The sequence below is a fragment of the Acidobacteriota bacterium genome (assembly GCA_019347945.1).
GTDB lineage: Bacteria > Acidobacteriota > Thermoanaerobaculia > Gp7-AA8 > JAHWKK01 > JAHWKK01.
The window spans coordinates 1-57,671 of the sequence record JAHWKK010000022.1; the positions used below are offsets into that span (position 1 = coordinate 1).

Annotated in this window: 54 protein-coding genes and 4 tRNA genes (1 of these 58 running past the window's edge); 28 read left to right on the forward strand and 30 right to left on the reverse strand. The window is 61.7% G+C overall.

Annotated elements, in window-relative coordinates; all coding sequences use genetic code 11:
• Positions 1–143: 143 nt before the first annotated feature.
• The 3 genes from KY459_12990 to KY459_13000 all read left to right on the forward strand — a co-directional run bounded on the left by KY459_12990 (position 144) and on the right by KY459_13000 (position 2,893).
• Positions 144–452, forward strand: a complete 309-nt coding sequence (locus KY459_12990; protein MBW3565633.1) for a prevent-host-death protein — start codon at positions 144–146, stop codon at positions 450–452.
• Entirely contained in the window at positions 449–835 is a 387-nt protein-coding gene (locus KY459_12995; protein MBW3565634.1) for a PIN domain-containing protein, read from the forward strand. Before KY459_12990 ends, KY459_12995 begins: the two co-directional genes overlap by 4 nt.
• Positions 836–928: 93 nt before the next feature.
• Positions 929–2,893: a hypothetical protein gene (locus tag KY459_13000; protein ID MBW3565635.1), complete on the forward strand. Its 1,965-nt coding sequence runs from the start codon at positions 929–931 to the stop codon at positions 2,891–2,893.
• Positions 2,894–2,973: 80 nt separating this feature from the next.
• Here KY459_13000 and KY459_13005 read toward each other — a convergent pair whose 3' ends face one another.
• Both KY459_13005 and KY459_13010 read right to left on the reverse strand, forming a co-directional pair.
• The gene (locus KY459_13005) at positions 2,974–5,253 is read right to left on the reverse strand and encodes a DUF11 domain-containing protein (protein ID MBW3565636.1); all 2,280 of its coding nucleotides are present in this window, start codon (positions 5,251–5,253) and stop codon (positions 2,974–2,976) included.
• On the reverse strand, positions 5,250–5,621 hold the full coding sequence (locus KY459_13010; GenBank protein ID MBW3565637.1) for a hypothetical protein: 372 nt from the start codon (positions 5,619–5,621) through the stop codon (positions 5,250–5,252). The genes KY459_13005 and KY459_13010 overlap by 4 nt, the downstream gene beginning before the upstream one ends.
• 139 nt (positions 5,622–5,760) lie before the next feature.
• Here KY459_13010 and KY459_13015 point away from each other — a divergent pair, with 139 nt between their 5' ends.
• The 4 genes from KY459_13015 to KY459_13030 all read left to right on the forward strand — a co-directional run bounded on the left by KY459_13015 (position 5,761) and on the right by KY459_13030 (position 9,925).
• The gene (locus tag KY459_13015) at positions 5,761–6,252 is read left to right on the forward strand and encodes an Rrf2 family transcriptional regulator (protein ID MBW3565638.1); all 492 of its coding nucleotides are present in this window, start codon (positions 5,761–5,763) and stop codon (positions 6,250–6,252) included.
• Positions 6,253–6,303: 51 nt separating this feature from the next.
• The gene (gene sufB / locus KY459_13020; GenBank protein ID MBW3565639.1) at positions 6,304–7,773 is read left to right on the forward strand and encodes a Fe-S cluster assembly protein SufB; all 1,470 of its coding nucleotides are present in this window, start codon (positions 6,304–6,306) and stop codon (positions 7,771–7,773) included.
• 244 nt (positions 7,774–8,017) lie between these two features.
• The gene (locus KY459_13025) at positions 8,018–9,424 is read left to right on the forward strand and encodes a sodium/proline symporter (protein MBW3565640.1); all 1,407 of its coding nucleotides are present in this window, start codon (positions 8,018–8,020) and stop codon (positions 9,422–9,424) included.
• A 102-nt stretch (positions 9,425–9,526) separates the two neighbouring features.
• Positions 9,527–9,925, forward strand: a complete 399-nt coding sequence (locus tag KY459_13030) for an SET domain-containing protein (GenBank protein ID MBW3565641.1) — start codon at positions 9,527–9,529, stop codon at positions 9,923–9,925.
• A 603-nt stretch (positions 9,926–10,528) separates the two neighbouring features.
• Here the strand turns inward: KY459_13030 and eno are convergent.
• Positions 10,529–11,815, reverse strand: a complete 1,287-nt coding sequence (eno, locus tag KY459_13035; GenBank protein ID MBW3565642.1) for a phosphopyruvate hydratase — start codon at positions 11,813–11,815, stop codon at positions 10,529–10,531.
• A gap of 231 nt (positions 11,816–12,046) precedes the next feature.
• Here eno and KY459_13040 point away from each other — a divergent pair, with 231 nt between their 5' ends.
• Positions 12,047–13,423 (forward strand): MATE family efflux transporter, encoded by a 1,377-nt coding sequence (locus KY459_13040; GenBank protein ID MBW3565643.1) that lies wholly within the window; start codon positions 12,047–12,049, stop codon positions 13,421–13,423.
• 13 nt (positions 13,424–13,436) lie between these two features.
• On the opposite strand, the gene KY459_13045 is transcribed toward KY459_13040, so the two are convergent.
• From KY459_13045 to KY459_13060, 4 genes are all read right to left on the reverse strand, one after another.
• Positions 13,437–13,512, reverse strand: a tRNA-Arg gene (locus KY459_13045).
• A gap of 5 nt (positions 13,513–13,517) precedes the next feature.
• Positions 13,518–13,594: transfer RNA gene (locus tag KY459_13050), tRNA-His, on the reverse strand.
• Between the two features lie 27 nt (positions 13,595–13,621).
• Positions 13,622–13,698 (reverse strand) — tRNA-Pro (locus tag KY459_13055).
• A gap of 52 nt (positions 13,699–13,750) precedes the next feature.
• Positions 13,751–14,194, reverse strand: coding sequence for a hypothetical protein (locus tag KY459_13060; GenBank protein ID MBW3565644.1), 444 nt, complete (start codon positions 14,192–14,194; stop codon positions 13,751–13,753).
• A 116-nt stretch (positions 14,195–14,310) separates the two neighbouring features.
• On the opposite strand from KY459_13060, the gene KY459_13065 reads away from it, so the two are divergent.
• Both KY459_13065 and KY459_13070 read left to right on the forward strand, forming a co-directional pair.
• Positions 14,311–14,784, forward strand: coding sequence for an NUDIX hydrolase (locus tag KY459_13065; GenBank protein ID MBW3565645.1), 474 nt, complete (start codon positions 14,311–14,313; stop codon positions 14,782–14,784).
• Positions 14,785–14,881: 97 nt separating this feature from the next.
• Positions 14,882–17,164 (forward strand): GAF domain-containing protein, encoded by a 2,283-nt coding sequence (locus tag KY459_13070; GenBank protein ID MBW3565646.1) that lies wholly within the window; start codon positions 14,882–14,884, stop codon positions 17,162–17,164.
• Position 17,165: 1 nt separating this feature from the next.
• Here the strand turns inward: KY459_13070 and trmFO are convergent, their stop codons facing one another.
• The 3 genes from trmFO to KY459_13085 form a co-directional block, all read right to left on the reverse strand.
• A complete protein-coding gene (gene trmFO / locus KY459_13075; protein MBW3565647.1) occupies positions 17,166–18,491 on the reverse strand; it encodes a methylenetetrahydrofolate--tRNA-(uracil(54)-C(5))-methyltransferase (FADH(2)-oxidizing) TrmFO in 1,326 nt (441 codons plus the stop codon).
• A gap of 5 nt (positions 18,492–18,496) precedes the next feature.
• Complete coding sequence (locus KY459_13080; GenBank protein MBW3565648.1) at positions 18,497–18,805, reverse strand: DUF3467 domain-containing protein; 309 nt, start codon at positions 18,803–18,805, stop codon at positions 18,497–18,499.
• 75 nt (positions 18,806–18,880) lie between these two features.
• Positions 18,881–18,957 (reverse strand) — tRNA-Pro (locus KY459_13085).
• 86 nt (positions 18,958–19,043) lie between these two features.
• On the opposite strand from KY459_13085, the gene KY459_13090 reads away from it, so the two are divergent.
• On the forward strand, positions 19,044–19,286 hold the full coding sequence (locus tag KY459_13090) for a GlsB/YeaQ/YmgE family stress response membrane protein (GenBank protein ID MBW3565649.1): 243 nt from the start codon (positions 19,044–19,046) through the stop codon (positions 19,284–19,286).
• Positions 19,287–19,655: 369 nt separating this feature from the next.
• On the opposite strand, the gene polA is transcribed toward KY459_13090, so the two are convergent.
• The 12 genes from polA to KY459_13150 all read right to left on the reverse strand — a co-directional run bounded on the left by polA (position 19,656) and on the right by KY459_13150 (position 32,562).
• Entirely contained in the window at positions 19,656–22,271 is a 2,616-nt protein-coding gene (polA, locus tag KY459_13095; GenBank protein MBW3565650.1) for a DNA polymerase I, read from the reverse strand.
• An 8-nt stretch (positions 22,272–22,279) separates the two neighbouring features.
• Complete coding sequence (locus KY459_13100) at positions 22,280–23,398, reverse strand: CoA transferase (GenBank protein ID MBW3565651.1); 1,119 nt, start codon at positions 23,396–23,398, stop codon at positions 22,280–22,282.
• A gap of 30 nt (positions 23,399–23,428) precedes the next feature.
• The gene (locus tag KY459_13105; GenBank protein MBW3565652.1) at positions 23,429–23,932 is read right to left on the reverse strand and encodes a hypothetical protein; all 504 of its coding nucleotides are present in this window, start codon (positions 23,930–23,932) and stop codon (positions 23,429–23,431) included.
• A complete protein-coding gene (locus tag KY459_13110) occupies positions 23,925–24,365 on the reverse strand; it encodes a hypothetical protein (protein MBW3565653.1) in 441 nt (146 codons plus the stop codon). Before KY459_13110 ends, KY459_13105 begins: the two co-directional genes overlap by 8 nt.
• Before the next feature lie 166 nt (positions 24,366–24,531).
• Positions 24,532–25,128: an RDD family protein gene (locus KY459_13115; GenBank protein MBW3565654.1), complete on the reverse strand. Its 597-nt coding sequence runs from the start codon at positions 25,126–25,128 to the stop codon at positions 24,532–24,534.
• A 112-nt stretch (positions 25,129–25,240) separates the two neighbouring features.
• Complete coding sequence (locus KY459_13120; protein ID MBW3565655.1) at positions 25,241–25,984, reverse strand: RDD family protein; 744 nt, start codon at positions 25,982–25,984, stop codon at positions 25,241–25,243.
• The gene (locus KY459_13125) at positions 25,981–26,985 is read right to left on the reverse strand and encodes a stage II sporulation protein M (GenBank protein ID MBW3565656.1); all 1,005 of its coding nucleotides are present in this window, start codon (positions 26,983–26,985) and stop codon (positions 25,981–25,983) included. The genes KY459_13120 and KY459_13125 overlap by 4 nt, the downstream gene beginning before the upstream one ends.
• Entirely contained in the window at positions 26,985–28,289 is a 1,305-nt protein-coding gene (locus KY459_13130) for a DUF58 domain-containing protein (protein ID MBW3565657.1), read from the reverse strand. The genes KY459_13125 and KY459_13130 overlap by 1 nt, the downstream gene beginning before the upstream one ends.
• Positions 28,289–29,233, reverse strand: a complete 945-nt coding sequence (locus KY459_13135) for a MoxR family ATPase (GenBank protein MBW3565658.1) — start codon at positions 29,231–29,233, stop codon at positions 28,289–28,291. Before KY459_13135 ends, KY459_13130 begins: the two co-directional genes overlap by 1 nt.
• Positions 29,226–30,410 (reverse strand): hypothetical protein, encoded by a 1,185-nt coding sequence (locus KY459_13140; protein ID MBW3565659.1) that lies wholly within the window; start codon positions 30,408–30,410, stop codon positions 29,226–29,228. Before KY459_13140 ends, KY459_13135 begins: the two co-directional genes overlap by 8 nt.
• Entirely contained in the window at positions 30,407–32,224 is a 1,818-nt protein-coding gene (locus tag KY459_13145; protein MBW3565660.1) for a DUF4129 domain-containing protein, read from the reverse strand. Before KY459_13145 ends, KY459_13140 begins: the two co-directional genes overlap by 4 nt.
• Positions 32,221–32,562: a hypothetical protein gene (locus KY459_13150; GenBank protein ID MBW3565661.1), complete on the reverse strand. Its 342-nt coding sequence runs from the start codon at positions 32,560–32,562 to the stop codon at positions 32,221–32,223. Before KY459_13150 ends, KY459_13145 begins: the two co-directional genes overlap by 4 nt.
• Positions 32,563–32,657: 95 nt before the next feature.
• Between KY459_13150 and KY459_13155 the strand changes: the two genes are divergently transcribed.
• From KY459_13155 to KY459_13175, 5 genes are all read left to right on the forward strand, one after another.
• Complete coding sequence (locus KY459_13155) at positions 32,658–33,278, forward strand: hypothetical protein (GenBank protein MBW3565662.1); 621 nt, start codon at positions 32,658–32,660, stop codon at positions 33,276–33,278.
• A gap of 261 nt (positions 33,279–33,539) precedes the next feature.
• On the forward strand, positions 33,540–34,142 hold the full coding sequence (locus tag KY459_13160) for a hypothetical protein (protein ID MBW3565663.1): 603 nt from the start codon (positions 33,540–33,542) through the stop codon (positions 34,140–34,142).
• A gap of 74 nt (positions 34,143–34,216) precedes the next feature.
• Positions 34,217–34,810, forward strand: coding sequence for a hypothetical protein (locus KY459_13165; GenBank protein ID MBW3565664.1), 594 nt, complete (start codon positions 34,217–34,219; stop codon positions 34,808–34,810).
• An 8-nt stretch (positions 34,811–34,818) separates the two neighbouring features.
• Positions 34,819–35,634 carry a hypothetical protein gene (locus KY459_13170; GenBank protein MBW3565665.1) on the forward strand — a complete coding sequence of 272 codons (816 nt, stop codon included), beginning with the start codon at positions 34,819–34,821 and terminating at the stop codon, positions 35,632–35,634.
• Between the two features lie 5 nt (positions 35,635–35,639).
• Positions 35,640–37,670 (forward strand): carboxypeptidase-like regulatory domain-containing protein, encoded by a 2,031-nt coding sequence (locus KY459_13175; GenBank protein MBW3565666.1) that lies wholly within the window; start codon positions 35,640–35,642, stop codon positions 37,668–37,670.
• 3 nt (positions 37,671–37,673) lie between these two features.
• Here the strand turns inward: KY459_13175 and KY459_13180 are convergent, their stop codons facing one another.
• The 3 genes from KY459_13180 to KY459_13190 are packed head-to-tail and all read right to left on the reverse strand — an operon-like array spanning position 37,674 to position 41,862.
• On the reverse strand, positions 37,674–39,197 hold the full coding sequence (locus KY459_13180) for a sensor N-terminal transmembrane domain-containing protein (GenBank protein ID MBW3565667.1): 1,524 nt from the start codon (positions 39,195–39,197) through the stop codon (positions 37,674–37,676).
• Positions 39,198–39,202: 5 nt separating this feature from the next.
• Positions 39,203–39,847 (reverse strand): class GN sortase, encoded by a 645-nt coding sequence (locus KY459_13185; GenBank protein MBW3565668.1) that lies wholly within the window; start codon positions 39,845–39,847, stop codon positions 39,203–39,205.
• Entirely contained in the window at positions 39,847–41,862 is a 2,016-nt protein-coding gene (locus KY459_13190) for a VWA domain-containing protein (GenBank protein ID MBW3565669.1), read from the reverse strand. Before KY459_13190 ends, KY459_13185 begins: the two co-directional genes overlap by 1 nt.
• A 137-nt stretch (positions 41,863–41,999) precedes the next feature.
• On the opposite strand from KY459_13190, the gene KY459_13195 reads away from it, so the two are divergent.
• The 4 genes from KY459_13195 to KY459_13210 all read left to right on the forward strand — a co-directional run bounded on the left by KY459_13195 (position 42,000) and on the right by KY459_13210 (position 44,568).
• Positions 42,000–42,707, forward strand: a complete 708-nt coding sequence (locus KY459_13195) for a response regulator transcription factor (GenBank protein MBW3565670.1) — start codon at positions 42,000–42,002, stop codon at positions 42,705–42,707.
• Complete coding sequence (locus tag KY459_13200) at positions 42,704–43,435, forward strand: hypothetical protein (GenBank protein MBW3565671.1); 732 nt, start codon at positions 42,704–42,706, stop codon at positions 43,433–43,435. Before KY459_13195 ends, KY459_13200 begins: the two co-directional genes overlap by 4 nt.
• Positions 43,436–43,525: 90 nt before the next feature.
• Positions 43,526–44,080 carry a DnaJ domain-containing protein gene (locus tag KY459_13205; protein MBW3565672.1) on the forward strand — a complete coding sequence of 185 codons (555 nt, stop codon included), beginning with the start codon at positions 43,526–43,528 and terminating at the stop codon, positions 44,078–44,080.
• Between the two features lie 14 nt (positions 44,081–44,094).
• On the forward strand, positions 44,095–44,568 hold the full coding sequence (locus KY459_13210) for an SRPBCC domain-containing protein (GenBank protein ID MBW3565673.1): 474 nt from the start codon (positions 44,095–44,097) through the stop codon (positions 44,566–44,568).
• Here KY459_13210 and KY459_13215 read toward each other — a convergent pair.
• The 3 genes from KY459_13215 to KY459_13225 are packed head-to-tail and all read right to left on the reverse strand — an operon-like array spanning position 44,553 to position 46,254.
• A complete protein-coding gene (locus KY459_13215; protein ID MBW3565674.1) occupies positions 44,553–44,828 on the reverse strand; it encodes a hypothetical protein in 276 nt (91 codons plus the stop codon). The two genes, KY459_13210 and KY459_13215, sit on opposite strands and share 16 nt — an antisense overlap.
• Positions 44,825–45,814, reverse strand: coding sequence for an adenosine deaminase family protein (locus KY459_13220; protein MBW3565675.1), 990 nt, complete (start codon positions 45,812–45,814; stop codon positions 44,825–44,827). The genes KY459_13215 and KY459_13220 overlap by 4 nt, the downstream gene beginning before the upstream one ends.
• Entirely contained in the window at positions 45,811–46,254 is a 444-nt protein-coding gene (locus KY459_13225) for an RDD family protein (protein ID MBW3565676.1), read from the reverse strand. The genes KY459_13220 and KY459_13225 overlap by 4 nt, the downstream gene beginning before the upstream one ends.
• A 243-nt stretch (positions 46,255–46,497) precedes the next feature.
• Between KY459_13225 and bamA the strand changes: the two genes are divergently transcribed.
• The 5 genes from bamA to KY459_13250 all read left to right on the forward strand — a co-directional run bounded on the left by bamA (position 46,498) and on the right by KY459_13250 (position 52,758).
• Positions 46,498–48,885, forward strand: a complete 2,388-nt coding sequence (gene bamA / locus KY459_13230; GenBank protein ID MBW3565677.1) for an outer membrane protein assembly factor BamA — start codon at positions 46,498–46,500, stop codon at positions 48,883–48,885.
• Between the two features lie 54 nt (positions 48,886–48,939).
• A complete protein-coding gene (locus tag KY459_13235) occupies positions 48,940–49,458 on the forward strand; it encodes an OmpH family outer membrane protein (protein ID MBW3565678.1) in 519 nt (172 codons plus the stop codon).
• A gap of 983 nt (positions 49,459–50,441) precedes the next feature.
• Positions 50,442–51,038, forward strand: a complete 597-nt coding sequence (gene fabZ, locus KY459_13240; GenBank protein ID MBW3565679.1) for a 3-hydroxyacyl-ACP dehydratase FabZ — start codon at positions 50,442–50,444, stop codon at positions 51,036–51,038.
• A gap of 5 nt (positions 51,039–51,043) precedes the next feature.
• The gene (lpxA, locus tag KY459_13245) at positions 51,044–51,820 is read left to right on the forward strand and encodes an acyl-ACP--UDP-N-acetylglucosamine O-acyltransferase (protein ID MBW3565680.1); all 777 of its coding nucleotides are present in this window, start codon (positions 51,044–51,046) and stop codon (positions 51,818–51,820) included.
• On the forward strand, positions 51,817–52,758 hold the full coding sequence (locus tag KY459_13250; GenBank protein MBW3565681.1) for a Gfo/Idh/MocA family oxidoreductase: 942 nt from the start codon (positions 51,817–51,819) through the stop codon (positions 52,756–52,758). Before lpxA ends, KY459_13250 begins: the two co-directional genes overlap by 4 nt.
• Positions 52,759–53,106: 348 nt before the next feature.
• Here KY459_13250 and KY459_13255 read toward each other — a convergent pair whose 3' ends face one another.
• A complete protein-coding gene (locus KY459_13255; protein MBW3565682.1) occupies positions 53,107–54,405 on the reverse strand; it encodes a mechanosensitive ion channel family protein in 1,299 nt (432 codons plus the stop codon).
• Positions 54,398–55,510: a homoserine O-acetyltransferase gene (locus tag KY459_13260; protein ID MBW3565683.1), complete on the reverse strand. Its 1,113-nt coding sequence runs from the start codon at positions 55,508–55,510 to the stop codon at positions 54,398–54,400. The genes KY459_13255 and KY459_13260 overlap by 8 nt, the downstream gene beginning before the upstream one ends.
• A gap of 84 nt (positions 55,511–55,594) precedes the next feature.
• Here KY459_13260 and KY459_13265 point away from each other — a divergent pair, with 84 nt between their 5' ends.
• The 3 genes in view from KY459_13265 to KY459_13275 are tightly spaced (at most 10 nt apart) and all read left to right on the forward strand, a layout consistent with a single transcriptional unit that may run on beyond the window.
• Positions 55,595–56,434 carry a GTPase domain-containing protein gene (locus tag KY459_13265; protein ID MBW3565684.1) on the forward strand — a complete coding sequence of 280 codons (840 nt, stop codon included), beginning with the start codon at positions 55,595–55,597 and terminating at the stop codon, positions 56,432–56,434.
• A gap of 10 nt (positions 56,435–56,444) precedes the next feature.
• A complete protein-coding gene (locus KY459_13270) occupies positions 56,445–57,155 on the forward strand; it encodes a class I SAM-dependent methyltransferase (protein ID MBW3565685.1) in 711 nt (236 codons plus the stop codon).
• Positions 57,152–57,671: the start of a bacillithiol biosynthesis cysteine-adding enzyme BshC gene (locus tag KY459_13275; GenBank protein MBW3565686.1), read on the forward strand. The gene runs 998 nt beyond the window's last position; only the first 520 of its 1,518 coding nucleotides appear in the window; it begins with the start codon at positions 57,152–57,154; the stop codon falls past the right edge of the window. The genes KY459_13270 and KY459_13275 overlap by 4 nt, the downstream gene beginning before the upstream one ends.

Genomic DNA, 57,671 nt, shown 5'->3' on the forward strand with positions numbered 1-57,671 from the left:
CTCCCTCCCCCACCCCCCCCCCCCCCCCTCTTCCCCCCCGCTCCCCCCCCCCGCCCGGGCCACCCCCCCGCCGGTCCGCCGGGGGCGCTGCGTTCGTCGCCCGCACCCCCCCCCTCTTACCCCCCCTCCACACCCCCCCCCCCATCCTACTCCCCCCCCACCCCCCCCGACCCCGCCCTCTTCGCGGGTCATGTACGAAGCTGAGCGAGTACATTCGGCTCGCTGCCCGAGGAGAGACGATTCTCGTGACCGACCGGGACCGGGTCGTCGCCGAGATCACCCAACCCGGAGCCTCGCGAGCGGACACGGTATCTGACGCGGTTCTCGCGGAGGCGGTTCGGAAAGGATGGGTCACGCCTCCGGTGTTGAAGCGCCCGCCGTCGGCGCGGAAACCGCTCGCTCCGCTCGCCGAGATCCTCGATGAACTGGACCGGCAGAGGAACGATCGGTGATCTACGTCGATACCTCGATCGTTCTGGCCGAGCTTTTCGCGGAGGACCAGCATCCTCCGGCGAAGCTGTGGGACGAGGAGCTCATCTCGAGCCGGCTTCTGGAGTACGAGATATGGAACGCGATCCACCGCAGAGCGAAGGCTGATTCGCACGGGGAAGCGGCGCGTCAGCTTCTCGAGTCATTCGCGATCGCGGAGCTTTCCCGGGATGTTTTGAGACGAGCGATCGAACGCTTCCCCGTTCCGGTTCGGACCCTCGACGCTTTGCATCTCTCCACGATTCTCTTTCTCGGCGAACAGGGTCTCGATCTCGAGCTCGCCAGCTACGATGTGAGAATGATCGAGGGCGCACAGAAGCTCGCGATTCCGCTCGCGGCAATGTGATCCGGTGAAGACCGTGCGTTGATCGATCTGACCGAATCGGTTTCTGCGCGGGTTGGGAAAGGGGGAGGTCCCGTTCTATTCTCCCGTTTCGAAATGTGTGCTGCCGGCAATGAGCCGAGTCCGGAGTCTGCCGGGACGTCGGACGAAGGATCGCGAACGACGGACCAGGGGCTCTCGCGCTCATTTTCCGCGGCTCTGCTCGACCGGTTCCGGCACTCCTCAGTCGGCGGCATCGTCGCCGGGTCCGTCGCTTCACTGATCCTGCTGATCTCCATTCTTCCGTCGCTGAGGGAACACTTCACGGTTCCCGACGGCGGCATCGGATTCGTCACGGTCAACGGGTATCCGAAGGGATTCGATTACTTCGTCGTCGCGGCGATCGTCGCCGCGGTCTTTCTCGGCGGCGTGATTGGGGGGATGCTCTTCCGGAGGAAATCCTCGGTTTTCAAAGCCGAGCCCGCGCCGGTCTCGCCACTCTCCGGAACGTCACTCGTGTTGATGGCAGTCACCGCGGTCCTGATGTTCCTGCTGCACTTTCATCCCCAGCAGTTCATGGAGATGTTTCACGAGGGGGAGCACCTCTCTCCCGCCACGGTGCTCGATCTGGGAGGTGAGCCGTACGGCGATGTCGCATTTCTCCACGGGCTGTTCGCCGACGGCTTTCTCGATCTGCTGGCGTGGGCCGGCGAGCCCTCGGTGTGGCGGTCGAGACTCGTTCGTTCGCTGCTCGACTCGCTGACACTCGCGCTCCTGGTTCCACTCGCCTTCGCGGTCTGTCGGACGCGCGCTGGAGCCGTGCTCGGGGCGTTTCTAGCCCTCTGCGGGACCGCAGCGGGGGTTATGAGCGTCTTTCCGTGGTTTCGGCTGCTCCCGGGCTTTCTGATGCTCCTCTGCATCGGGGGGTACGCCCGGACGTCGAAGCTTCGGTGGCTCGTCGCAGCGATGGCATCGGCGTGGTTCGGTCTTCTCTGGAGCTTCGAGGTTGGCGTCTACAGTGTGGCGACGATGATTCCCGCGCTCGCCTTCGGGATTTTCCGGGAGCGGAATCGCCGGGGAGTTTTGCTGGCGGGTGCATCCGCGGCGATCATCTTTCCGGTGGTGATTCTTCTGATCGTCCGGGCGGACATCGGACGGTTCATTCACGATTCGTTCGTCCTCATTCCTTCTTCGATCGATGCGATCTGGGCGCTCCCTGCTCCCCCGCTCCCGACGTTCTCCCGCCTCGTCGACCTCCATCGCGACGGGACGCTCTGGACGGCACCCTGGCTTCGCTACTACACGCCGCTTCTCGTTTACGGAATCGCACTCGTGATCGTGTTGCGGCGGCTCGCGCGCGAAGCGACGCCTCGCGCGATGACCCTCCTCTTCACGATCGTTTTCGCCGTGTTTCTGTTCAGAAGCGCTGCGGGCCGAACGGGCTGGGGACACACCCGGTTCGCCGCGATTCTGGTAGGGCTCATCGTCACCGCCGTCCTGCTCGAGCCGTTGTGGATCGCGCTCACCGAACGTACCCGAGCGAGAGCCGGAAGGGCGGCGGCCGCGCTCGGGCTGACCGTTGCGGGCTGGCTGTCCTGGCACTACTTCGAGGTGCCGCTGAACTTCGAGTACGGAGGGAAGATGCTCTCCGAGCTCGATACCCGTTTCGAGGTTCCGGGACTGGTTCCGTACCCGACGGATCGTGGAGGCGGAACGATGACCTGGGCGGGGAACGCCGAGGACCTCGGTGCGCTCATCGCGTTCTCGCGCGAGCACTCCGAGCCGGACGATCCGATACTCGATCTGTCGGGCGAGTTTGCGCTGTACTTTTTTCTCGAGCGGCGGCCGGCGATCCGAATGGCGAATCTTCCGATGCTGGGAAACCCGCGGCTGAGAGCGGAGGCGATGGATCAGGTGCGTCTGCATCCGCCCGCGTATGTGATTCTCCGGAGCACGCCGGAAGTTGGTCAATACGACGGTGTACCGAATCGCAGCCGGGCTCCGGAGCTGTTCGAATGGGCCGAGGAGAACTACACGGACCGGCGGCAGGTGGGTCGTTACGAGGTCGGGTTGCGGCGATGAACGGGGCGAAACGAACTTCGCCAGAAAAAAAAGGGCCGCCCTTGATCCGGGCGGCCCTTCGGTTCATCGATGAAATGAGATCAGCGGTGGCGGATGCCCCGGCGCCTCTCGAGTGCGAACCCGAGCTCGGTCGGATCACTCGTGGGCACCGTCGCCGGATCATCCGACAACGTCGGGGGAAATCCGTTTCCCGTCACCACGGCCTGATTGGAGATGACGAAGACGGAATCGGGTGTCGCGTCGTTCACGCGAGCTTCAAACGTGACGGTCACGGCGGCGCCGGGGGCCATGTTCCCGATCGATACGACGACCGTCGAATCTCCGGAGCTGTTTCCGCTCGTCACCGTTCCCAGCGTTGTGGTGACCGAGCCGGCCACGATCGTCGTATTCGGGTCGGGATCGTCGGTGAGAACCACTCCGCTGAGCGATGTGAGGCGTTCGTTGGTGACGATGATCGAGTAACGGATCGTCTCGCCTCTGCTGATTGACCCATCTTCATCGAGATCGTTGACGATCGACGCGCTCTTCCTCGCCGCAACGGGCGAAGGATCGATCTGAATCACCGTCGCATCAGCGGCCTGAACGGTGGACGGATCATCCGTGACGAGCGAGTCGATGTTGGTTCCGGTGATCTGGCCCTGAATCGCGATCGAGGCAGGCGGGGTTGGGTTCAGCGGCTCGATGAGTATGTCGAAAATGATCGTCACCTCGGACCCGACGTCGAGATCGCCGACCTGCACCGTCGCGATCCCGTTCGTGTCGCTCGTGGTGCCCGCCGTCGATTTGACGGAGCCTCTCACGAGTTGGGCGCCCGCTGGCACCGACGAGGTGAACCTCACGCCTCGAGCATCGGTGCCGCCGTTGTTCTGGATGGTCACGAGAAGACGGACGACGTCCCCGGGATCGGCTTTTCCGTCGCTGTCGTTATCGACGGCCATTTCATCTCGCATCGTCGATTCGACGACCGCCGCGGAGAACCAGCCCATGTCCGAGAAAGCGTCCCGGGAGAGGTCGATGCCGTGACCGAGGGTCGCGGTGACGTTCGGCTCCATCAGGAGGTTCGGTGAGGCTCTGGTATCCCAGTGAGAGATCGATGAGCCGGCCTGGAGCGGGTTCGGCGCGTAGATCAAGGGACGGTCCTGGTCATCGGTTCCCGCAAGTGAGCTCGGATCGGCGCGCAGCGTGACGCTGATCCCGCTTTCGAGCGCCGTTCGAATCTCGGCTCCGTCCTCGAGGCTCACACTCAGAACCGGTATCGTGATCGACTCATCGTCGCCCGCCATCTCGACCACGCCATCACCAGCGACATTGTTGACGATGATGACTCCGACGGCTCCCGCGGCCTGGGCGTTGAGGACTTTCTGAACGAATGTACATTTGCCGCGATCGATGATCGCGATATTGCCCGCCACCTCGTTCGCGTTGGAGAAAGCCGTGCACCCATCCGTGGTCGAAGGTCCCGACGCATTCGCGGCATCGAGCGCCTGGACCAGCGTGCCTGTGACACCGGCGTCGTCGACCAGGGGACCGAAGCTTGCCGTTCCGGCCTCGTAGTCGCCCGCAACGGAAGCGGGAGAGTTGACGGTGACGGTTGGCTCACCCTCGAGGAACGACGGGGCCGCCGCCACGGCATTGCGGCCCACCCATGCGATCTCGCCGTCTTTAACCGACGCGGCCTGGCGCTCGGCTTTGGTCATGTCGGTGAAGAGGGTCTCGGTGCTGCCGTCGATCAGATGCGCGGTGTAGATGTCGGGGAAGCCCTCGAAGAGCGCGCCGGTGTCGCGGTTGTAGAGCGCGATGAAACCGAGTCCATGACCGAGCTCGTGCAGCACGACGACCACGAGATCGATGTGACCGGGCGGGGGGTTGTTGTCGAGTCCGTAGTACCAGGGAGAGTTGTTGAAACAGCCCTCCGTTCCGATGTCGCTGTTGAACGTCGCTCGGACCTCGGCGGTGCCGCCGTTGAGATCCTGGCGGGCGAGCCGGTTGGCCAGCGCCACCACGTAGTACATCCCCGGAATCGGAGCTCCTGGAAAGTCCCGGATGGCATTGAGCGGTCCGGCCGAGCCGAGCACCGCGCTCGTCGAGGTGCACTCCTGCGGATCGAAGTTGGCCCTGACGACGACCTCGTCGTCCCCATTCAGGAGTCCGGCCCAGAGGTCGGCCGCGAACTGAAAGGCGATCAGGCGCTGCGCTCCCACCGTCGTTCCGGGATTTCCGCCGACGGGGTCCGCCTCCGTCGGATCGTTGAATCCTTCGTTGGCGCCATCGTTGTTGGCGATCCGGACACTGGCCGCCGAGACTTGAAGCGAGCAGACCGCCACCACCAGTGCGACGAAGCTCAGGGCCGCCCGCTTCATCGATTCTTCTCCGCTTCAGACGCGGAGACCTTTGCATCCTGGCTCAGCACTTTCGCAACCGTCTCGTGGGAGTCGGTGCAGGCATACGTGATCGTGCCGTCCGGAGAGACGTGCGCGACGAGCGCATGGCCGAATCTTCCATCGAGATCGACCTCGACGCCGCCGTCCGGCCGTCGAATGGCGGTGAGGTCGGAGCTCTTCAGGTTGTCCGCACCGATCGTAGCGATCTCGGTCTTGTGCTCGACTTTCACGGACTGGTCCGCGGCATCCTGCGCCACGATCTCAGTCGATTCCATGACCGATGGGTCGAGGGCCGTGAGCGGCATGGCCATGATCGCCAGAAGCGAAAGGAAGATCTTTGTTTTCATCGGGTGGCCTCCGGAGTTCTGAAACATCGTCGACTGTGGTTCAAAATTTCGTCTGTTTTGAGGGGACGCCGCACGGAAGAGAGCCGACGACCCTGATGTTCACGAAAACAGGACCGTTCCGGTACCCTTTCGACATCCCATGCTCAAGCTCTCCAAAATCACGGACTACGGGTTGCTCGTTGCCGTCTACCTCGCCCGGCAGGAAGGAAAGACCTCCTCGGCGCGTGAGATTGCAGAATTCTATTCTCTTCCAGTCCCGATGATTTCGAAAGTGCTCAAGATTCTGCATGACAGCGGGATCGTCGATTCGAAGAGGGGGGCGAGGGGAGGCTATCTGTTCGAGGGCGAGCCGGGGAGTGTGTCGCTCAGAGGGCTTGTCGAAGCTCTCGAGGGTCCGTCCGATCTCGTCGATTGCAATACGTTCGACGAAGAGGGCCATGCGATCTGCACCATTCGGTCGAACTGCCCCTCGCGGGCGTTCATGAGCGGGATCAACCGGGCGATCAAGACCGCTTTCGACGAGGTGACGCTCCAGGACCTTCTCGACGGAGTGGATCAGAAAACCTGGGAGGAGACGGGGGCGAAGATCGCCGGTTCGCTCCGGCACTCCGAGTCACTGGAAACCGCCTGATCTACGGGGAGTTTCGTGAAATAGTACCGTTCTGGTACGGTTTACAAAGATATGAGCTCTACTGAACAGATTCCGGCTGCGCTGACCGAATCCGAGCAGATTCAGGCGCTGACCGAACAGGACTACAAATACGGTTTCGTCTCCGACATCGAATCGGACACGCTGCCGCCAGGGCTGAACGAGGAAGTCGTCCGCGAGATCTCCCGACGGAAGAACGAGCCGGAGTTCATGCTGGAGTGGCGGCTCAAGGCGTATCGCCACTGGACGACGATGAAGGAGCCGCACTGGCTCAAAGGCGACTACCCGCCGGTCGACTACCAGTCGATCAGCTATTACTCGGCTCCGAAGAAGAAGCCGAAGCTCGAAAGCCTCGACGAGGTCGACCAGGAACTGCTCGACACGTTCAACAAACTCGGGATCTCGCTGGAAGAACAGAAGCGGCTGACCGGTGTCGCGGTCGATGCCGTCTTCGACAGCGTTTCGGTGGCGACGACTTTTCGCGAAGAGCTGGCGAAGATGGGAATCATCTTCTGCTCCTTCTCCGATGCGGTCCGCAATCATCCCGAGCTCGTCCAGAAGTACCTCGGATCGGTCGTCCCGTATACCGACAACTTCTTTGCGACTCTCAACTCGGCAGTCTTCAGCGACGGATCGTTCTGCTACATCCCGAAGGGTGTGCGCTGTCCGATGGAGCTCTCGACGTATTTCCGGATCAACACCGCCGGAACGGGTCAGTTCGAGCGAACGCTGATCATCGCCGACGAGGGAAGCCATGTGAGCTACCTGGAGGGTTGTACCGCGCCACGGCGTGACGAGAATCAGCTTCACGCGGCAGTCGTCGAGCTGGTCGCTCTACCGGGCGCAACAATCAAGTACTCGACGGTTCAGAACTGGTATCCCGGCGACAAGCAGGGGCGGGGCGGCATCTACAACTTCGTCACCAAGCGCGGCAAGGCATTCGAGAAAGCGCGCGTTTCGTGGACGCAGGTCGAGACCGGCTCGGCGATCACGTGGAAATACCCGAGCTGCATTCTTCAGGGCGACGACTCGGTCGGGGAGTTCTACTCGGTTGCGCTGACGAACAATTACCAGCGGGCCGACACCGGTACGAAGATGATCCACATCGGCAAGAACACCCGAAGCACGATCATTTCGAAGGGTATCTCCGCGGGCCACGGTCAGAATACATATCGAGGCCTCGTCCAGATCATGAAGGGCGCGGACAACGCGCGTAACTTCTCGCAGTGCGATTCCCTGCTGATCGGCGACGAGTGTGGGGCCCACACCTTTCCGAACATCGAGGTGAGAAACTCGACCGCTCAGATGGAGCACGAGGCAACGACCTCGAAGATCGGTGAAGATCAGCTCTTCTACTGCCAGCAGCGCGGTCTCTCGGCTGAGGACGCCGTTGGCATGATCGTCAACGGATTCTGCAAGGAAGTCTTCAATGAGCTCCCGATGGAGTTCGCGGTCGAGGCGACCAAGCTTCTCGGACTGAGCCTCGAGGGCAGCGTGGGTTAGAAGCAGGGGGTCAGGGATCAGGGATCAGGGGTCAGCGCATATCCGGCACGGCCGGCTCGGCCAATCCAGTACGTAGGTTCGATTTCCGGGACAGGCGCGTGGTCCAACGTCGTGCCCGACCGCGACGGCGTCATTGCCCGCGTTGCGCGTGGAGAAACAGGCCCACGTAAAAGACGCTCCTAGGTTGTCATCCCGGGCGTGCGCTGATCCCTGATCCCTGATCCCTCTGATAAAGTCTGCCCGCGTGAGCACGAGTGCAACGATCTTCGCGACGCTGGTGGCGTATCAGCTCGCGCTCATCGCGATCGGACTCTGGGCGAGCCGGCGGACGCACGACGAAGGGGATTTCTTCCTTGGTGGACGACAGCTCGGGGGGTGGGTCGCTGCGCTGAGCGCGTCGGCGAGCTCGTCATCCGCCTGGACTCTGCTGGGTGTGAGCGGCGCGGCGTACGCCTGGGGATTGTCGGCGATCTGGCTTTTTCCTGCGACGGTCGGGGGATTTCTGCTCAACTGGTTCGTCATCGCGCCCCGTCTGATGAAAGCGAGCCGGGCTGATGGCAGCCTCACTCTGACGCAATTTGTGGCCGGATCGGGCAGCTGGAGCCGGAGGATCCGTCTCCTCAGCTCGTTCGTGATCGTTTTCTCGTTCCTCTTCTACATCGCGGCCCAGTTCCAGGCTGCCGGTCTGGCGTTCGCGGCGAGCTTCGGGCTATCCGCGCACATCAGCATCGCGATCGGCGTCGCGGTCGTCGTTGCATACACTCTCCTCGGTGGGTTCTGGGCGGTGAGTGTCACGGATAGTCTCCAGGGTCTGCTCATGGTGTCGACTGCCGTGATCCTTCCGATTGCGGCGTTGATCGCGGTGGGAGGTCCGGGGGCGCTGGCGGAATCGTTCGCGGAAGGCGGCGGCGTATTCGGTCCGCGCGCCGGAATCGTCGCGCTCGGCTTCGTCATGGGAACGCTCGGAATCGGTCTCGGCTATCCGGGTCAGCCGCATGTGGTCAACCGTTTCATGGCGCTCCGGGACGAAGCCAGCCTTCGCGGCGGGAGAGCGATCTCGATTACCTGGGCGGTACTGATCTACGCCGGCATGCTGGTCACGGGATGGTGTGGAAGGATCCTGCTCGAGGCTGGTCCGGATGGAGAGGAGATCCTCTTCACCGTTGCAGCCGCGGTACTTCCCGCGATTCTCGCCGGAATCATGACGGCAGCGGTGCTCTCGGCGATCATGTCGACGGCCGACAGCCAGCTTCTGGTGGCCTCCTCTTCGATCATCATCGACATTCGCCGGGAAAGGCCCGCCGATGGCGCCCGAGGAACTGCGAGCTCGCGGTCGGTCGTCCTGGCCGTCAGTGTCGTCGCCATGCTGGTGGCGATGTTCGCTCCGGCAACGATTTTCAGCCGGGTGCTTTTCGCGTGGCACGCGATCGGGTCCGCCTTCGGGCCGATTCTGATTCTGAAGCTGTTCGGACGGAGGATCGAGGGCGCCGTGGCGTTCGCGTCGATGGCGATCGGATTCGGACTGACCGTGATCTTCTACCTCCTTCCGAACACTCCTGGTGACTGGCTGGAGCGGCTGGTTCCGCTCGCCGCCGCAATGCTCGTCGGCCTCGCCGGCAGCGGTCGCGGCAACCTTGAAAATAGTCATTGATTATGGTTGAAATCTGCCGCATATTATTGCCGCAGTCAGGGCGTCTCCGGCGTCCGGCCTCGACCACCGGCGACCGGGGTCCCGTTCGAAAGGATCTAACGCATGTTGCTGGTGAAGACGAAACTCGGTGTGAGCTCCATTCATGGCATCGGACTCTTTGCAGATCAGTTCATCCCGAAAAACACGGTGATCTGGAGGTACGACCCGGCCGTCGACCTCAAGCTGACCCCAGGCCAGATCGAATCTCTGGCCGAATCCTGCCGGGAGCAGATCCGAAAGTACACTTATCGCGAGTTTCACTCCGATATGTATGTACTTTGCGGTGACGACGCGCGGTTTTTCAATCACGCGCCCGCGATCGCGAACTGCATCGACGTTCAGAACGGGTCACTCGAAGGGGACGTGACCCTCGCGCTTCGGGATATCGAGGAGGGTGAAGAGCTCACCTGCGATTACGCGATGTTCGACATGGACCTGATCGAGGGGCGATACAGGATCTGAGGGCGGGTTGGAGGTTGGAGGTTGGAGGTACACGACTCGCGAGATCAAACACTCGTCATCCTGAGCAAGTACACCGGGGCCAAAAGGCCTCGTGGGATCGGAGATGAACCCCGGAAATGTGACCCTGGCGCGGAGCGCTGGTTCCGTGAGGCCGGGCACGGGCGCGGGCACGGGCACGGGAAAGACCTCGCGAACGGATGTTTCATTAGGCGCAAGTGACCGGTGCCTTGCGCCGGTGAAACGGAAATGACACCCGTGAGTGCAGAAACAACCGCACTCGCGTACTCAAACCGACGTCATCCTGAGCGGGCGGTCGGGCGGGCAGGCGAAGGACCTCGCAGGTTGGGACATCAGCCCAAGCGAGGCGCTGCAAGTGGGTCGAAATCCAACAATTCGTGGTCGTTTCATCCTGAGCCGCCGAAGGACGTCGAAGGATCTGGGGGAGGGTCCGTGAGTCAACGTGCCCGCGCCTGAAGCTTTGATTCATGATCCCCGCCCAGATTCTTCGCCCGTGCTGCGCCGGGCTCAGAATGACGTGGGTTAGTATCCCGAGCCCCGAGCCCCAAACCTCCAACTTCAAACCTCCAACCTCCAACCTGTTTTTCACAACACTCCGGAGCGGAACGCTTCCTTCCCTGCGTAGAAAGCGGCATCCCCGAGCTCTTCCTCGATGCGGAGCAGCTGGTTGTACTTGGCTATCCGATCGCTTCGCGATGCCGACCCGGTCTTGATCTGGCCGGCGTTGGTCGCGACGGCGAGATCGGCGATCGTCGAGTCTTCCGTTTCACCTGAGCGGTGCGAGATGACGGACCGGTACGCCGCCCGTTTCGCCATCTCGATCGCCTCGAGGGTTTCGGTCAGCGTCCCGATCTGATTCACCTTGATGAGGATCGCGTTGGCGATACCCTTCTCGATCCCTTCCCTCAGGATCTCGGGATTGGTGACGAAGAGGTCATCGCCGACGAGCTGGGTACTCTCTCCGAGTGAATCGGTCAGCGTCTTCCATCCGCCCCAGTCTTCCTCGGCCATCCCGTCCTCGATCGAAACGATCGGATACTTCTTCCGCAGACCGGCGAGATACGCGACCATCTCGTCACTGGAGAGATTCTTAGACTCGCCCGCCAGGGCGTATTTCTTTTTTTTGAAAAACTCGGACGATGCGACGTCGAGACCGAGCCAGATCTGATCGGCGGGTCGATAGCCCGCCTTTTCGATCGCACGAAGAATCAGATCGAGCGCTTCGGCGTTCGATTTCAGATTCGGAGCGAAGCCGCCTTCGTCACCGACCGCGACGCTGTGGCCGGCAGCGTCGAGAATCTTCTTCAGATGATGAAAGGTCTCGACCCCGGCGCGGAGCGCCTCGGAGAACGTGTCGAATCCCGCCGGGATGATCATGAACTCCTGAACGTCGAGGTTGTTGTTGGCGTGCGCTCCGCCGTTGATTACGTTCAACATCGGCACCGGCAGAGTCCGGGCACCCGGTCCACCGAGATAGAGGAAGGTCGGAAGGCCAGCGGATTCGGCAGCAGCTCGGGCCACCGCCAGTGAGACGCCGAGAAGCGCGTTCGCACCGAGCGATTCCTTGTTGCCGGTGCCGTCCATCTCCAGCATGAGGAGATCGATCATCGCCTGTTCGCGAGCGTCCATCCCTTCGATCTCGGCGGCGATCTTTTCATTTACGTTCCGGACGGCCGTTCTGACTCCACGCCCGAGGTAGCGGCTCTTGTCTCCATCCCTCAGCTCGAGCGCTTCCCGCTTTCCGGTGGAAGCGCCCGAAGGAACTGCAGCGCGGCCGATCGCGCCGGAATCGAGCACAACGTCCACTTCGATGGTCGGGTTGCCGCGAGAATCGAGAATCTCCCTGGCGAAAATCTCCTGGATGATGAACATGGGCGGATTCTAACTGAAGAGTGAAGGGTGAAGAGTGAAGAGTGAAAGAGAAGAGTGAAGAGTGAAGGGTGAAGAGTGAAGGGGTGGAAAAAGGCGATGCCTGCCTCCTCTCATCCTTTTTCTTTTCACACTTCGGTCTTACTTCTTAACTGGAAAAGGATCAACCTTGGTTGAGCCGTTTTCACTCTTCACTCTTCACCCTTCACTCTTCTCCCGTAGAATGCGCGGCTCATGTCGACCGAGATCCGATCCGAGGCGCGGCGTCTGATGAAGCTTGCACTTCCGCTTGCTGCGGCGCAGGCGGGATCACAGCTGATGGGTCTGGTGGATGTCGCCGTGCTCGGCCGCTACGGCGCGGTCGAGCTCGCGGCATCCGGACTCGGAAACGCGATCTTCTTTTCGCTGTCGGTGATCGGACTCGGCCTGATCATGGGGATCGATCCGATGATCGCTCAGGCGGTCGGGGCCGGAAAACCCGATCGCGCGCGGATGATCGGATGGCAGGGGGCATGGCTCTCGATTCCGATCACGATCGTCCTGATGCTGCTGATGATGGCGGGAGCCGCGCTGCTTCCGCGGATCGGTATCGAGGACGAACTGATCGGCCCGTCTCGTACGTATCTGCTCCTGCGATCTCTGAGTCTTTTTCCCTTCCTGGCCTATTACGTCGTCCGGGCGTGGCTGCAGGCAGTCGACATCACCCGGCCGCTGGTGACGGCCGTCGTGGTGGCGAACGTGGTGAACCTCGTGTCGGACATTCTGCTGATATTCGGGGGTGCCGGGCTTCCTGCCTGGACGGGTCCGTTGCGATCGATTCCCGAGATGGGCATCGCCGGAGCGGGTCTGACGACGGTCGTCAGCGCGCTGGTCCAGCTGGCGATCGTCGTCCGGGGGGCGAGGGTATCCGTCGAGCCGGAGGGTGCGAGGAGATTGAGGCGAGATGAGATCGCGACGGCTATGAAAGTCGGCGTTCCGGTCTCGCTGCAGATGACCGCCGAGGTTGGAGTGTTTGCGTTCGTCGGCATTCTGGCAGCCCGGCTGGGGACGATCGACCTCGCGACTCACCAGGTCGTCATCCAGCTGGCGGCCTTCACCTACACGGTCGCATTCGGGATCGCGATGGCCGCCTCCGTGCGGGTCGGCGCGGCGATCGGTGCGGCAGATCATGCGCTCACGAGGCTCGCCGGCCGGCTTTCATTCATCCTCGGCGGCGGAGTGATGGGAGTGATGGCGGCTTTTTTCGCGACGACTCCGGGACCGCTGGCGCGGCTCATGACCAACCAGCCGGCGATTCTCGTTCCGGCAACGACTCTTCTCGTCGTGGCCGCGTGGTTCCAGCTCTCCGACGGGATCCAGGCGGTCGGGGCGGGCGCGCTTCGAGGCGCGGGCGACACCAAGTTCACGTTCTACGCGAATGTCGTGGGGCACTGGATGATCGGAATGCCGATCGCGTTCTGGCTCGGGTTTCGTCAGGGGATGGGGATCCACGGGCTGTGGTGGGGACTCTGCGCCGGACTGACCGTGGTTGCGGTGGTGCTGTTCGTACGGTTCGAGTGGCTGGCGAGGGTACGGATTGATCCGATCGAGGGTTTGCGGAGGGAGCGCTGAGGGCCGAGAGAGCTGGCCTGCCCGGCTGGACTCGAACCAGCGACCTACGGTTTAGAAGACCGTTGCTCTATCCGCTGAGCTACGGGCAGGTGAATGGGGTGGGTAATGGGACTCGAACCCACGACCTTCGGAGCCACAATCCGACGTTCTAACCACCTGAACTATACCCACCGCAAGATGATCGTCTCAAAGCTAAGGTGGTCGGGGCGAGAGGATTCGAACCTCCGACCCCCTGCTCCCAAAGCAGGTGCGCTACCAGGCTGCGCTACACCCCGATCCCTGTGGCGCCACCCTCAACACGACCCCGCTGCCGACCATTCCGATCGGTCAGGTGGCGTGGACGCTTCCCGGCTCGTCCAGATGATGAGGGGGAAGGTGCTCCATCCACTCCTTCGCCTCGGCGTTCGTGATGACGAACTCGAAAACATGACCGTGGCTGCGGAGACGCAAAATTTTGCATCCTTCCTGCGACAGGCCGGTCGTGGTCTCCTCGTCGTACTCGACTTCGTCGATGCGATCGAGGTCGAGGCTGGCCTCCAGGTCGGTGTTCTCGTAGTAAATCGTGGAACTGGTCAGAGCGAGGGCGACGGGAAGCCGCTCCCGCCCTTCCATGTAGAGCGCGCGATGGGCAATGATGGAGTCTGCCGATCGCTTCTTGACCATTTCGTCGATTCGCCCCTTGGCCCGCTGCTGGTTGACGAACCAGATGATGACCGCCAACAGGATAATGACCACGATGATCGTGGAGACGAGTGCGACAGCGTCGTGCATGAGTCCTCCGTATTCAATCGATGATCCGAGAGCGTATCCGGGTGCAATTCTACTGACCATGATAACGCATCAGGCCCGGGTTCGATGTCGGCGGGGATCTTCGCTACAATCGAGAAATGGGGCACGGCCGCAAACCGATGCGAATGCACCACTCTGCCGGGGGAGTCGTCGTGGGTCGTCGGGGCACAGAGGCGCTGGTGGCCCTGATCCAGACGCACGGAAAGACCCGATTTGGATTGCCGAAGGGAACCATCGACGATGGCGAGACCTCTGAGCAGGCGGCGGTGAGAGAGGTCAGGGAGGAAACCGGTCTCGAAGCATCGATCCTCTGTCATCTCGACGAGATCGATTACATCTTCCGGGCGCACCAGATACTCGTTCACAAATTCGTCGACTATTACCTGATGAGATACGTCGACGGCGAGCTCGTTCCCCAGCTCGAAGAGGTCGACGACGTCAGCTGGCTCCCCCTTCATGCGGCCGCCGGCGTCCTCAGCTTCGACTCGGAACGACGGGTCGTCGAAAGGGCCAGGATGATCTGGTCCGAGATGTCGGAGCGGGAGCGATCCGGCTTTTCGTGTGTAGGATGATCACAGGAATGCAGCCCGGCGGTGGCGGGAGCACCCTTCTTGCAGTGCTGCCTGAGCTTCGCAGGTGACCGATGCTCGCGGTCGACGACAGGACTCGATGAACTCGCAGATCAGAAGGATTTTGTGGACGGCGTTCGGTGTGCTGTTTCTGCTGACGATCATTTCGACGTCGGTCAACGTCATGGTGCTGCAGAACGAACGGCAGAACCAATATCGCGCGTCCGAGGTCTATGAACCGCTGCTCAAGGCTCTGATGTCGATGGATGCCTCGATCAGCGCGATGCTCGCTGCTTCCCGGGGCTATTCACTGACCCAGGGTCGAACCGAATTCCTCGAGCAGTACACTCAGGCGATCAGGGAGTTCGAGACGACGGCCGCCGAGGCGAGGGAACTGGCGGTCGAAGAGAGGGACAGCCAGCTCGTCAGCGACATGACGCTCCATTTTCAGGAGTTGCGGCGCATATCGGACGAGCAGATCGACGCAACCGATCGCGGTGGCCCTGCCGTCGAGCGAATGCTCGACGCCATGAGAGTCAGGCGAACGGCGGCCGACTTTGCCGGAACCTTCGTCGTCAACGAGGCCACGCGTCGCGCCGCATACCGTCAGCGGCTGGACGATCTTCGCCTGTTTCAGACGGTGACCCTGGTCGCGTCGGTCATTCTCATCGGTGCTCTGGGAGTTTTTCTCATATTTCGGGTCGAACGGAGCATCCATGAGGCAGTCGAAGGCCAATTGAGAAAGACTCGCGCAATGATCGGGAGCATGTCGGAAGGCATCATGCTCGTCGATTCCCGCGGCCGGAGTGAGTACATCAACCCCGCGGGCGAAAGGATGCTCGGAACCCGGGAGACGGGTGTACCGATCGAAGAGCACTCCCGGGTCTACGGGTTTCGGGATGTCGAGGGCGATTTGATGGATGAAGGTGGATTGCCCGCGGTCGAGGCTCTGACCACCGGCCAGGAGGTTCGCGACGTTCCTGTGTCGATCCAGAAGGGAAGCGAACCGCTGCGAATGGTCTCGATGAGTGCGACGCCGATCGTCGAGGATGGAGCCCGGGGTGCACTCGTAACGTTCCGCGACATCACCGAGCGCTACAAGCTCGAGGCCGAGATGCAGGTGCAGGCGGAACGGGCACAGACCCTCGCCGACGCAGGAGCTTTCTTCTCGAGCAACATCGACCTCGACTGGGTGACCCAGGCCATCGCCGAACGCGTAGCCGAAGTCCTCGGAGACTGGGCCGCGGTCATTCTGAAGGTTCCGGGGACGAACGAAATGCGGGTCGCGGCGATTCATCACTGCGACATGTCGTCGCTCGGCCTGGCCTGGGCTTTCATCTACCGACAACCCCTGGTGGTCGGCGAAGGGACGTTCGGACAGCCAGTCGCGACGGGCGTTCCGTCGCTGGTCACCAGCATGGACAGCGGATCCCGCTCCCGGCAGGAGGGTCCGTATCACCCCTCCGGCTCGCTCGCGTCGCTGCTGGTCATGCCGCTCCGGACGCGAGGCGAGATCATCGGGGCTCTCGCGATCGCCGCAACGAACCCCGAAAACCAGATGAATGAGCAGAAGCTGCCTCTGACCGAGGTGCTGGCCGAGCGTGCGGCGGTGGCGATCGAGAACGCGCGGCTCTACATCGAACAGGTCGATGCCAGAAAGAAGGTCGAGGATCTTTCGCGGCTCAAGGATGAATTTCTGTCGATCGCATCTCACGAGCTTCGCACGCCGGTCACCTCCATCAAGGGGTATACGCAGCTCGCGAAGACGATGATAAACGAGAAGGACGTCGAAAACTCGGTCGAATATCTCGATGTCGCCCTCGATCAGATCGACCGGATGTCCCGGCTGATTCTCGAACTTCTCGACGTCTCACGCATCGAGACAGGGCGACTCGACATCAGCCGTCGTGAGCTCAACTGGAATGAGTTCGTCGAAGAAGTCGTCGAGCGACAGCGGATGACCAAGCCCGACCGCCAGATCAACCTCGAGGTTCCCGATACCGAAGTCATGATCCGCGGCGACGTGGATCGTCTCGAGCAGGTGCTCGGTAACCTGATCGAAAATGCCGTGAAGTACTCCGATCAGTCCAAACCGGTACACGTGACCGTCGAAAACGATCAAGACGGCGTCCTGACCACGGTCAGGGATGAAGGGATGGGCATTCCCGCCGACGAGATCAATAACGTTTTCGAGCGATTCCACCGTGGCCGCCAGGTGTCGTCGACCAACTACGGAGGTCTCGGTCTCGGGCTCTACATCACCAAACAGATCATCGACCGCCATGATGGAACGATCTGGGTCGAAAGCGAGGAGGGGAAGGGGACGATTTTCGGCTTCAGGATTCCCGCCAGCGAAGTTTCAGCGGAGGCCTCGACCGCCTGAATCAGCTCGTCACGGCGTCGAGGGATCGTTCCGCCAGTTCCCTCACGCTCTGCAAAGCGAGCCGAACCTGATCCTCCCGGCGATCTTTCTTCCGACGAATATCCGAGATGTTGCGAATCAGAGCCCAGTTGATGTTCGAGGGCTGGTATCTGTCGGGGTTCGATTCGGAAACATGACGGCCGAGGGCTCCCAGCGCCGTGTGATCCGGACACGGCTGTGGCTCCTCTCCATTGCCAACCGCGCCAATATAGCGCGCGACCAGCAGACCCGTAGCGGCGGACTCGACGTAGCCTTCGACACCGGTGATCTGTCCCGCAAACCAGATCCGCGGATCGGATTTCAAGCGAAACGTGGAGTCGAGGTGCCGAGGCCCGTTGATGAAAGTGTTCCGGTGCATCGAGCCCCATCGCGCGAACACCGCGTTCTCGAGCCCCGGAAGCATGCGAAGAACTTTCTGTTGCGACGGGATTTTCATCTTTGTCTGGAAACCGACCAGATTGAAATACTCGTCGGAGAAATCTTCGCGGCGCAGCTGAACCACGGCCCATGGACGCTCGCCCGTTGCAGGATTCTCGAGCCCGACCGGCTTCATCGGTCCGTACCGAAGCGTTTCGACACCGCGTGCGGCCATCTCTTCGATCGGAAGGCATCCTTCGAAATGGGCGGCATCGTCGAAGTCGTGAATCGCGTGGAGGTCCGCCTCTCCGAGCGCCGCGAGAAAAGACTCGTATTCGGATTTCGTCAGCGGCGAGTTGAGATAGTCGGCGCCGTCGCCCTTGTCGTACCGTGATTTCCAGTAGAGCTTCGACATATCCAGCGAGTCGGCGGCCACGATCGGAGCAATTGCGTCGTAGAAGTAGAGGTTGTCCGAGCCGAGGCGTCGCCCGATCGCGTCGTAGAGCTCCGAGCTGGTCAGCGGCCCGGTGGCGATCACGAGATGGTCGGCGTCTCCGATCTCCAGATCGTGAACTTCTCCGCGGACCAGCTCGATGCGAGACTCGCCCTCGACCATCCCCGTCACTGTGTCGGCGAACTTGCCGCGATCGACCGCGAAGGCGTCGCCCGCCGGAATCCGCGCGCGCTCGCCGCACTCCATGATCACCGAATCGAGCAGCGCCATCTCCGCCTTAAGGAGCCCGACGGCGTTCAGCGGCGACGAGCTTCGAAACGAGTTCGAGCAGACCAGCTCACCGAGCCGGTCGGTCTGATGGGCCTCGGTGGTGCGGAGCGGTCGCATCTCATGGAGGGTTACGCGATGCCCGAGCCTCGCGAGCTGCAGTGCGCACTCCGAGCCGGCGAGACCAGCTCCGATGATACGAATTTTCATCGATGTCAATTCGACGGTTCGTCGCTGCTGAATCCCTGGGGCGCACGGGACGCATCGAGCCGGATCTCGCCGAATTTCTGCTCGAACATGCCGATGTTGCGGCTCAGTGCGTCGAGAAACTGCTTTGCGTGGAGCGGCGTCATGATGATCCGTTCGTGGATGCGAACCTCGGTTTTGCCGGGAACGATCCGCCCGAGATCGATGACGAACTCACTCGGAGAATGGATGATATTGGCGAAGTTGATGTACTTCCCCTGGGATGTTTCGTCGTCGATGACGATCTGAAGTTGCGCCTGTTGCGGCTGCTGAGTCACGGGATCCTCCCTGATCCGATGGCGGGGTCCGTAGTTTGAGAGGTCGCGGCCGGAGTTCTGCCGCGGGATCGGAACTGGTCGGGCAGGGGGGATTTGAACCCCCGACCACCTGAACCCCATTCAGGTACGCTACCAGGCTGCGCCACTGCCCGACTCCCCGCCTAACACCCCGGCCGGAATTTTAGTTCCCTCCGTTGGCGGGACTCGTGCTACGCCTGCGGGACAAGGAGGGCGCACCGTGTCACTCATATGGTTTCTTCTGATCGGATTGGCCGCCGGGTTCCTCGCGAACCTCGTCATGAAATCGGGCCTCGGGCTCCTCGGCGATCTGATCGTCGGGGTCGTCGGAGCCATTCTCGGAGGATGGCTCTTCGGCCAGCTCGGCATCAGCGCGGGAGGAGGGTTGTTCGGCGCGCTCGTCACGGCGTTCGTCGGCGCCGTCGTCCTGCTTCTCATCATCCGGGTGATCAAGCGAGCGTAGAGGCAGGAATCAGGATCCAGGAGGCAGGATCCAGGAGGCAGGATCCAGGAGACAGGATCCAGGAGACAGGATCCAAGAGGCAGGAACCAGGATCCAGGAGCCTCAGTGTTCCGTGGCTTCCGACCCGGATGTTTGCTCGCTCCGTAATGAGCTTGGATCCGAACGCCAGTAGTGATTCCGGGTGACCGCCGGAATCCTGCTTCGTCGGTCGATTGTGAGAGTGTCTGGATCCGCGCATCCAAGAACCAAATCGCCGACTCCTCGATCCACTTGCGGCTGGTGTTTGCTGGCTCCTGATTCATGATTCCTGATTCCTGGCTCCTGGCTCCTGGCTCCTGATTCCTGGCTCCTGGCTCCTGGATCCTGATTCTACTGCTTGGCCTCGAACCAGCTTCGGCCCCAGCGCGCCTCCACCGAGAGGGGAACCGAGAGCGTCGCGACCGATTCCATCACCCTTGTGATGTCTTTCTCGATCGCGCCGAGCTCCTCTTCCGGGACCTCGAAGACGATTTCGTCGTGGACGGTCAGCAGCATCCGGGTTCTGCTCGATGATTTTTGAAGGTGCTCGTCGAGACGGATCATTGCAATTTTGAGGATGTCGGCCGCACTTCCCTGAATCGGCGCGTTGGTCGCCATTCGCTCGGCGTTGGAGCGGACGGTGAATGAGCGATTCCGGATTTCCGGAATGTAGCGAACGCGTCCGAACATCGTCGTGACCTTCCCGGTACTGCGCGCCTCCTCGAGAGTCGCGTCGAGCATCGTTCTGATTTTCGGATAGCGGTCGAAATAGGCCTGGACGAATGCCTTCGCTTCGCTCGTCGGGATTCCGAGCTCGTTTCCGACGCGGAATGCCGACATGCCGTAAAGAACGCCGAAGTTGATCGTCTTAGCCGCTCTTCGCTGGTCGGAATTCACGAGCCGTTCGTCGATTCCGAACATTCTCGCCGCGGTACGCCTGTGGATGTCGATGTCTCCACGGAAGGCGTCGATCATGTCCTCGTCGCCCGACATGTGGGCGGCCAGCCGGAGCTCGATCTGCGAGTAGTCGGCTGACATGATCACGTGACCCTCTTCCGCGACGAAAGCCTTTCGAATCTCGCGGCCGAGCTCGGTACGTATCGGAATGTTCTGCAGGTTCGGCTCGGAAGAAGAGAGGCGTCCGGTCGCGGCTACGGCCTGATTGAAGGTCGTCCGCAGGCGACCATCGGGTCCGATCATGCCGGGAAAGGCTTCGATGTAAGTCGACTTCAGCTTGTGAAGCTCCCGATGCTCGAGGATAAGGGCCGGAATCGGATAGCCACGCGCGGCGAGCTCCTCGAGGACTTCGACCGCAGTCGAATATCCCTTGGTCTTCCTCGTCTTCCTGATGATCGGGTAACCGAGTTTTTCGAACAGGATGGAGCCGAGCTGCGAGGGACTGTTGATGTTGAATTCCTCACCGGCCTCTCCGTAAATGCGTTCCTCGAGCTCGTCGAGGCGTTTTGAAAACCGCTTCGACATCTCCGAAAGAAAGTCGACGTCGACCCGGATACCAGCGGTTTCCATCCGTTGAAGTACCGGCACGAGAGGTTTCTCGATTGTTTCGTAGACGGATCGGAGGCTCGGGTCGTTTTCGAGGTCGCCATTTAGAGAACGGAAGAGCTCGAGCGTCGATTCGGCACGATCCGCAGCTGCCCGGACTCCGGACTCGGAGCCGTCCCCACCGAGCTCGAGCTGCGGCGAATCGGCGGGGATCTCGATCAGGTCGCGAACCAGCTTTTCGCGGACGATCGATTCCAGCTCATGACCGTATTGCCCCGGTCGGAGAACGTAGGAGATGAGCATCGTGTCCTCGAAATCGGCTGGAAGGCTCCAGCCGGCTTTGGCCATCAGATGGAACGCCGATTTGATGTTGTGTGCGATGAAACGCTTCCCGGATTCGAAAAGTGAGGAAAGCGCTTTTCCCATCCCCTCAGCGCCGGCATTCACCACGAGCGCCTGGTCCCGATCGGAGGAGAAGGCGACGATCCGCGGTTCTCCCGTCGGACTGCCCGAGACATGAATGGCGAGCTCTTTCTCTCCGGCCGTCCGCTCTCCCAGTTCCTCGGGTGACTCGATGATCACTGGCGTCCAGTCGAGCGTCCGGTCGGGCATGGTCTCCTGCATGAGCGACTGGAACTCGCAGCGACGAAACAGCTCGTGAAGTTTCCGATTGTCCGGCTCCGTGAGAGCCAGCGAGTCGAGATCGATGGAGGGCTCGAGGTCACAACGGAGCGTCACGAGATCCTTCGAGAGTAAAGCGATCTCCCGGTGCTCCTCGAGTTTCTTCCGATGAGACTTTTTTCCGACGGCGTCGAGGTTGGCGTAGATCGCCTCGAGCGAGCCGTGTTCGCGGATGAGATCCTTTGCCCCCTTTTCCCCGATGCCGGGAATTCCGGGCACGCCGTCGATCGAATCTCCCTGGATCGCCATCACGTCGACGACTTTCTCAGGGGGAAGCCCGAACGACTCCTCGACTGCGTCGGCATCGAGCATTTTTTCCCGGCCGGTGTGGTAAACGGAGATCCCGTCGCCGACGAGCTGAAAGAAGTCCTTGTCTGATGTCGCGATGACGACCTCATAGCCGGAGTCACGGGCTCTGCAGGCGAGCGAGCCGAGAAGATCATCGGCCTCCACTCCGTCCTGCGAAACGACCCTGATGCGGTAGCCCTCGAGGAGCTCGAGCACGAGCGGCAGCTGAATGCTGAGGTCATCCGGCATCGGCTTGCGATCCGCCTTGTACTCCGGATAGATCTCGTGACGGAAGGTGCGGGCCGGCCGGTCGAACGACACCGCTATGGCATCCGGCTTGTGCTCCCGAAGGAGTTTCCTCAACATCTGGATGAAGCCATAGAGCGCGTTGGTGGCGAGCCCGTCCGAGGTCGTGAGGCCTCGGATTGCGTAGTACGACCGGTAGAAATTGTTCGAGCCGTCGATCAGGTAGAGCTTCTTTCGTTTCTTTTTCACCATCGAATTCAATCCTGATTGTCCGCCCCCAGAAGCGGGGGCGCCGAGGCGGTCTCTTGATAGTAACCATTCCGGCGGATCGGATTGCGCACCATGCTCAGCGGTCCGAGCGTCGGGTGATCGACGGTGATCACCGGAGCGTCCGGCCGGATGAGCACTTCCCGGACTCCCCGAACCTTCGAAGCGGGAACGCCCGCGCTCCTGCAGCGATCGACCCACTCCTGCGACGAAGCGGTGATCAGTTTCCGGGCGAGCTCCGGAACCAGCTGATCGCGGTTCCGAACCCGGTCCGCGTTGGTCCGGTATCGATGGTCCAGTGCGAGCTCCGGCCGCTCCAACACCTCGTTGCAGAGGCGAACATATTGTTCATTCGTGGCGGCGGCAACGGCGATCCAGCCGTCGGTCGTTTCGAACGACTGATAGGGGACGATCGAAGGGTGTGCGTTACCGTGGCGGCGCGCTTCTTCGTTTGTGGCGAGCGCGGCCTGCGCTACGTTGACGAGCGAAGCCGCCATTGCTCCCGCGAGCGAGACCTCAAGATGCTGGCCGAGCCCGCTTTTTTCCCGCTGATACAGCGCCGACAGGATCGCGCCGTGCGCCCAGTGCGCCGTGAGAACGTCGGCGAGAGCGACGCCAGCCTTCATTGGCGGACCTTCGGAGGGCCCCGTGATCCACATCAGCCCCGATCCGGCCTGCGCGAGCAGATCGTATCCCGGGAGTCCGGCTTCATCGGAGTCGGAATCGTAACCGAGGATCGAACAGTGGATGGCGGCCGGGTTCATCGTCCGGATCGCTTGCGGGTCGATACCGAGCCTGCTCCGTGTCGCCGGGAGGAAGTTGTCGATCACGATGTCGGCTCGCTCGACGAGTCGCATCGCCTGCTCCCGACCTTCATCGGAACGAAGGTCGAGGGTCAGAGACGACTTGTTGCGATTGACCGACAGATAGTAGGTGGACTCGGACCCGAGAAAGGGCGGGCCCCACTGCCGGGTCTCGTCGCCGCGGCCGGGTTGCTCGACCTTGATCACCCTGGCGCCGGCATCTCCGAGCATCATCGTGCAGAGCGGGCCTGCGAGGACCCGAGTGAAATCGGCGACGAGGACTCCATCGAGGGGTGGCACATTCATCAGGGCGGTCGAGCATAACACCGCGCCGGTTCAGGGCTGGGGGGTCGTCTCGGGACGTTCTTCGCCGGCCGTGCGCCCTGCGAGCCCCGGCGGAGGGAGATGCTGAGCGCGACGGGTCAGCGAGGCGATTCGCTCGAAGACCCTGCGCGCTCTCCCCTTCATAAAAATGAACTCCATGACGGCTTTGGTGCGGAGCCCGCGGACCGTCACGACATCGATCCCGTTGATGAGCAGGATGGCGGAGATGACGATGAAAGGCGTCGACATGAGGAGCAGAACACCCCGCGGCTCTCCGTCGGTGAGAAGGCCGCTGATGAGAAAGGGAAGCGCCAGGAGCAGCGCGATGATGGAACGCCAGGACTTGTGATGACGGTGCAGGGCGATCGAATGGATGTCCTCGAAAAACACGCGGGTCCGGCGGATCGTTGCAAAGTCGACGTCGTCGATCTCGAGACCCTCGGCGATCAGAAACACCTTCTCCCTCTGAAACAGCCCGGAGCGGCGCCCGAGTGGCTTTCGTCTCCCCTCAGCCACTGATCAGTCCAATCACTATTGTACCGATGAGGAAGAGGACGGCACCCGTTCCGACCAGTCCGAGGATCATCGAAAGTGCAATGGCGAGACGTCCGTCGGTCTCGTTCATTTGCTTCTTCTGACGAAATGCCTTGATCGAGTAATAGACCGCGAGTGGGCCGAGGATGATGGAAAAGTACGGAATGAGGCATCCGAACACCGCCGATGATGCCGCGATCGAACCATAATCCCTGAACTCGCTGATGGTGGTCTCGAGCTTGTTCTCGCTGCGCAGGCGATCGAAGCAGCTGACGCACAACCGACGACCTTCCAGAGTCACTTCGCAGAGACCGCAGATGAAGGTGCCGCAGTGCTGACAGTTCGTCGTGGCGACGTTGCCGGGGTGGTATCCGCAGGGAGTGGCGCCGTCCGGTCCGGCCGCAGCGACGGGCACGGTCGAGGATGTGGCGATCCGGGGGCGGAAAACATGAATCTCGAACTTGGAATGACAGGCAGGACACGTTACCTGACGGGTCGACGGACCCTGAGGAGTGAAAGGCCTGTTACACCGCGGACACTGCGGCTGTAGCTCGAGCTCCGTTGAAGGGTCCGCAGGAAGTTCAGACACGAACGACCCTGGTTCTCGCGGCCATGTCGTGGATACACGTCTTCTCGGCGGTGAAAAAGGCCGCCAGATAATTGATGATCGCAAGGCAGCTGAAGAACACCTGTCGAAGTGCCGCTCGGCCCCATGCCTGACCGGTCGAGATCTGTGCTCCGGCCGGGGTGACGACTCGGATTCCGAGAGCCTTCTTCCCGATGGTCTGGCCATCCCTTGCGAGCATGAGGGCTTCGTAGACGATGTAGATCGGGATCATGATGAGGTTCAGGATGTTGATCTGATCATCGAAGGCAGAATCGGGGTCGACGCCGCTCGTCGCAGCTGAAAAGCCGAGGAACATGGCGATCAGGAAGATCGGGAAGAAGAGGATCAGGCCATCGATGAAAATGGCGCCGAACCGGCGAAGGATCGACGCGTACTCGATTCGATCCGAGGCTACGCCGGAACGGATCTCGGAAATCTGGCGATCCTTGCAGTTTGCGCAGTAGGCCTTGTCGCCAATTTTGACTCGGCAGTCCCCGCAGACCGCCGTCATACAGCTCCAGCATCGCTGGACGTTTTCGTGAACGTTCGGGTGATTTCTACAGATGAGCATGATGTCTCCTTCAGTTTTGCCAACTCTACCTTCGAGCGTCCGCGAAATCCAGAACCGAATTGATCGGGTGGGCGGAGGGTTGTGGAGGCGTCCGCCGGAGGGCCTTTGCCGTTCAGATTCTCCGCGACGAAATGAGCCAGGCGACGCCTCTCACGAGATTTTCCTCGCTCAATTCCGGGAGATCCAGCTGGAGCAGCCGGCGAAGCTCGGCGCCGGTCCGATCCATCAGAGAGGTTCGTGCCGCGGTGTCCAGCTCTTCCGCTCGGATGACCAGATCGACGATCAATTGCCTCTGTCGGAGATCGAGTCGATTCCGGGCCAGTCGAACCGTGCGAGGGTCGCGGACGCTGGCGAACTCTCGGGACGCGGGAAATGGCGTCATGGCGGGGGTATGCCTGCGGTCGTCGACGACGAGCGTTCGGGCAGCGATGTCGCCGAGCCTTCGGTTCTTCCGGTCGATCAGCGCCGACGTGATGCCGACACCGTAAAGTATGGGCGCGAGATCGAGTACGCGCACGACGTTGCGGATCATCGCCTGCTGAAAAGTGATCGGAAGTCCCCGGTCGTCGATGACTCGTATCCCCGCCATCCGCTTTCCGGGCGTTTGTCCGTCGCGGGTCTCGAACCAGACGTAGTAACCCCATGAAAGGAGAAATGCGATCGTGACGCGCACCGCGAAGGCGAGACCTCCGCCGATCAACGGAACCAGCAGGACGAAAACCGTGACCGGAAGAGCGAACACGAGAAGGCTGTCGACGAAGAGAGCGAAGAAACGACTGCCCGGGCCCGCGGGATGAAGGGTGATCTCGACGTGCTCGGGCGTGACGATCGTATGTTCGTTCTCGGCGGAGGTCATCGAGCTCCTCCATCGGGGAGATCGACGTGTCGCGAGAAGAGGTAGACCATCAGGAGGAGGAAAAGCGCGCCCGAGACTCCGATCTTGAATGCGTACGGGATCGATTTTGCGGAGAACTGCGAGAAGCCTCCTTCGATCAGGCCGGCCAGGACGAGAATCATTGCGGCTCCCGCGAGCATCCGGACGACGTTGGGGGCGGCCCGGCGGACCGCAGTGCCGGTGTCGGCCTCCCCCGGCGTCAGCAGTGCGCGCCCGAGACGGAGGCCCGCCGCCGCGCCAAAGAGGATCGCCGGCAGCTCCAGAGCGCCGTGTGGACCGACCCAGGCGATGAAGAAGATCTGGACGCCGTCGAGAAAATACATCGCGCAAACCGCTCCGAGAAGCACCCCGTTGTAGAAGAGAATCCACAGCCCGAGCACGATTGTGAGGGCTCCCAGACTGAACGCCAGGAACGCGACCCTGATGTTGTGAGTGTAGAGCGATGCGCCGAACCCCGCGGCGCTCGAGATCGTCGAGATCCGTTCGTCGCCGGCCTCGATACTCTCGACGCGCTCCCGAGGGCTTTCGGAGAAAAACTGGGGAGGGATGAGCTTCGGCGCGTTGGATGGGTCGATGATGACCGCGAGCGCGCCGACCGCCGCGCCGGAGATCAGAGCGACGGCTGCGAGTGCCACCGAGGACCTTTCCGCGCGGAATGCAGCCGGGATCTCCACGACGATGAGGCTTCGAAGTGATTCGAGTATCCCGCGCATTCGCGAGCCTCTGTAGATGTAGCGATATGCCCTGGAGACCAGCGAATTGAGTGGCTGAATCGTTTCGGGGTTCGCGGTGAGGCCGCGGAGCCGGTTCAGATCGCTGCTCGCGAGGCGATAGAGCTGCACCAGACGCATCACGGCTGTGTGTCCGATCCGCGAATCACTCGTGTTGTCGAGCGCGTGCAGCATCCTGTCGAGCTCGGCCCAGTGAGCACGGCGCGCTTTGACGAAGGTTTCCGCGTCCATCAGAGGATCTGCCTTCGCTTCACGTCGAGGTATGCATTGATGGAGTCGGTCGCGAGCTCGCCGGGCCTGCTGTCGACTACCAGCGCGCCTCGACTCTGGAGATCTTTGATCAGCCCTGTCCGGGCTTCCCACAAATCGCGCGCGACGAGAAACTTCGAGAGCTCCCGGCTCGAGCGCGGCGGCGTGTGAGCGATCGCATCGAGCGTCGGATCGAACTGTACCGCGATCAGAACCAGGTGGTTTGGATGAAGCACGCTCACCGCTTTGACGAGCTCGTCACCGATCTCGAGATGGGGCAGCATCGTGAATACGACGATGAGACTTCTCTTTCGGAGGGTTCGGCGAAGCCCGTGAGCCAGGGCCGGATAATCGGTGTGTGCGTAGCCGGGCTCGAGCGCGGTCACGAACCGGGTCAGGCTTCGGAGATGAGTTGCACCTCCGCCGGAGGCGACGCCGCCGTCGACCTTCGATGAGAAGGACTGAATCCCGATCCTGTCCTCGATGCGATTCGCGACGTAGGCGAGGAGCAATGCAGTGTTCACCGCATGGTCGAGACGGCTGAGCCAGCCGACCCTTTGGGCCATTCTGTGGCCGCGGTCGACGCAGATGACGATGTTCTGTGAACGCTCGACCCTGAACTCTCGAACGATGAGCTTTCCGTGGCGCGCGGTGGCCTTCCAGGCGACGTCACGGAGATCGTCTCCGTCGACGAGGTCCCGCAATCTCTCGAAATCCCGCCCCTTTCCGAGCCGCGGCGAATTGCGGCTGCCGTGACCGCGCAGGATGAACTGATTGAGCAGCCGGTGGAGCCGGCCGACCGCGGCGATGTTGGGAATCACCGAGAGCTCGGCGGCGGATCCGACGTCGGTCACCCGCTCGATCAGCCCGCGGCGCGTGAGCGCGATCGTGGGGGGACGAAGCGCAGTCGACCCCCGCGCAATTGCGCGAATGTCGAGGTTGAATGTCGCACGTTCATTCGGATTCAGTGTCGCCGAATAGACGGTCTGCTGCCGGTCGAGAAGAGAGGGCCATACCTGGCGAAACTGAATCTCGAGAGGCTTCCGATTATCGGCGGTCAGCGCCATCGGCACCGTCGCAACATCGCCGAGACTCATCGCGAACGATCCCTTGCGATCGAGCTGGAATGTGATTGCCCGGAGCTCGACCAGCTCCGAAATGCTGACGGCGAGAACGATCAGAGCGCCCGCACCGATCAACCATACAGCCCAGTCCACCAGAGCGATCGCAATGCTCGCCACGGCGAGGATTCCGACGACGCGCGGGAGAAGAGGCCCCGGTCTCATCAGCGGGGTACCTCGATCTGACCGAAGATCGTGTCGATGATGTCGGTGATCTCGATCCCTTCCATCTCGGCCTCGGGTGTGAGGACGATCCGGTGAGCCATGACTGGAGAACCGACAGCCTTGACGTCGTCCGGGGTGACGAAATCACGGCCTTCGATTGCGGCCCGGGCGCGACTCGCTTCGAGCAGCGCGAGCGACGCGCGCGGCCCGGCGGCGATCTCGATCGATGGATGATCCCGGGTTGAGCGTACGACGTCGAGAATGTATTTCCGCACACCCGGCTCGATGTTGATCGATCCCGAGATCAGGCGTCTGGCCTCGAGCAGCTCGTGACCTTCGAACACCGGCTCGAGCAGGGCGACCTCGCGATCGTGAAGAATCCTTCCTTCGGCATATGCATCGAGCATCGCCCCTTCCGCGGCCGGGTCCGGATACCCGATCCCGATCTTCATCAGAAAGCGGTCCCGCTGAGCTTCCGGTAACGGGTACGTTCCTTCGAACTCGATCGGATTCTGCGTGGCGAAAACGGTGAAGACCGGAGAGGTCTGCCGGCGAAAGCCATCGAGAGTCACTGCGCGCTCCTGCATCGATTCGAGCAGGGCGGCCTGAGTTCTCGGAGGAGTCCTGTTGATCTCGTCCGCGAGAAGGATGTCGGTGAAGATCGGACCCTGGCGAAACTCGAAATCCTGGGTCTTCTGGTTGAAGACGTTCGATCCGAGAAGATCCGCCGGCATCAGATCGGGGGTGAACTGGATACGCCGGAACGTGCAGCCGAGAAGACGGGAGAGGGCGAGTACCATCAGCGTCTTCGCCGTCCCGGGGACACCCTCGAGAAGGCCGTGGCCGCCGGCGAACAGACAGCTGAGGAGGTGCTTCTTGACCTCGTCCTGTCCGAGCACTACGCGGTCGACCTGCTCGATGATCCTTGCGGACTTCTCAGCGATTTGAGCGATGTTCTGCATCGAGAATCCTCCTGAAAATTGAATTCAGATGTTCCAGTCTCGCGTCGAAACTGCCGGGAGGCATGACGATGTCGGCGATGTCGACGGAGCGGCCTTTTCGGCGGAGCCATGCCTCTTCCCGCTCCAGGGTCTTCCGGTAGAGCCTCAGAGCTTCGGGCTCGGAAACTGTCCGGCTGAACAATGTTCCGAGCGAATCGACCAGATCGACCGCTTCCGATCGTTCGATCTGATCCGCTCGCATCCGTGGCCCGATCGAACTTCTGCCGCGGGCCATCCAGAGCGCGAAGGCGAGCGCTCCGAGCACGAGCGAGGGGCCGAGGCGCCACTCGCTGATCAGCAGATGGGTCAGTCCTGGGCTCGCTCCGAGACCGTGAATCCGCTCGTCGATGAAGACCCGTGTGCGATCCCGTATCAGAGATTCGACCAGCAGGAGGTGATCGCCTTCTCCGATGCCGCTGTTGAGAAAGATCTCGGGACTGGCGACGCGGATGATCTCGCCGCGGCCGATCACCTCACGACAGATTTGAGAGCGTGTGCCGGTGTTGAGGATCGAGTGGCACCTCCCCATGGTCTCCGGCATGAAAGCCTTCGGGTCGGAGAGCACGACCGCATCGACGCCCGGCCAGATCGGGAAGACCTTCGTCGATTCCTCCTGCTGGACGCGCTCGGTGCAGGTGACGCCCCGGGCGCAACCGGGGGAGAGAACGAGCCGGCCTCCCGCGCGAACGAAATCCTCCTCCTCCGGAGCGACTGGCGACGTCGCTTCGCGGTCGCTCGGATCTTCGTCATTGGTTTCGTCGGATCCGTCCGTCTTCGGGTCGGAGGCTTCCCGTTCATTCGAGCTTTTGTCGACTTTGCGGGAGGGACGGTATTCGGCCGCTTCCTGCAGGAAGACGTCCCCGGACTCGATGCGGAACACGACGGTCTGGTCCGGCGACGTCGACGGGATGAGCGTTTCCAGCAGTCTCACCGAGTCGCTTCCGAGTCGTCGTGACAGATAGCCGTACAGAAGTGAAGTTCCAGTGTCGTCGGTATCGAAAACCGAGCCGGCGGGGGCGGATTCGGAGCTGGAGCGAAGATCGGTTGCGATCCAGGTCGAGATGATGGCGACCCAGGCGAGAAGGGCGACGATGGGAAAGATGTACCGCGGTTTTTTCATGCGGCGCCTTCCCGCTGGTCGTCGATCGAATCGAGAATCATGGCTGCCGTTTCTGCGAAAGACGCGTACGCGGTGCTGTCGACCTCGTGATTTCCGTACCATTCTCGATCGAACTCGGCTGTCAGCCGGACGAGGTCTCCCTTCCACCGAGAGGAAGCCGCTACGGCTTCCACGTACTCCCAGTTGGTTCGCCCTCGAATCCACGCGACTCGTCTCGTGCGGATCAGCGTCGAAAGAATCGCGTTGTACCAGGCTCGAATCGCCTCCCGATGCCTCCCGGCAGCGGCAAGGCTCCGTGCGAGGCCCACCCATTCGCTCTCCTCTCTCGATCGTGGATCGTGATCGGCGACCGACGCGATCCGCTCCACGATGACCGGGGCCGCCTCCGGCCGTCGCCGCGACCGTCTGATCACCATGAGGACGAGCGCGAGCAGGCAGGCAGCGATCAGAATCGTGGTCATCATGACGGTCAGAGTGACCCCGCCTTCGGGATCGCGGGCATCGGTCTGCGGCCAGAGGGTGATCAGCCAGTCCCACAGCCACTCGAGTTTCTCGGAAATCCAGGCGAAGGCTTTCGTGAGCCATCCGGTGACGTCATCCCAGACCCCGCGATCGATCGTCAGATCGGCCGCCGCTCCTCCCCCGGGCAAAGCGGGCAGCTCCTGGCTCCGCCGCTCGGCATCGAGAATCTCGTAACCTCCCCTGACCGCCTCAACATCCCGCTCCGCCGACCTAAGAGCAGCGACCGTCGCATCGATTCGAGCGAGCAGGGCGGGGAGATCGACTTCCTCCGAGCCGGCCGTGGCGAAGAGGGATTCGTCGGGCACGAAAGTCAGCTCGCCGAACCGGACGCGATCGGAACGAAGCTGATTCATTCGATCGAGAGCACTCCCGTGTCGCTCGTTCCGGATGTCGGCGGAGATTGCCTCGAGGGTCTCCCGATAGCCGTCGAGCGAGATTTCGGCGGCGCTGATCGACGGAGCCAGGAGACAAACAAGCGCGGCAGCGAGCGTCCCTTTTCGATTGAAAGCCCGCTCGAGCCTGGCAGCGAGATCGGCTCCGGTCTTTCTGCGCCGCCCCGTTTGAACCAGTGCCGTCATGGTTCCGAGCCAGAAAGGCTCCATGATGAGCAGGGAGGTCCACAGGATCGAAATCTGGAAAAGACGACCCATCATCAGCGCTCGGACGCCCACCAGATCGAGGCCCGGAACTGCATCGGCGAGCCAGAATAGAATCGCGACCGCGGCGCCGAGATTGATCATCACGGCGACGAAAGCGATGCAGAAGGCGAACGTGATGCCGACCAGGGGGGTCAGTTCGACCCCTGCGAGTTTGCGGAGTCCTTCACCGATGCCAGGACCGCTGACCGACCACGCGGTGACCGCCGAGAGCCCGCCCAGGGCGACGAATGCAACGAGGCCCACGCCCGAAAGGCTCGTCACGAAGAGTCCTGCCAGAATCAACAGTTTCACGGCGAGATGCGAAATGAAGACGTGTGGCGGCACGCGCAGAGCGTGGGACAAAGAGATCTCTTTGCCTTCTGATCGGGCGATGCATGCACGGACGTAAACCAGCCGTGCCCACGAGGCTGGCAGGAGTGTAAGGAGCATCGCCGCGGCGATCGACCCGAGGTAGGTACCGTACGACGACGCCGAGTCGCCGAGTCCGAGAGTCCGATTCCAGAAGTGGATTTCGACCGCCCTCCACGGAAGCATTCCCAGCCAGAGTATGCCCCACCATGGAGACGCGGTTCCGCGAGCGAGCTTCCATCCTTCGTCGAGCACTTCCGTGGTGCGAGTCGACTCGCTTTTCATAGGCTGAAGAGTTTTGCGAGGACTGCCGCGATACTGACGATCAATCGCGGGAGGAGCCAGATGAGAATGACGATCGTGGCGAGCGACGTGATCCAGCCGGCCGGCGATGATCCCCGGGCGACCGCGATCTCCGTCCGCTTTCGCAGACAGGAAACGCAGAGATTCATCCCCTCCCAGGGAGTCGCGCACTCGGAACAGATCCGCTTTTCGCATCCTACGCAGAGGGCGAGTGCATGAACTGCCGGATGGTTGGTGCAAAAGATCGCTTGCGCGCGAGGCATGAGTGTCAGATTCTGCTGGCTGAGGAATCCGGCGTCAATGGAGGGGGTTTGAAGCATTGGCTGTTCTCCCTCCGTGGAATGATCCGGCGAACCCGGCTATCATGAGTACACCGGATTGGGGCGAAACGTCAGAGAGGCCGGAAGGAGACGGGATGAACGATCGACCGCGAAATGACGCCAAGATGGCTGCGATCCCAGGGGGCGTCGCAGGGATCCCGGTCGTTGTCTTCGCATTCGCCCTTTCAGGTCTCTTCAGCAGCCCGGCTTCAGCGCAGACGAGACCGACGAACGAGCACCCGCTCGTCCAGCGGCAGGTTCTCGAGAGCTCCCCCTCTCGGGATGACTCCCGAAGACGGCCGACCGCCCCGAAGGCCCCTCCCTCGGAGGCACCCGCGAAGCAGTCCTGGTACGTGGTCGAAAAAGCGAGCGCAGATTTCGGGCTGGTCAGCCCGGGGCAGACCGCAGTGATCGACGGCGCGCTCCTGATTCGCGTATTCAGCGAAGATGCCTGGATACTCAGGCTTGCGCCGAGGGTCGCCAGTGTCAGTTCCGGATCGGTCACCGAGCGAATTTCCTCGTCGAGACTTGCTCTGAAGACGGGAGCGGCTGGCTGGCAGGTACTCCGGGACGGCGTACCGAGTGTGGTCGCGCGGGGCAAGGCGACCTCTGGCGCGGGTGAGCTGGTCATCCTCGATCTGAAGCTCGCTCTGGAGAACCGGGATCCGGTCGGGTACTTCGGCGCGGAGCTCGAGCTCCGCCTCGATCCGAGGTAGGACGAGCGGTGGCATCCGGGGGCGCCTTACCTTCGATAGGTGAAATTGAGTACTGAAGATAACTTCCGCAACCAGCGAAGTTGGCCTATCTTTGAGAGCGTGACGAAGAAAACCCAGCTCGTTATGAATTATTTGAAATAACCGGAACTGAAGACTGTTAACATGGGTGCTTTCCAAAAAACGTAGCAAATCGGTGAGACTCCCAGAGTCGACAGGCTTGTGGATCCAAGGAAAATTGACAAAGTTTCAGGAGGAATTCGGATGAGAAAGATACTGGCAGTAGCAGCAATTTCAGGGGCGGCCATCTTCATGGCAGGCAACGCCGAGGCCCAGGCAACCGACAGCAACTGGGTGCAGGTCACGGCGACCGTTCAGGGCGTCTTCGACTTTAAGATCGATGGCAACGACTATCCGGCGGGATCTCCTGCGCTTCATGATTTCGGGTCTGTGACCGTCACGGGTGTGCAGACGGGCGGCACGGCCGCGACCTCGATCGTAACCGCGGCAGATGGAAGCACCGCGCATTACCGAGCGGAGCCCGCATTCGGATGGACGGTCGTGAGTGCGCCGAGGCGTACGGTCGACATTTCCTATCAGAATGCGACGATCGACGCTGCCAACACGATGACCATCGATCAGCTGGCGATCGAGATGTCGGTGACCCAGCAGGCGGACGGTGGGGCGGGAACCTCGACAGCGTGGAACCAGCTTTCGGGCGCCAAGACGCTTCTGGTCGATGATGCTCTCGCTGGTAACGGCACCAACACCGCGGCCGGGAACATCAACCTCGAGCTGAGAGTCGACGAGAACGATGCTGAGGGAGCCAACACGTTCACGTTCGAGCTGTACGCGGAAGGCATCTGACCGAGCGGTCAGGAGAGGCAAACTTGTCAGGGCGAGGTCGCTTAGCGGCCTCGCCCTTTTTTAGGGTCCGCCACATGTTCAAATTCAAGATAGTCGGAAGAGCTCTGGCCACGGTCGCGACGATCGCGGTGCTGGCCTCTCCGGAAGCTGCAGCTCAGACCGACAGCAACTGGGTCAGCGCCACCGCGACGGTATCGAGCGTGTTCGATTTCCGAATCGACGGCGCCGACTGGTCACGGCTCGACCCGGCGGTCTACGACTTCGGATCAGTCTCCCACACCGGAATGAACGGCGGGGTCATCATAGCGGGACGGGCGTACTACACAGCGAACGGCGCCTTCACGTGGTCCGTCGAGAGTGCACCACGGCGGACGGTGGACGTCTCATTTCAGAATGCGACCAAGCTCGTCGAGCCTGCAGCCGGGGCGATGGACCTCGATCAGCTGGCGATTCGGCTGACGATCACGGCCCAGGCATCGGGCGGTGTGGGGACGTCGACCGGACTGACCGCGCTTTCGACCGGGAAGGAAGTTCTGGTCGACGATGTACTTTGTGGAGTGGGGAGCTCGACCGGGAGCGGTAACATTGACCTGGAACTGTATGTCGACGGAAACGACAGGCAGGGTGTCAACACATGGGAAATCGAGCTCGTGGCGGAAGGCATATGAAGATCGAAATGACTAAAAGAGGGTTTGTTTTGTCGCTGTTCCTCGTCATGGTGATCGGCTTGGTTGCGGATGCCGGCGCCCAGCTTCACATTCAGATCACGCCGCAGATTTTCGAACGGGTGATCTCGCCGGGCGGGACGCTCAACGACCGGCTGACCTTCCACAACGCGGGATCGGTGCCGCTCGAGGTTTCTCTCGAGCTCGCGGACTTCGATGCAGATGAACAGGGTAATTCCGTGAAGTTTCCGCCCGCCACGCAGGAATATTCGCTCGCGCCGTATCTTCGAGTGACGCCGATCCGGGCTCGGATCGGGCCGGGGCAATCGCTCGATTACCGGCTTGTGGCAAAGCTTTCCCCGGATTTCGATCACCGGCGCGTGATGCTCTACTTCCTTTCGAAGCCGGTGTTCGAGGATGCGGGAGAAGGATCCAGGACGATCGTGGTGCCGAAAATCGGGATACCGGTTTACGTGGAGTCCCGGACGGCTTCGGCTGCCGTTCTCGGGGTGGAAAATGTAGAATGGAAACGGCTCGACGATTCGCGTCTGGGGCTGACGCTAACGACGACGAATGCCGGGCAGAGAATCATTCGACCGCCGGTGTCGCTGGAGATCAGCAGTGCAGACGGCTCTTTCTATGAAGTCTTCAATCTGAATGGTGGGGCGGATCCGGTACTGCCGGGTCGTCTTCGCCACTGGGCCTTCGCGGTTGGCCCTGTGCCGGGAGGGGAGCTATCCGCGCGACTCAACTTCGCCACGTCGCTTCGCGACTCATTCGTCCGGGAATACGAGATTCCGGCAGCGGTCGTGACAGAGGCGCAGTGATTCGGGTGGCACGACCCGCCCTGGGTTGTGCCCTGCTGATCTCTCTCGGACTTCCCGCGTCCGCACAGTTTTCCGAGCCTGTCGATGGCGCGATCTATTTCAGCCTGGGAACCAATGCCATCGACGCGCCTCTTTTCGGAGTCGATGCGACGTATGCCTACAACATCTATCTTCGACAGCGATTCGCGAGCGGTGAGCAGCTGTCGCTGTTCGGCTCGGGAGGGTTCCCGTCGAGCCGTCAATTTCTGACGCTCGAAGCGTCGGATCTCCGATTCCGGGAGGGGATCGCCACGGTCCGGGGAGGCGACATCGGTCTCAAGCCGCTCCGACCGGCCCGTTTCTCAGGGATCGCGGGTGAAAGTACGTTGCCGCTACTGGGTCTCGGGGCGGAATGGGTGAAAAGCGATCGCCAGCTGCAGCTATTCACCGGCGTCAACCGGTTCGCCATCAGACTCCCCGACTCCTCGGAGATCGGGCGATCGTATGTCGCGGATCTCCGCTGGCTGGAGCGATTCGCGAGGACTCACCTCGGTGCCGGAGTGACGTTGATCGCTGACCCTCACTATCTCGGGGACCGGACCGAGCGAAGTGTGGATGCGGTCGTCAGCGGACGATACATCCGCGAGCTCCGGCCATATGTGCACGCGTTCTCCGAAGCCTCGGTGTCGCTCTCCGGCTCGGGGGCGGCCCGGGCGGGTCTCGCCGGGGACTTCCGGAACGGCGACATTTCCACCTCGGTCTATGCATTCGGAGACGACATGCCGTTTCTCTATCCTCTGTTCCGTCCGGGAGAGATCGGCGCCGAAGCGGGAGGTTCCTATCGTTTCAGCGAGTTCGGTTCCATCGGTGGAAACGTGAACTACCTTCAGGATGATCCGCTGGCCCGAGGCTCTGCGTTCATCGCTTCTGCCCAGCTCGGTTACAGCTTCGGCTACGATCGTCCTTTCCTGACCTTGAGCGCGTCGCACAACGAGCTCGTCTACGACAATTTCGAAGAAGAGTCGGAGGCGAGATTCGGCGATCGGTTCGCACTCGGGATCTCGCGGTCGACTCTCACGCGTCGCTACAACCTTCGACTGGAGCACGCCGAGGACACGCTGGTCACCCGGACTCAACTGTATGGCGGGTTCGGGAGGGAGGTCGGGCGGGAAGGATTCGTCGACTCCTACGTCGTCCTCCAGGCGGCCGACGAAGAGCTCGGAGCGTTGGCGGAAGTCACCGTCCAGAATCGAATTCGTCGCAACATCTGGTACGTCGCGGGAGTCGGTGGAGCCTGGCAGCGTACCGATGTCGAGCGCGCGGAAGGGTTCGTCACGGCAGGTCTGTCGTGGAGAAGTCCCCGTAACGGATGGATCGGTCGAGTCGATCTGCTCGCCCCGTTCGGGGTCGGTATGCCCCGGGCGAACCGCGTGAGTCGGAGCATTCGGGCACAGGTTGGCCTTCGCTACGACTGGGACGAAGTCTCCGAGCTTCGGAGGGTTTTCAGCGGGGTGTTCTTCAGAAACGACTTCGGACGAATCGAGGGGCGCGTGATCTCGGGCGGTGAGCCGGTGGCCGATGCGGTCATTCTGGTCGGAGGGATCCCGATGGCGTCGAGCGGGAGTGACGGACGATTCTCCGCCTCGGGAGTTCCCGTAGGACAGGTGAGAGTCGAGGTCGATCCGTTCTCGGTGGATCCGAGCCTGGTTCAGAGAGCGGGTGCCGTCATCGTCAATGTTCTGCCGCGTGAGACCACCACAATCGAGATCGAGCTCGCGCGATCCGTCGCATTTTTCGGATCACTCGTCAGGTGCGACGGGGAGGAGCTCATCGGAATCGGCGGCGCGACAATCGGGCTCGTCGGCGATGTCGGCATCTACGAGCTCTCGACGACGGTCGAAGGCGGCTTCGCGGCATCGGACGTGACGCCAGGGGTCTACTCGATCATCATCGATCCCGCGACGATCGGCGACATTCCGCCGGATCAGATACCCGCGATCGAGATCGATCTCACCGAAGACGTTCTCGGTTACGTCATTCGACTCGGTTGTCCGTGACACTCACGCTGCTGGAAGCGACGCCACGAGCTCGGCTCCACCGTCCGGATGATTCTGCAGCGTGACGCGCCCGCCGTACCCTTCCACGATCGCCTTGACGATCGCGAGTCCGAGGCCGGCGTGGTAGCCGTTCGACGAATCCCGCCAGCTGAAAAAGCGATCGAATACCCTCGAAAGGTTTCCCTTGGGGATTCCGGGCCCCGAGTCCCGCACGGCGGTGCGGATCATCTGGCCATCCCGCTTGATCGAAACGGTGACCGAGCCACCGGCCGGGGTGAAGCTGAGGGCGTTCTCGAGAACATTCTCGAACACCTGAACGAGGCGTTCTTCCGATGCCCGAACTTCCAGCGGTCGCGATTCGGCGGCTTCGATCACGATCGGGACGTTTGCGCCTCTCACCCTGAACCCGTCGGCGACGCTCCGAACGACGGCCGCCACGTCGGTGGGGTGAAGAGGCTCGTTGTCGAGCCGCGCATCGATCCGGGTGATCTCGCGGAGAGAGCCGAGCAGGTTTTCCATCCGATTGATCTCGTCATTGGCCATCGAAAGAAAGCGGTCTCGTTCGTGCGGGTCGCTCGTCGACGCCATCATCTCCACAGCGTTTCGAATCGATGCGAGCGGGTTTCTGAACTCGTGGGAGACGTCGGCGGCGAAGTGCTCACTGAAGTCCTGATGGCTTTCGAGACGAGATGTGAGACGTTCGAGCGCGCGCGACAGGTCCCCGATCTCATCGCGCTTTTCCGATGCGGTGAACCCGCCCCGCAACCTTCCCCGTCGATCGAGGATCGCCTCGGATTCCCGCTGAAGCCGCCCGAGCGGTCTGACGATCGTCGCACCGATCCACAGGCTGAGAACGATCGCTGCGAGCAGGGAGCCGAGAAAGATCCGGAAGATTCCGAGTCGAACGGCATAGAGATCGTGGAGGATCGCGTGAGTCGTCCGCGAGACGAGCACCGCTCCTCTTCCTCCCGCGAGGTGGACCGGCCGCGCTTCGTAAAGGATCACGGAGGGAGACGATTCGGCCCGGGCGATACGTTTGGCGCTTCCGCTCCGCCCGGCGAGCGCGTTCTCGATCTCGATGCCGTCGAGAACAGCCGCCGCCTCATACTCATCGCCTTCGAGCGAGACCGGCTCGGGCCCGCGGAACCACTGCATCGGCTTCCGAAGCAGCAGCGTACCGATTCGGTAGAGGAGATCACTTCTTATCTCCTCGTAGTGGTACGGGTAGCTCTCTTCTCCGCTCCGTGCGGAATCGGCGATCACGGTTCCATCTCCGGATACGATCCGGATGCGTTCATCATTTCGGAGCTCGAGGTTCTCGATCGTGGAAGCGGGAAGTCCGTTCCGATCGATGATCTCGGCGATCAGCCGGGCCCGTTCGTGCATCGACTGCCGCTGCGCCTCGACCAGATGCTCTTCGTAAACATCGACGTAGAGAACACCCGCAAGAGGAAGAAAGAGAAGAAGGAGATTGAACGCGAGTATCCTGAGGCCGATTCGCGAGAAGAATCTCCGCCACCTCGTCACGCCCCTTATCTTCCCCCATTCCAGGCAGGGTCGCGAGCCGTGCGGTCTAGCGCAAGCGTTGCGGGCTTCTCCTCCACTGCCGTCACGACCCATCGTTGTGAGCCTCCCGGGCTCACCGCGTCGAAGGGATAGCAGGTCACCAGGGAGATGCGGCGGTCTCCCTGATCGCGAAGGCGGTGACCATCATGCTCATCGATGATCCGCGTCGCGGTCACTCTGTAAGGGACGACTTCGCCGTCGACGCGTTCCACCGCGATCCGCTGTCCGACCCTCAGATTCCGGAGTGCGGCGAAGTGGGTGTCGCGGTGCGCGGCGACGATCGAGTGGCCGTGGTGACCGGGAAGGGCGCTTCCCTCGAGATGGCCCGGCCCGAAAGCGAGTGCGTGACCGCTCGTTCCCGACAGAACGATCAACTCGATCCGTCCCTCGTCGAGCATCAGCTTCGCAACCGGCCAGGTGTCGGCCCAGGTCCACGGTTTCGGCGCTTGCTCGCCGGCGCGCGCCCGATGCCAGGCATGATCGAGGAGAACCTGCGCCAGCGCCGCCTTCGCGGGGATCCACCAGCCGACGGCCGTCGCGATGAGACCAGTCGTCAGAAGACAGAGCGTCAACACGCGGGACACTCGTGAGCGGATGACGGTGTGGCTCATCATTCAGCTCCCTGCCGGCGGAATCGTGCGGTCCAGACAGCAGCCGCGGAGATCAGGAGAATCAGACCCAGAAGCCGAGCAAGCGGAGCGAGCGAACCGGTTCGAGGCAGCAACATCTTCATCCCCTCCGGCACGCGCAGCGGTATCGGAACGGCGATACAGCTCGTGGCATCGATACCCGCGGGCGTCCGGTCCACTGCCACGAGGCTCGTATGCGCCGAGACGAGATGATGTGCGATCGCAACCTCGATGATTTCCTTCCGCGCTTCTTCGCGAGGCAGTCCGTCGAGCTCGCGATCGGAGATTTCATCGATTTTCCGTCTGGCCCAGAGGCGTGAAAGGCCACCATCCGAGACGACGTGACGATCCGGTTCTACCTGGTGCCAGAGACGCTTTCCCGCGACTCCTTTCGCTGCAATCGCAGCGTTCGGATCGAAGTGACGAATGATCGTGACCAATGGCTCCCCGAGGTATAGATCGGGTGTGGCGCGGGGATAAATCTCCGCGGTCCGGTCCGAGACTTCGATTCCGACCCCCGTGAGAGCCGGCGAGTCGATTTTGTCGAGGAGCTCGCTCATCCGCTGTTCCACCTGATCCGCCTGAGGAATCCACGTGAAGGTTCCTCTTCCATGGCGGGCAATCGAGGTCATGAAATGGCCGTTCGGTGCTGAGCCGATTCCGACGGTGAACAGCCGGCTTCGACCGAGCTGTGATCGGACCAGCGTGGCGAGCTCATTCTCGTTGCTGATGAGCCCGTCGGTGATGAAGATGATCTGACGAAGCTCGCCGGACACCGTCTGCACGTCGCTGAGCGCGCTCGCCAGCGCCGGAACCATATTCGTTCCCCCCTCGGCTCGTAGCGAATCGACCCACCCCTTCGCGTCGGCAATCGCTTGCGCGGTTGCACGCCTCGATTCGGAGGCCCAGAGACGGTGGTTCGTATTGAATTCGATGATGTTGAAGCGGTCGGAGCCGCGCAGCCGTTCGAGAGCTCGGGCGAGCGCTGCTTTCGCCTGAACGATCGACTGTCCCTCCATCGATCCCGACGTGTCGAGGATGAATATCTGCTCGCGAGGCTGGACGGAGCCCGAGGCGAGATGGGATGGGGGAAACATCATCACCATCGAATACGACGGAGACCCCGATCCCGGATCGCCCGGGCGCTCGTTGAAGACGACCGCTTTCGGCTCGCGGCCCGCCTGAACGCGCCATTCGAGGTGGAAATCACGATCTGCAGGCGTCTCCGCGAGCGTGATTCGAGCGGTCGACCCTCCCGTTCTCACGACCTCGACCGGATGCGAGATGCTCGATACGGTGTCGAGATCCGCGCCGGCATCCAGCTCGATGTCGAAGGTCACGAGAAGACCACGGAAAGACGCAGAGTGCGCCGTCGCGGGAAGCGGCGATGCGCCGGAGGCCTCGCCGGGCTCGTATCTCGGAGCGACGACCAGCGGGACTCTCATCCTGAACGTACCACTGTCGTAATGGGCGATGTCGTCATATCCGATCGTCACCTCCATGACCTCGCCGGGTCCGAGGGAGGAGACCGAAAGGGTGAAGACGTCGGGCCGTTGTTGTTCGAGCAGCGACGACTTCCTCCCCTCGGATCTCGCCTGCTCGAAGATCTCCCGCGCCTGCTGCCGTTCATGAATCTCTCCCTCGATCGTTCTGTGGCCGATCCGCATCACCAGTCGGTCGACGGCAGAGCTCTCCGGCAGCGGGAAGACGTAGACTCCGTTGACGCAGTTCTCCGTGGAATTACGAAACTTCTGAGTGATCGATGTACGGATCAGCATCCCGGTCACTCGAACCTCGGCGTGGCTCGAGAGGATGGGCGCCTCGACGTACCGACCCGGGACGATGGTTTCGAGCAGCAGCCCGCCGTGCTCGAGCTCGCCCAGTGTGACCGTCTCTTCCAGAGTGCGTTCGTCGCAGTTCTCCCCGGGACAGTCCTCTCCGAGCGCGGGGGAGCTCAGAGCGAGTACGGCGGTGGCGATCGTGATGAGTTTTTTCATGGTTGCTCTCCTCTCCTTTCAATAGAAGGTCGAAACGCGCAGCGGGAATGAAGGGCCGGTGGCGAAGTCGCGAAAAGTTCGTGGCGAAAATGAGGCGAGCGCGAATCACTCGCTGGTTCGCCGATACAATTGTGGCGATGGAGAGCGGCAATGTGATTGCGGTCGTCGACGACGAGGAGAACATTCGCGAGACGATCGGATGGGCTCTGGAGAGAGAGGGCTTCCGGACTCTGAGGTTTCGAGACGGACAGGAAGCGTGGGAAGCGCTGGAGCGCGAGCTTCCCGATCTGGCAATTCTCGACATCCTGATGCCTCGCATGGATGGGCTCGATCTCTGCCGCCGGTTGCGCGGCGTCTCTCCGGAACTTCCGATCATCTTCCTCACATCGAAGGACGACGAGATCGATCGCGTCGTCGGTCTCGAGCTGGGAGCGGACGACTATCTCGGCAAACCGTTCTCGATGCGCGAGCTGATCGCGCGGATCAGGGTGCTCTTTCGCCGCGTCGCCCTCTCGAAGGCGCCCGATGACTCCGAGGAGGAACGGCTCGAGATCGGCGATCTGATCCTCGATCTCCGGAGGTACGAAGTGACATGGAAGGATGAGCCGGTCCAACTGACGGTGACCGAGTTCATGCTTCTTCACGCGCTCGCACGGCACCCGGGGTTCGTCAAGACGCGGGAACAACTCACTCGCGAGGCGTATCGGTTCGACAACTACGTGAGTGAACGAACCATCGACAGCCACATTAAACGTCTCAGGAGAAAAATGGAGCAGACTGATCCGAAGTTCGACCGGATCGTGACCGTTTACGGTGTCGGTTACAAGTACCGCGAGGGCGAATGACGACGACCCGGCTTCGCTATCTCGATGAGATGAACGTGCTGACGGGATCCTCGAGGGTCGAGAGGGTCGGCGAGGATCACACGTGGATCGAGCTCGAGAGCTCGCACTTCCATCCGCAGGGTGGCGGTCAGCCGGCCGACCACGGCATGATCGGAAGCTTTCCCGGTCCGCGTTTCTCGGTCGACGATGTTCGGATCGTGGACGGAGTGACTCGGCATTACGGGAGCTGGGCGACGGAAGATCGCTTCGGTCCGGGCGCCGTCGTCGACTATCAGATCGACGCTGAGCGCCGCCGTCTCCTTACCCGCGTCCATTCGGCAGGGCACATCATCGACATGGCGGTTCGCGAGCTCGAGCTCGGTTGGAGACCGGGGAAGGGTTACCATTTTCCCGATGGTCCCTACGTGGAGTACGAGGGGGCGCTCTCGGGCGAGAGGGAGGAGATTGCCCGAGCGATCGAGGCATCTGCCGCGTCGATCGTCGGCCGCGCCGCTCCGACCACCGTTCGAACCGTCCGCGGCGAGGAACTTGAAAGCGTCGTCGGGGAGGTCCCCGTGGGCGCTCCGACCGAAGGTCCTGTCCGGGTCGTGATGTACGGTGAGCTCGGTGTCCCCTGCGGAGGGACGCACGTGCCGAGTCTCGATCAGGCTGGAAACATCATTGTGCGGAAGATCAAGGCGAAGAAAGGTTTGATCCGGGTTTCCTACGATGTCGAACGCGAATCCTGAGTTTCGGTCACGCGACGGCCATCCGTCCTCGAGCGCTTCTCCGGTTCCACGTCAGAACTGCGAGGGCGGCGTCGAGTGAGAGCCGAGCCGTTGGAGGAGTATTACAGGACTCTCGAGATCGAAAGGGGAGCTTCGGCCGAAGAGATCCGTGAGGCCTGGAAGGAACTGAGCCGCGTATGGCATCCCGACCGGTTTCAGAATGATCCAACGCTTCGCGCAAAGGCAGAGGAGCGCCTCAAGCGGATCAACGAGGCATACCAGGTCCTGTCGAGGCATTCGGGGCCCCGGACCCGGCCGGCGAGCGAGAGATCTCACGATGCAGGTGCACCTTCGACCGCCTGGGGAGTCCGTGATCAGAACGAGGTTCGCCATGCACGAGATCTCGCGCAGCTCCGCGACTGGATCCGTGCGGGCTACCTCGATCCGGGGGACGAGGTGAGCCCGCCCGGCTCGGAAGAGTGGGTTCCGATCACGACGGTTCCGGATCTGGCCACTGCGCTTCGGATCGCCCGGATCGTGAGAATCGGACGCTGGGTCGTCCTGACCCTTTTTCTCGTTGCACTGGCGACTCGGCGGCCGCAGCTGATCCTCGCAGGACTCGGCCTCGTGGTCCTGCTCGGATTGCTGAGGCGCCGTTACCTCTGATGTAGACTCGAGCTGTGGCGGTCCTGATCGATCCCGTGCGCAAATCCGTCGAGGTCCCCCTCGAACCGAGGAGCGCTTTCGAGCTCTTCACGGCGCATCTCAGCCGTTGGTGGCCTCTCGAGCGACACTCGATCTCCGGGGAACGGGCCGAGACCTGCGTCTTCGAGCTCGTCGCGGGTGGAGACGTATTCGAGCTCGCCGAGAACAGTGTGCGGATCAAGTGGGGACGCGTCGATGAATTCGAGCCTCCGCGCCGGTTTCTGCTCTCCTGGCATCCGGGCCGGCCCCCCGAAACGGCACAGGAGATCGAAGTGACCTTTTCGGAGTCGGGCGAGATGACGCTGGTCGACCTGAGCCATCGAGGGTGGGAGGCAGCGGGCGAAGAGGCGGACGTTCTGAGGGAGTCCTACGAGACGGGGTGGGATCACGTGCTCGATCGATACGTCGAGCTCGCGCGTGCCCGCGCCCGGAATCAGAGCGTCGTCTGAACCGCGGCGGGCGGACTGCCGCCTCCCCGGCGCATCAGTCTGGCGATCCCGACGATGCTGACGAGTGTCCAGGCAGCTTCCAGCAGGATGAATCCGACCTGATTCTCGACCACGGCGACCACCAGCAATGCGGCTCCTCCGAAGAGATTGAGCACCTGGTAGGTCCAGCTCTGACTCCGCACCTTGCCTGTCTGTAGAAATGCGAATGCGGCGAGGATGCAGACCGCTCCTGCGATCGACAGGATTTGTATCGGATTCATGTAAGACTCCTTTCTATCCGGTCGGCGCTCGTCTTCATTGCGTCTTTGAGCCGGGGCGGTGCAAAGCTGCATTCGATGCCGTTTCTCACGAGCTGGTCGACGTCGGCTTTTCCGAGTCGTCCCGCTCGGATTGCTCGCCGTAGTTCGACCGTCGGATTCGTGCGGAAGAGAGTGGGATCGTCGGTGCCCAGCGTCACCTTCACACCGGCGTCGAGAAGTTGGCGGATGGGGTGAATTCCACTCACGACGCGGGTCAGGTAGTTGCTCGACACGGCGAGATCGAGCGGAGTTCCGCTTCGCCGCACGAGGCCGAGAACCGAAGGGTCGTCGAGGCACCGGATGCCATGGGCGATCCGGTCGACCTGCAGGACCTCGATGGCGTACGCAACGTCCGATGCAGGACCCGTTTCGCCGGCGTGAACCGTCGTACGGAGTCCTGATGAACGTGTCCGCTCGTAAACGGGGACGAACTGGGAGAGCTCCACCGACTCCTCACCGCCGAGACCGAAACCGATCACCCGAGCCATGGGATGCCGTGAATGCAGGTCGAGTACCTCCATCGCTGCCGACGCACCCCACTGGCGCACCGAGTCGAGTAGGATCGCGGTCGTTGCCCCACCGGACCGCTCACCTTCCTCGAATCCTTTTTCCAGTGCGTCCATGACCTCATTCCACGGAACGCCCCAGCGGTGATAGATCAGCGGAGATGCATAGACTTCTGCGTAAGCGACTCCGTGCGCGCCGAGCATCATTGAAAGTGCTCGAGACGTCCGCATGAGCGCTTCGGGGGAACAGAGGAGCCGGCACATTGACCGGACGGCGGCGAGAAACTCCGGGAAGTCCGGATATCGGAACCGGCGCTGGATGGATCGAGGGGTCTCTCGTCCCCAGTCATGGTTTTGCTCTCGCGAGCTCGCCAGCAGATCCTCGACGGGCATCGACCCCTCGATATGGACGTGAAGATCGGTGAGGAGATGGGCGTTCACTCCTCGGTTACCGTCGTTCGAGCGATCAGGTCTCCGAGCCTTCGCGACTTCGACGTCGAGACCACCAGAAGTATCTCGATCAGAATGACGCCTGGGACCAGCAGCGGAACATTCCGAACGATGCTCCGAAGAAAACTGCATGGTCGGCCGGAGGAGGTGTGGAGGGAAAGACCGAGAAGGCGTTTCCCGGGCGAGCGTCCCCGCCAGCCGTCTCGAATCAGGAGTATGAGGACGAGAACCCCGACGGTCGACCACCAGATTGCAGTGAGGACTTTCGGCTCGGACCCGAGAAGGAGAGCGACCAGGCTGCCGATCGAACCGGGGATGATCATCAGAAGGCTTCCCCCCAGCGCATCCCCCAGGAGCGCGCCTGCACGAAGCAGCAGGTAGTGCGATCGTTGGATCCGGGGGGTCGTAATGGAAGCTTCGCGGACGGTCACGGGCTTAGTCTAGCGGGTTGGAGGCGGAGGGTTGGCTAAGGAAAAGGGGGTCCGGGGCCGCATCCGGGATCTCGAGCGCTTCGGGCGAGGCGAACGAGGGGGAGGGAGCCCGGAATCGGATGCGACCGGCGATCGTTTGCAACGGAGCCGGTGATACGAAACCCCGACTGGTGCTGATTCGTCCCAGAAGTTACCGGGGGCCATCCCTGCGGCAGATCGCCCCTCGTTTCCGGAAAACTCCAAATGATCAAGAGACTCGTCCTACTCGCCTTCGTCCTTCTCGTCGCCGTAGAGGCTTTGCCGCAGACATCGCTCGACGAGCTCAAGGGGCTGCCAATCGATTCCGTCGAAGTCGTTGGAAACGATGGCGTTGCCACGGACACCATCCGAGTCTACCTCTCGGCCTATCCCGGTGACCCGTTCATGCCGGAGATGATTCAGGACAACTTCACCAACCTCTGGCAGACCGGCCTTTTCGACGACATCCGCGTGGAAGCGGAAAAGGGGCCGGGGGGCGGAGTGATTCTTCGGATCCATGTGGTGGAGCGTCCGCGGATTGGAGGCGTCGAATTCAGAGGCAACAAGGACATCAAGACGTCCGATCTGCAGGAGGCGCTCGATCGCGATCGGGTCAGCATTCACGTTGGAAGTACCGTCGAGCAGACTCTGATCCGGCGGGCCGAGGAGACGATCCGTTCGATTTACGCGCAGGCGGGACAGGAAGGAATCGAGGTCACCGCGGAGCTCGAGGAGATGACGCTTCCCGGCGAGCGCCGCCTGGTCTTCAACATCAACGAGGGGCTCAAGGCTCGCGTCGCGAGGATCGAGTTCGAGGGCAACGATCGGTTTTCGGACCGAAGGCTCCGTCGGGCGATGGAAGAGGTGAAAAAGCACAACCTCTACACCTGGATCCGGAAAAAGAATCTTTACACTCCCTCACGGCTCGAAGCCGACCTCGAGAACATCCGGAACTTCTATCGGGACTACGGCTACAAGGACGTCCAGCTCGGCGAGCCTCAGATCGTCACGCTGCCGGGTCGGAAACCGCGAGTTCGCATCACGATCCCGGTGACGGAGGGCGAAGTTCACACATTCGGATCCGTTTCGATGGAGGGTGAGACGGTGTTCGAGGAAGATACCCTTCTCGGGACGTGGCCCCTTCAGGAGGGTGACGTTCTGCAGCGCCGGCCGATAGAGGCGAGGATCGATTTCATCGAGGAGCTCTATCAGCGACGGGGCTACATCTACTCATACGTCGATACCGAGTACATCGAGCTCGACGACAACGTCGTCGACGTGAAGCTGAATGTGTTCGAAGGCGAGCAGTTCCGTCTCGGACGTCTCGAATTTCGCGGCAACAACGTGACCAAGGACAAGGTCCTTCGCCGGGAGATCTACCTCGACGAGGGAGACGTCATGGACATGGAGACGTTCAAGCTCAGCCTCTACAAGCTCGGCCAGCTCGGTTACTTCAAGGTGACCGACAACCCGGAGTTCCAGGTGAACCCGGAGGACAAGACGGTCGACGTCGTCGTTCGCGGCAAGGAAGAGGGAAAGAACGACATCCAGTTCGGTGGCGGATACTCCGAACAGTACGGTTTCTTCTACCAGCTCCAGTATGCGACCAGAAATTTTCTCGGTGAGGGGGAATCGGTCGGCGTGAGCATGCAGCAGGGTGCCAGGCGGGATTACTTCAGCCTCTCCTACGCCGATCCGTGGTTCCTCGATCGTCCGCAGTCGTTCGGCGTTTCGCTCTTCAACAGCCAGAGCAACTATCCGCAGATCGTCGGCATCGACGCCGAATCGGTTGGTGGCTCGGTGGTCTACGGTTTCCGTCTCGACCGGTTCGAGAGCGTCAGCCTTCTCTACGGATATCAGGACACCGAGCAGATCGTCACGCTGCAGGCGATTCCCGATCGAGAAGGCAATGTTCCGGTCGCGTCGGTTCTGGACCGCCAGTTCACCACATCCGCGATCGTTCCACAGTATCGATACGACTCCCGGAACGATCCCTACGACAGCACGCGGGGCTCGAAGATCTCACTTTCGCTCGCATACAACGGTGGGCCGCTCGGTGGAACCATCGACATGATCAAGCCGGTGCTCAACACATCCCGGTTCCATCCTCTGACCCCAAAGAGCTCGCTCAGTGGCAACTTCGAGATCGGCCAGATTTTCCCGTTTGACGACGATACCTGTCTGCATGACTTCAGCAACCTGACGTCCTCGACCGAGCTCTGCGTTCCTCAGACCGAGCGCTTCTTCCTCGGGGGCGAGCAGTCGATTCGGGGCTTCAGGTCCTACTCCATCGGACCGAGAGAAGACGTGGACGGCGACGGAGACCTCGACGCGGCCGGCGGATACAAGTACACGAGCATGAATGTCGAATACGTGTACAAGGTCAATGATCCGATCCGGTTCGTATTGTGGGCGGATGCGGGACAGGCATACGGCCACGAGCAGGATTGGGATCTCGATCAGCTGCGTTACTCCACGGGTCTGGAGCTGCGAGTCTTCCTCCCCGTGTTCCAGTTCCCCCTCAGGTTCATCTACGCGTTCAATCCCGATGAGCGGCCCGGCGACGACGACATCTTCGAGTCGTTCCGGTTCACGTTGGGGAATACGTTCTGATTGACTGGCACTTTCGAAAATTTGCTTCACTCCGGTGAAGCGTAAGGAGATCACATGAAGAAACTCACATTAGCGTTTTTTGTATTGATGCTGGCGATTCCGGCAATCGCCCAGGCTCCCTCTCGCATCGCGGTCATCGACGTCAATCGGGTGCTTGCGGAATCGGCGGCTGGCAAGGCCGCGTATGCCGCCCTGCAGAACGTCCAGAAGGGGCATGTCGCGAAGATCCAGGCAATGGAAGAGGAAATCACGAGACTCGAGGCGGACTATCAGCAGAAACGTCTTTCACTGAGCGAGGACAATCTCGCGGCCGTCGAGAAGCAGATCGCCGACAAGAGAGTCGCGCTCCAGCGCTATGGTCAGGACGCCGAGCGGGACCTGCAGGCTCAGCGCGCCCAGACCCTGAAAACCCTCAACGACAGGATCATGCCTCTGGTCGAGGAGGTCGGCAAGGAGATGGGCTTTGCCGTGATCTTCAACAAATACGAGTCGGGACTCGTCTATGCGTCCGACGCGGTCGACATCACCAATGTGATCGTTCAGCGAGTGGACCAGATGGGCCAGGCGAACTGACGCGAAACAGCAGATGATCCATCGAGCGCCCCGGTATTTCCGGGGCGTTCTCATTTGTATGTGCCGTCGCTGAGCGCTCACCCGATAGAATGCCGCAGTGATGGGTCTTCCGACAGTCAGAATGATCTGCGAGCTCGTCGGGGGCGAGTCGAGGATCGACCCTGCAATGGAGATCCGATCCGTCCGCTCTCTCGAGACTGCCGACACGAACGATCTTTCGTTCCTCGGTAGCGGCGTAAACGTGAAGAGAGCCGAGAGCTCGCGTGCGGGTGCGATCCTGGTGGATCGGAGCCTCGACGGGGACGACTCCCGCTGGATCAAAGTCGACGAGCCCGGGTACGCGCTTGCCCGGGTTCTTCAGGAATGGTTCGTCACCGATTACGCACCAACGGGTCGCTCCGATCTCGCGTCGGTGGCGGCCTCCGCGGACATCGGGCGAGGTGCACGAATCGGAGCGTGGGTCCGGATCGGCGAGGATGCCGTGATCGGCGAGGACGTGATCATTCATGAGCGGTGCAGCGTCGGACGGGGAAGTGCCGTCGGCGCGGGATCGGTCCTCCATCCCGGAGTCACGATCTATCCGGGTGTGACGATCGGCCAGAAGTGCGTCATCCATTCGGGCGCCGTCATCGGTGCCGACGGCTTCGGTTTCGTCACCCACAAGGGAACGCATCACAAGATTCCGCAGATCGGCGCCGTCATCATCGGCAACGACGTCGAGATCGGGGCGAATACGACCATCGACCGGGGCGCTCTCGAAGATACCGTCGTCGGTGATGGAACCAAGATCGACAACCTCGTCATGATCGCGCACAACGTGAAAATCGGGAAACATTGCTTTCTCGCCGCGGAAGTCGGAATCGCCGGCTCGACCGAGATCGGCGACTACTGTGCATTCGGCGGGCGGGCTGGCGCTTACGGGCATCTGAAGATCGGCTCCCGCGTTCAGGTTGCCGCCGTATCGGTCGTGACCAGGGATGTGGATGGCCCGATCACGCTGTCGGGGACTCCGGCAAGACCGTTGCGGGAGTACCTGCGGAAGGAGGCGCTCACGTGGCGGCTCACGAGTCTGTTCGACAGAGTCCGCAAGCTGGAGGGAGGAGGCGAAAGTGACTGAGAAGACCGAGTTTTCCGACAAGCCGACGTTGAACATTCAGGACATCCTGAAGCTGCTCCCCCACCGATATCCATTCCTCCTGGTCGACCGAATCGTCGAATGGGAACAGGACACGAGGATCGTGGGGCTGAAAAACGTAACGGCGAACGAGCCCTACTTCACCGGACATTTCCCCGGTGCTCCGGTGATGCCCGGCGTTCTGATTGTCGAGGCGATGGCACAGGTAGGCGCACTGTTGTTTCTCAAGGACATGCCGGACAGAGGGAGCAAGCTCTTCTATTTCGGCGGCATCGACCGGGCGCGGTTCCGGAAGCCCGTCGTTCCGGGAGACCAGCTGATCCTCGAGCTTACCGTGTTGAAGCGCCGATCGAACATGTGCAAGTACAGCGGTGTAGCAAAGGTCGGAGACGCAGTGGTCGCCGAGGCGGAGATCATGTCGGTGATGGCCGACAGACCGGAGTAGATCGGATGCCGGACATTCACCAGACCGCCTGGGTCGATTCGGGAGCGACGCTCGCAGACGACGTCGTCGTAGGGGCATTTTCCGTCATCGGAAGCGGAGTCGCCATCGGCGAAGGAACGGAGATCGGACCGCATACCCGCATCCAGGGAAACACGACTATCGGAAAGCGCAACCGGATCTACGGCCAGAGCTCGATCGGTACGGACCCGCAGGATCTGAAGTTCGGCGGTGCGCCGACTCGACTCGAGATCGGCGATGAAAACGTCATCCGCGAGTTCGTCACGATCAACCGAGGGACCGAGCACGGGGGCGGCCTCACCCGAGTCGGCAACTCGAACTTTCTGATGGCTTACGCTCACATCGCTCACGACTGTTTCATCGGGAATCATGTGATCTTCGCGAACGCGGGAACGCTCGCTGGGCATGTGACGGTCGAGGACCATGCCCTCGTCGGCGCATTCACGATGATTCATCAGTTCTGCAGGATCGGAAAGTATGCGTTTACCGGCGGTGGAACGATCGCAACCCAGGATGTCCTTCCATTCGTCAAGACGGTCGGAGCCCGGCCCCCCAAAACTTACGGCGTGAACACGATCGGACTCGAGAGAAAGGGTTTCTCGAAGGACGTCATCGCGGCGATCCGACGCGCCTACAACATCATTCGAACGAGCGCGACCCTTCGCGAAGGAGTCGACAAAATTCATCAGGAGCTTCCGGACGTCGAGGAGGCTCGCTATCTGGCAGATTTCGCGACTGACGCGAAGCGAGGATTCATACGATGACCGAAAGGGTGCGGACCGGTGTGGTCGGAGTCGGCTACCTCGGAGGGCTTCATACACGCGTTCTCACGGAGATACCGGAGGTCGAGCTCGTCGGGTTCGTCGAACCGGATGATCGGCGCGCCGGGGAGATCGGGGAGAAGTTCGGCCTGCAGCGATTCGATTCGGTTGCGGCGATTGCCCCCGAGATCGAGGCATGCGTCGTCGCGACTCCGACGGTCGAACATCACCGCGTTTCGGTCGAGCTGCTCGAGGCGGGCGTCGACGTGATGATCGAAAAACCGATCACCGCAAGCCTCGAGGAGGCGAACGAGCTGATCGGAATCGCCGAATCGAACGGCCGGCTCATTCAGGTCGGTCACGTCGAGCGATACAACCCGGCGATCGTTGCCGCCGCACCCGCCGTCAGCGAGCCCCGATACGTCGAAGCGCAGCGGATCGGCGTTTTTTCGGCACGCTCTCTCGACATCGACGTCCTTCTCGATCTGATGATCCACGACATCCATCTCGTCTATTCGCTCATCGGCAAGCCGGTCGTCGAGATCAGGGCGATCGGGATCCCGGTTCTGACCGACAGAGTCGACATGGCGAACGTCCGGCTCGAAATGGAGGGAGGCGCGGTCGCCAACCTCGTCGCCAGCCGTGTCGCCAACGACAAGATGAGGAAGTTCAGAATCTTCGGCAAGGATTCCTATGTGTCGGTCGACACGAAGGACCAGGACGCTCGCGGTTACAGGCTCCTGCGCGATGGGGACTCGAAAACGGTCGAGGTTCTCAACCTCGAGGTCGAGCGGAAGGAGCCGCTCAGGGCAGAGCTGGATGCGTTCATCGACTGCGTGCGCTCGCGCGAGAAGCCGCTCGTCGACGGACGGGATGGGATGGCCGCCCTCGAGCTCGCGCTCAGAATCGGTGAGGAGATCGAGCGTACGACGCCTGTTTAGAAGCAGGAATCAGGAATCAGGAGTCAGGAATCAGGGATCATGAATCAACTCTCAGCGATGGCGAAACCCTGATTCACGAGCCTGCCGCCAGATCCTTCGCCGTCCTCCGGCGGCTCCTAATGAAACGGCCACGAAATTTTTTGGACTTTGACCCTTTTGCGGCGCTTCGCTTGGGCTGATGTCCCAACCTGCAAGGTCCCTCGCTTGCCCACCCGACCGCCCGCTCGGGACGACGTCGGTTTGAGTATGGGGTGCGGAGTTTTGCGGGATCCGGTTTTCATTCCCGCTTCACCGGCGCAACGCGCCGGTCAATTGCTCAGGATGACGAGTGATCCATCTCCCACGTTTTCACATTCTAAAATTTCTGGTTCCTGCTTCCTGGTTCCTGCCCCCTGATCCCTGATCCCTAATCCCTGCTTCTCTCATCCTCTCGAAATCGTGACCCGTCGGATTCTGGAAAACGCGGAGGCCGAATTCGGGCAGGATCGCGAGAAGGTGATCGAAGACGTCCGCCTGGATCGCTTCGTACTCCGCCCACGCGGTGGTCTTCGTGAAGACGTAGATCTCGAGAGGCAGACCATCGGAGCCCGGCTCGAGATGCCGGACCAGAAAGGTCATCGCGGAATGAACGTCGGGACGCTGCTGAAGATACTTGACGACATACGCGCGGAAAGTGCCGACATTCGTGAGGCGCCGCGCATTGGCGACGAGATCGGACTCGGTCAGGACCTTTTTATTGTACTCCTCGAGCTCCGATCGCTTTCCTGCGATGTAGTCGCGCAGGAGGACGAAGCGTTCGAATCGCTCGATCTCGGCCTGATCGAGGAACCGGATCGAGCGCATGTCGATGTGGATCGGACGCTTGATCCGCCGGCCGCCCGACTCCTGCATGCCGCGCCAGTTGCGGAACGACTCGTCGATCAGCTTGTAAGTCGGGATCGTCGTGATCGTCTTGTCCCAGTTCTGAACCTTGACCGTGTGGAGCGCGATGTCGATGACGTCGCCATCCGCGCCGTACTTCGGCATCTCGATCCAGTCGCCGATCCGGACCATGTCGTTCGATGCGATCTGGATGCTGGCGACCAGTGAAAGGATCGTGTCGCGGAAGATCAGAAGAACGACCGCCGTCATCGCTCCGATTCCGGTGAGCAGATAGAGCGGCGAGCGATCGAGCACCAGCGCAATCGCGAACACGACTGCCATGATGAAGAGAAAGATCTTGGCGATCTGAAGGTAACCTTTGATTGGCCGCCCTCGTGACACCGGATACGACGAGTAGACCTCGTTGGTGGCGGTCAGGATCGCGCTGATCAGCATGACCACGACGAAGACCATCGCCGCCAGCATGACGTTGAGCAGACGGTCGATGGCCTCCGGGTCGATGCCCGGAAGCAACGGCAGTCCGAAGTGCAGAACGACCAGCGGCATCAGAGCTGCCGCACGCCGCAGGACCTTCGGCTGGAGGAGCACGTCGTCCCAGCTGAATCGAGAGTTCCGGACCATGCTGGTCACGGCGCGGGTCAGGTACCTCCGGACGACGAAGTAACTGAGAGCCGCGGCGAGCAGCAGACTCGAGGTTCCGAGGAGCGTCGCCAGCGCAGGATGAGCCTCCAGCCACGCTGCGATGCGAGTCAGCGACTCATTCATCGGAGGCCTCCAGAAAGTCGCGCGTCGGGCCACCGGTCAGATCGAAGTCGATGAGAAAGGCGTCGTGACCTCGAGGAGTGTCGATCTCGAGAAGCTGGGCGGGCCTTCCCAGCGACACGAGGGCCTCGTGAACTTTCGCGACTTCATCCGGCGGAAAAAGCCAGTCGGTCGTGAATGAAATCAGAAGCGAAGGCCCGGTCCAGTTTCGAAAGGCGTCCTGGAGCGACCCGTACTGTTCCTCGAGATCCATCTCGTCCATGGCCGCCTGAACCCGGATGTAGGAGTTGGCATCATAGGAATCGGCGAACTTCCGTCCCTGGTGCTCGAAGTAGGAGTCGATCTCGAATTGTCGCGTTCCATGCCGTCGTCTGCGGCCGAATTTCTCTTCGAGCGCCTCGAGCGAGAGATAGGTCATGTGGCCGACCATGCGGGCGACCTCGAGTCCCCTCAGCGGGGCGGGGTTGTCGTAGTAGTCGCCGCCGTTGAAATCCTCATCGGCCTCGATGATCTTCCGACCGATCACGTGCCATCCGATTCCCTCGACCGGAACCGCCGCGGCCGCCGCCATCGCGACGATTCGCCTGATCATCTCGGGGTGAAGCGCCGCCCACATGAGCACCTGCATCCCGCCGAGCGATCCTCCCACGACGGCATGGAGACGGTTGATTCCGAGATGTTCCACGACAAGACGTTCGGCGCGGACCATGTCGTCGATCGAGATCCAGGGGTAGCTCGAGCCGTACGGTTTTCCGGTCGTCGGGTCGATCGACGAGGGTCCCGTGGTTCCCCAGCAGGATCCGGGAAAGTTCACGCAGATCACGAACCAGCGCTCCAGATCGATCGGCTTGTCGTACCCGATCATCCCGTCCCACCAACCCGGCCGCTCGTCATCGCTGGAGTAGACACCCGCGGCGTGCGCACTCGGTGAGAGCGCGTGGCAGACGAGGATCGCATTCGACCGGTCTTCGGCCAGCGCGCCGTAGGTCTCGTAGACGATCTGAAAGGGCGAGATCCGCTCGCCGCTCGCGAACTCGAACTCGTCGAGCGTGAGCGTCCTCGGTGGATCGCTGATGAATGTGTCGTCGATTCGCTGATGAACCGCCATGCGGATGCGGAGTGTAACAGCCGGGCAAGGGTCTCGCCCTCCGCGGCGGCCAAGCTGGTAAGCTTCCGCCTCAGGAGGGCGTGGATGGTACTCGTCAACAAGGCGACCAACGAGATCACGGTCAAGCTCGTCTATTACGGGCCCGGTCTGTGCGGAAAGACGACCAATCTCGAGAAGATTTACGGCAACGACAAGATCGGGAACAAGGGGAAGATGATCTCGATGGCGACCGAGACCGATCGCACCCTCTTCTTCGACTTCATGCCGATGGACCTCGGCACCGTCGGGGGACAGAAGATCAAGGTCACCCTCTACACGGTGCCCGGCCAGGTCTTCTACGACGCGACGCGAAAGCTCGTCCTTCGGGGCGCGGACGGCGTCGTCTTCGTCGCCGATTCGCAGAAGTCGATGAAAGACTCGAACATCCAGAGTCTCGACAACCTCTACGAGAATCTGCGGATCAACCGGCTCGACCCGGAAAAGATCGCTCTCGTCTTTCAGCTCAACAAGAGAGATCTTTCCGAGGTTTCTTCTCCGGACGAGATGAAAGCCTATCTCGGCGTCGGCGATCATCCCGTGGTCGAGGCATCGGCACTTCAGGGGCAGGGCGTCAGCGAGACGCTGCGGAAGGCCGTTGCGAAGATTCTCGAGAACCTGAAGAACAATGTCGACTACAAGCTCTCGGAGGAGGATCACGCGACCGCGATGCAGGCGTCGGCCGAGAGCTCGCCGGCGAACGCCTCGCCGGAACCAGTGCCGGCGCCGTTCGAAGCCGCGTCGGTGTCCCCGGAAGCGTCGGGCCCTCAACGGGAGGAGCTCCAGGCAATTCGTCAGCAAACCGAGGAGCTCATCGGACGGCTCGAGAGCGCGCTCCAGACGGCGAAAATGCAGAGCCAGCGTCTGGGCGAGCTGCTTCGAGAGTGAGTGACGAAGCTTGACCTGGTATCAGGAGTGGTTCGGCGAGGACTATCTCGAGCTTTATGCTCATCGAGGCGAAGACGAAGCACGAATGCATGCCCGCTTCGTCCATGAGCGATTCGACCGGATCGATGGCCTGCTGCTCGATCTCGCCTGCGGTTCGGGACGCCACCAGCGGGAGCTCGAAGCACTTGGTTACGACGTCCTCGGTCTCGACCTTTCCCCCTATCTTCTCGCCCGGGCCCGGATGTCGGACAGCGGTGCGAGCCTCGTTCGCGCAGATATGAGAATGCTGCCGCTGGGGATTGGCACGGTCGCGGGTCTGGTCAATTTCTTCACGAGCTTCGGCTACTTCGAGGACGATGAGGACAACGAAGACGTCGTCCGTGAGATGGCCCGGGTTCTTCGTCCGGGCGCCCCCTTTCTTTTCGACTACATGAACGTTCCGCTCGAGCGCGAGCGACTCGTTTCCCACGAGGAGCAGATCGTCGGGGACCGAGAGGTTCGAATCGAGCGGTGGTTCGATACCGGCTCGCGTACGTTCAACAAGAGGATCTTCATCGGGAACCGGTCATTTCTCGAGCGTGTACGCGCCTACGAGCCGGAGGAGATCCGGAAGCTCTTCGAGGATGCCGGTCTGGTCATCGAGGCGGTCTGCGGGGATTTCGAGAGTTGCGACTGGACGCCGGAGAGTCCGCGGCTCGTTCTGATCGGAAGGCGTGGATGAGCAAGAAAAAGTCCGCTGTCGAGACGCTGGAGCTGCCTCTGGAGGACTATCCGGGCTTCAATCCGCTCGCTCTGGACCTCGTGCGAGGGGAATCGAAGGCGCGGAAGTTCTTCGACTCGGCCGACGAGGACTTCCGCCGCCCTTCGCCAGATCTGGCGGCGGCGCTGGTTCGCTACAACCACCAGGTCGGCAACGATGCCGCGACGCTGGTGAGTCGATGGAGGGCCGGCGCGGTCACGATCGTCGCGGGACAGCAGGCCGGCTTTGCAGGCGGTCCTCTCTATACGCTCGCGAAGATCGCATCCCTGCTCGACCTTCAACGATCCCTTTCCGAGAAGGGAATCGACGCCATTCCCGTCTTCTGGATCGCCACCGAGGACCATGATTTCGACGAGGTCGCCCGGGCGGAGCTCAGGATCGGCCGCGAGACGGTGCTGGTGAAGTCGGCCGAGCACCCCGGCGAACGCTTCTGCGTCGGGCCTCTCCCGATTCCGCGGGATCTCGTCGAGGCATTTC

Bases quoted from the DNA above. Each gene is read 5' to 3' on its own strand.
- sufB (MBW3565639.1), top strand. From the start codon at position 6,304: ATGAGCTCTACTGAACAGATTCCGGCTGCGCTGACCGAATCCGAGCAG.
- KY459_13235 (MBW3565678.1), top strand. From the start codon at position 48,940: ATGAAGAAACTCACATTAGCGTTTTTTGTATTGATGCTGGCGATTCCG.
- KY459_13005 (MBW3565636.1), bottom strand. From the start codon at position 5,253: ATGAAGCGGGCGGCCCTGAGCTTCGTCGCACTGGTGGTGGCGGTCTGC.
- KY459_13215 (MBW3565674.1), bottom strand. From the start codon at position 44,828: ATGAATCCGATACAAATCCTGTCGATCGCAGGAGCGGTCTGCATCCTC.
- KY459_13120 (MBW3565655.1), bottom strand. From the start codon at position 25,984: ATGACCTCCGCCGAGAACGAACATACGATCGTCACGCCCGAGCACGTC.
- KY459_13255 (MBW3565682.1), bottom strand. From the start codon at position 54,405: ATGAATGAGTCGCTGACTCGCATCGCAGCGTGGCTGGAGGCTCATCCT.
- KY459_13100 (MBW3565651.1), bottom strand. From the start codon at position 23,398: ATGAATGTGCCACCCCTCGATGGAGTCCTCGTCGCCGATTTCACTCGG.
- KY459_13040 (MBW3565643.1), top strand. From the start codon at position 12,047: ATGTCGACCGAGATCCGATCCGAGGCGCGGCGTCTGATGAAGCTTGCA.
- KY459_13030 (MBW3565641.1), top strand. From the start codon at position 9,527: ATGTTGCTGGTGAAGACGAAACTCGGTGTGAGCTCCATTCATGGCATC.
- trmFO (MBW3565647.1), bottom strand. From the start codon at position 18,491: ATGAAAATTCGTATCATCGGAGCTGGTCTCGCCGGCTCGGAGTGCGCA.
- KY459_13195 (MBW3565670.1), top strand. From the start codon at position 42,000: ATGGAGAGCGGCAATGTGATTGCGGTCGTCGACGACGAGGAGAACATT.
- KY459_13010 (MBW3565637.1), bottom strand. From the start codon at position 5,621: ATGAAAACAAAGATCTTCCTTTCGCTTCTGGCGATCATGGCCATGCCG.
- KY459_13015 (MBW3565638.1), top strand. From the start codon at position 5,761: ATGCTCAAGCTCTCCAAAATCACGGACTACGGGTTGCTCGTTGCCGTC.
- KY459_13000 (MBW3565635.1), top strand. From the start codon at position 929: ATGTGTGCTGCCGGCAATGAGCCGAGTCCGGAGTCTGCCGGGACGTCG.
- KY459_13155 (MBW3565662.1), top strand. From the start codon at position 32,658: ATGAACGATCGACCGCGAAATGACGCCAAGATGGCTGCGATCCCAGGG.
- KY459_13200 (MBW3565671.1), top strand. From the start codon at position 42,704: ATGACGACGACCCGGCTTCGCTATCTCGATGAGATGAACGTGCTGACG.
- KY459_13065 (MBW3565645.1), top strand. From the start codon at position 14,311: ATGGGGCACGGCCGCAAACCGATGCGAATGCACCACTCTGCCGGGGGA.
- KY459_13165 (MBW3565664.1), top strand. From the start codon at position 34,217: ATGTTCAAATTCAAGATAGTCGGAAGAGCTCTGGCCACGGTCGCGACG.
- KY459_13265 (MBW3565684.1), top strand. From the start codon at position 55,595: ATGGTACTCGTCAACAAGGCGACCAACGAGATCACGGTCAAGCTCGTC.
- lpxA (MBW3565680.1), top strand. From the start codon at position 51,044: ATGCCGGACATTCACCAGACCGCCTGGGTCGATTCGGGAGCGACGCTC.
- KY459_13070 (MBW3565646.1), top strand. From the start codon at position 14,882: ATGAACTCGCAGATCAGAAGGATTTTGTGGACGGCGTTCGGTGTGCTG.
- KY459_13250 (MBW3565681.1), top strand. From the start codon at position 51,817: ATGACCGAAAGGGTGCGGACCGGTGTGGTCGGAGTCGGCTACCTCGGA.
- KY459_13115 (MBW3565654.1), bottom strand. From the start codon at position 25,128: ATGCTCATCTGTAGAAATCACCCGAACGTTCACGAAAACGTCCAGCGA.
- KY459_13060 (MBW3565644.1), bottom strand. From the start codon at position 14,194: ATGCACGACGCTGTCGCACTCGTCTCCACGATCATCGTGGTCATTATC.
- KY459_13125 (MBW3565656.1), bottom strand. From the start codon at position 26,985: ATGGACGCGGAAACCTTCGTCAAAGCGCGCCGTGCTCACTGGGCCGAG.
- KY459_13260 (MBW3565683.1), bottom strand. From the start codon at position 55,510: ATGGCGGTTCATCAGCGAATCGACGACACATTCATCAGCGATCCACCG.
- bamA (MBW3565677.1), top strand. From the start codon at position 46,498: ATGATCAAGAGACTCGTCCTACTCGCCTTCGTCCTTCTCGTCGCCGTA.
- KY459_13130 (MBW3565657.1), bottom strand. From the start codon at position 28,289: ATGAGACCGGGGCCTCTTCTCCCGCGCGTCGTCGGAATCCTCGCCGTG.
- fabZ (MBW3565679.1), top strand. From the start codon at position 50,442: ATGGCCCGATCACGCTGTCGGGGACTCCGGCAAGACCGTTGCGGGAGT.
- KY459_13170 (MBW3565665.1), top strand. From the start codon at position 34,819: ATGACTAAAAGAGGGTTTGTTTTGTCGCTGTTCCTCGTCATGGTGATC.
- KY459_13160 (MBW3565663.1), top strand. From the start codon at position 33,540: ATGAGAAAGATACTGGCAGTAGCAGCAATTTCAGGGGCGGCCATCTTC.
- KY459_13190 (MBW3565669.1), bottom strand. From the start codon at position 41,862: ATGAAAAAACTCATCACGATCGCCACCGCCGTACTCGCTCTGAGCTCC.
- KY459_13185 (MBW3565668.1), bottom strand. From the start codon at position 39,847: ATGAGCCACACCGTCATCCGCTCACGAGTGTCCCGCGTGTTGACGCTC.
- KY459_13145 (MBW3565660.1), bottom strand. From the start codon at position 32,224: ATGAAAAGCGAGTCGACTCGCACCACGGAAGTGCTCGACGAAGGATGG.
- KY459_13150 (MBW3565661.1), bottom strand. From the start codon at position 32,562: ATGCTTCAAACCCCCTCCATTGACGCCGGATTCCTCAGCCAGCAGAAT.
- KY459_13140 (MBW3565659.1), bottom strand. From the start codon at position 30,410: ATGAAAAAACCGCGGTACATCTTTCCCATCGTCGCCCTTCTCGCCTGG.
- eno (MBW3565642.1), bottom strand. From the start codon at position 11,815: ATGTTCATCATCCAGGAGATTTTCGCCAGGGAGATTCTCGATTCTCGC.